Consider the following 55,201-nt stretch of genomic DNA (forward strand, 5'->3'; position numbering starts at 1 on the left):
GTGTCATCCACGGCTGGCTTGGGATCCAGAGGTACCTCGACAAGCGAGAGTACGGCATCGACTTTCTGCGCAATGGTCGCAAGATCCTGCGCTGGGACAAGCAGCTGTTCACCTGGCGCAATCCTGACGGGGGTGCCGGCAACGAGGAGCCGGAGTATCCGGTTGAGCTCGCCCACCAGGGCGGCCGCATCATTGGTGAAATCCATCTGGACCACGTCCCCGTCACCTATCAGAAGGATGCCTTCGAATACGCGGATCGCAGCTGGCGCGCGGCGGTCGAGTTGCTGCGCGGCCGAGGTCCGTTGCAGCCCCAGCGTGCCAAAGCCCTGGGCTACGAGGAGAACACCAGTCCTCTCGGCCTGCTGTTCAAGGGCTACCGGCGCAACGACGCCGGCGAGCGTTATCTGATTCCGGGCGATGGCCGGCGGCCGATCCACGAGGATACCCGCCGCTGGGGCCAGGAGTTCCAAAGGGGTAACCCTGACTACCAGACGGACGAGCGGTGGTGGCAGGCCGTTCAAGACCACGAGGCTGCGAAGCGTCGCGGCAAGGTCGATAAAGCATCCGCGAGCACGCCAGACAAGCCGGACGAAGTAACGGTCCTCGATGCCCTCGGCGCTACCGATGCCGGTGCAGGTACTAGCTCTGGTGCCACGGCCAACGAAACAGAAGCTAATCAAAGCGATGATGCACAGACCAAGCAGGAGACACCCAAGGCAGCGGGGAAGTCTAAAGAAACCCGACAGGAGCGCATCGAACGCTACCTGACGAACTCCACGGTCTACCCTGAGCTGTCCCGCGACTTCGGCCACCCGCGCGTCGGCTTCATAACTGTCGAGGCTCGCCGCCTGGAGACTGGGGACCTCGCAGACGACCAGGGCAACCGCACACCCGTGCTCATGGATCAGAAGCGCGGCAACGACTTCGTCGCCTTCCTTGACTTTGGTCATGACGTCTTCCGCCGTTTCGGCACCGATCCTGCCGACCTGCTCCTCGTGGAGACGGCGGTGTTGCTCAAGGTTCAGGCCGAAAGTCCCTGGACTCACTCGCAACTCGTGGCTGCCCTGAGGGAAAACTCCCTCGCAGCAACCGCCCTTGATCCGCAGATCGTCACCCTGGATGCCCGGGACCTCCTCGCGGAGATCCGCCAGCGGATGGCCTCCGCAATCGATCGGACCGGTGACCCGCAGCGCGCCTTCCAGTACCTCTCACCAGACGAGCTCACGATGACCGAGAACACGCTCGTCGCGAACAATCGGAGCCCCCAAACCGGGGTGCTTGGCGATAATGGCGACTTTCTCCTATACGCACCGCCGCTGTTCCTCGTTCGGCTACTCGAGCAATGGCCGGAGGCGTTCATGGACGGCCATGTATTCAAGGGCCCCTATGGGAGCGTCAGTTCGCCGTCCGCTCAACGACTCAGCCTCGCTCGCACTGCTGGCTACCTGTCCGATATCGCGACACAGGCCAGCTTCGAAGGCCCCGCCCTGCCCGTACAACTGCTTCGTACACGGCTCAGCGCACAGCTCCTACAAGACGAACTAGCCGACGAGGAAGAGGATCAGGCGTGACCGGTGCGTTCCTGTCGTCTGAGGCGTTGCTCGCGGGCGGCCCTTCCGGACTCACCCACTCGATTGAACGCGCCTTGTGGCATCTCGGATTCAACGACGTTCGCGTTATCGATGGTGCCGGGGACTGTGGAGCAGACTTGCTCGCAGTTCGCGACGGCGAGCAGTGGATCTTCCAGTGTAAATGGAAGGCGCAAGGCACGGTCGATCGCGCCGGCGTAGACGACTTGGAACGAGCGCGCACCCGGTATCGCGCCGACAAGTCAGTCCTCGTCACTAACACCGGGTTGAACAAGCCAGCTGAAGAACGTCGTCATGCGCTCTCGACTGTCGGCATCTCCACGATGGTGTGGCATGGCGCCACTCTGGCGGAGATCGGGGCACGTATGCCCGAATACGTGCCCAACCAGTACGAGATGCGTCCGTACCAGACGCAGGCCGCCGACGCCATCGTGAAGGACCTGCGGGCGCGTGGCAGCGCACTGCTCGTACTCGCTACCGGGCTCGGCAAGACAGTGGTCGGTGGGGAGGTGATCCGCCGAAAACTTATCGAGCAGCCCGCCGCGAAAATCCTCGTAGTCGCGCACATGAAGGACCTCGTCCAGCAACTGGAGCGCGCCATGTGGCGTCACGTCGGTAAGGCGGTGCCCACCCGACTACTTACAGGCGACACCAAACCGCCAGCACTCGACGGCGTGCTCGTCGGAACCGTCGAATCCGTACTCGGAGCGGTACGTGCAGGTTACCGACCTGACTTCATCATGATCGACGAAACCCATCACGTAGCAGAGACCGGCAGGTTCGCGGAACTCCTTGATCTGTGCGGAGATGTGGACCAGCTCGGCGTGACCGCGACACCCTGGCGCGGCGACAAATTCGATATCACCGCCCGGTTTGGATACCCCAGCTTCACGATGGGCATCGCGGAAGGCATGGCGGCCGGCTTCCTGTCAGCTGTCGACTACCGGATCTACGTCGACAACATCGACTGGCGCGTCGTCAAGGACGCGAGCGTCCACGGCTACTCCGTTAAGGACTTGAACAGGAGCCTATTCCTACCTCAGCGTGACGAGGAGATTGTCGAGCACTTTCGTGAGGCATGGCGCGCCACGCCTAACCCTCGAGCCATTCTATTTTGCCAGACGATCGAACACGCAGAGCACGTAGCCAGGCTCCTCGCGACGTCCGATACTGCTTGGGCTAATGCCGCGTTCCTTCACAGCGATCTTCCCCCCCAGCGTCGACAAGTCCTGCTCAACGAGTTTCGCCTCGGTCGCGTTCCAGCAATCACCTGCGTCGACGTCTTCAACGAAGGCGTCGACGTCCCCGACGTCAACCTGATCGCCTTCCTACGAGTCACACATAGCCGGCGAATCTTTGTCCAACAGTTGGGCCGTGGACTCCGTCTAAGTGACGGTAAGCAAGCCCTGCGGGTGCTGGACTTTGTCACCGACATCCGGCGCGTTGCTGCGACACTCGATCTGAAGCGCTCACTTGAGGCTGAAGAGCCCGAGCACCTCAGGATCCGTCTACCCAACGCGTCACGCATTGAGTTCAGTGACGAGACAGTCGGTTCTCTCATGGATCATTGGATCAGGGATGCCGCTGACCTGGAAACCGCGGCCGACGAAGTCCGTCTTCAGTTCCCGCCAGCAAGAGGCATCCTGTGACTGCTTACGACTTGCCAGCCGACCTCGAGGCCACAGTCGTAGGCCTGCTCTACCAGCGAGCCGCTGAACTCGACTGGCTTCACCTCACTGACATCGAGCGGACCAACTACTACGCGTCCTGGACCGAAGACCCACAGATCGGCGGCAAGCTCCTACTCTTCATCAAGAAGCCCGATGCTGTCAGGGTGTGGATGAAGAACGGGCCGATGAAGGAGTATTCGAGAGCGCTCAATGGAGTCGGGAAGTATGCGCAATTTGTCGATCAGCGCCGGACCGACGTCCAAACGCTTATAACGAAAGCGCTCGGACCCGAGTGGCTGGTGGTCCCGGACACGCAGAAGATCAAACCATTGAGGCTCACTGTACGTCGCAACGACAACGAAGACGACGAAAGACGCTTCTGTTGGGGCCCTTCCCGTGACCTGAAGCACCTCGTGTGGCGCGCAATCAGCGATCAAGTCGAGGGTGATACCACCCCATGGGTCATATGCGTCGTAAGTCCATTTACCCGTCCTGCCGCAAATTCTGAACGCGCCCAGCATCAGCGACTCGCGACAAGGCTCGGGCTTGAGATCATCGACGTCACGCACTGAGGCGGAGAACGCTATGCATGAGGATGGCCAATGGTTCGACGACGTTTGGGCGCGAATCGACGACAAAACGCGCGCTATATACGCCGATCGTGCAGCTGGCCGAACTCTGCGAAACATCGGCGCACAGTACGACCTCTCTGGGGAGCGGGTACGGCAAATAATTCTGGATGCCGACGAGTCGCTCGTAGCGGCGGCTGACAAAAGTCGGCCACGCTGGCGCGAGCGCGTGTCGGAATTGTCTCGCGAGCCGGCCGTGTCCACTATGACGCTGATGGCAGCTTTGGGCATTAAGGAGTCAATCGCGGTCAGTTGCTTCGCAAAGGCCGCCGGCCTCGTGCAGCTTCGTGTTTGGGGTAACGCCGCCGTGCCTGATTGGTGGACAGCAAATTCTGGCACCCTCGACGCCGCTCTCCGCGACATCGCTAACGCGGCACCCCTCCGACAAGTAGAGCTTGAAAGCCTTCCGGCTGTTGAGAAGCTTCCTCAGGGTCTGCCACTGACAAACTTGCTTTCCCACAGCCGCAGTCCGCTGATCCAAAGCTTGGACGGCAATTGGCTACGTCGTGCCGCGCGCGGGCGTGACGCAGCCTACCTATGGTTGGCGGAACGCGGCACGCCGTGTCGGGCGGAGGAACTTTGTGAGGTGATGGGAGGAGCAAAACCGCACGCAATCCGTGAGGCTTTGCGCCGGGACGATCGCTTCGCTCAGATTCGCCCTGAAGGCACCTGGGTCCTCGTGGGTTGGTCGCACCCCGGGGTCAATCCGTATTCGAGCGCGGAAGAGGCCATGATCGCCGTGCTAGAACAGGAAGGCGGAATGGCCAAAGAGAGACTGTTCAGTCGTGTTACCGAGCGATATCCGGTCACCCCGTGGCGTTTGCAGCAATGCCTTCTGAGCGACCGCATAGGCATGACCGCCGAGGGTCTCATCGATCTCATCTCACGTGGCGCCCAGCCAATCGAGGAGCGTGAGCCGGCCCAACCGGCCAATATGGCGGTCGACCCAGCCGGCAATGTCTACGGGATCCGCCTGACGGTCGACTACGACGTGATCCGGGGCAGTGGAATCCTCGTAAACACCTGGCTAACCTGGAAGCTAGGTCTCCGTAGTGCGCGGATGTCAAAAACTTTCGCAGTATTGGGTAGCAAGGATGACGTAGTAACTGTCCGCCGCGGAACTAGCGGCGCTCAAATCTCCAGTCTCCGTCATCACGCTCAAGACCTGGGAACAGTCATCGGATGTCAGCTTGCGGTCTTGCTCCGCGTAGATGATTACACTGCACGGATCGTGCATGCATGTACAGAGGGAAACTGTCCGGTTGAGGAAGCGCCGGAAGCTGCACATTGATCAGCGCGTACTTCTGCCGTACTTCTAGTTTGAGACGTTATCCTCGATGGCAATCGAAACTCGTCTCTTTGCCTGCAGGCATCGTGAACCGTCGCCCCCACTGACCTATTCGATGATGCCTCACCCTGGGAGTGACCCACCGAAGTGTGGCTGAAGGAGCAACGGCTAACCACGCCTCCGCTGCGCTTCTACCTACCGTCGCCCCAGTCTGGCAAAGATAGGTTCTAGAGACGCAAGACCATTGATTACATCTGAAACCTGATTTCGAGCAATTAACGGGTCCGGTGGATTACTTACTCGGTTGGCTGACTGATGCGCCACACGCCCTCTCGCTACGCCGAAGGTATTCATGGTCGCCAGCCATGTCGAAAGGGAATCGAAGTCAGACTCCTGGAAGCCAATGGGAAGCAAGAGGCGCAGTAGATTAGCCTCTTTTATCCCGTGATTCTCTTCCTGTGTGAAGGTTCTATGCTTTTTGATCGCCTTTGTGATGATGATATCGATAGCTTCTGCGGGTGGCTGTCTAGCGAGGGACTTCGGTGGAGTGACTTTCTTGTCGTTGTAGAGGAGTAGCGCTGCGATACACGACCCAGCAGATGCAGACTGTCTCCAGCGATCCTCAGCCTTGCGTAGAACTTCGAGGCACATAGCTTCCAGATATGCCTCTATTTCCGCGTGACAGAGCACAATGTAAGCTCGAACCTGGTCATATTCGTCGGACGTATAAGATCCGACAGGACTCGCTGGCGGGAGAAATAGCCTCTCAAGCCGATCGAGCCGACTCTGGAGCTGCTTATACCTCCGAGTAGGCAATCCGCCCCTCCTCAGTCAAGACCGGAACGGGCAACCTCATCTCGATGGCCCTCTCCAACGCCCTGCCCCACGCAATTAGGCGAGTCTCGACAGATTCAAGGCTCTTGGTCGTACTCGTGAGAGCCGCAACGAAACGGGCATTACCGGACAGGTCCTCGAAGGCTCGGCGAACCTCATCGGAGCGCTCAATCATGCGAGCACGAGTAGCGGGGTCGCCCGCGTAAAAGCACATGATGTCAAAGACAGCTCGGTTAAATGGCCGCTCGTACTCTTCGCCATTATGACGCCTGAAGGCTTTATCTCTGAAAATTGCAGAGATTGCCCTGATCGCTTCGGAACACTGCCTCGCCTGCTCCTCGACTTCTTGGCGCTCTCGCTTCCAGCTGCTGTTCATTTTTGAGCATGTCAGGTCAAGCAAATATTTCAGATTTCCCGAGTATGCAGGGAGAAATCGAGCAAAAGCGAAGTAGCGCACGAGCAGTTCAACATCTCGCATGCGAAAGTCAGGACCGTCCTTTCGACCAAAAAGTCTGGCGAAGGTAAGGTCTTCCGTCGTGAACTCATTAACAAAGGCGACAAAATCGCCAGGGTGAAGTGCCTGACGCAACTCCTGCGGACTAAGCGGCACACTTCCCGTGTTGAGTCGGTGGAACACGAGATAGAGGAATTCGTCACCTTGCCAGTGCCTAACAACCATCGTGCGCAAGGTCTGAGTTTCGAATGCCAACTTTTCGTCAGCTGGCATGCTATCGATGTCGTGTCGATTGAGATCGGAGCGAAGCTCCAGTCCCGTTAGTTTGAAATCCCCTTTTGCGAACTGAATGAGAGTTAGCAGCCGCTGCTTTCCATCGAGTACAATATATTTTCCGCGCTTAGACTTCCTCTCCGCCAACACGATCTGAGGTACTGGAAGGCCCACGATAAGCGACTCAATGAACCTGCTCTTCTTCTTCCGGTCCCAGGCATCCCGCCTCTGAAAGATGGGGTCCAACTCGATGTTGGCGCGATCGATCTGTCCGAGCAGGGTTTCCGTCGTCCAGTCGCTCGACACAACGAAGGCGTCAAATGTCGTCGCGGAATGCAGATTCTCGAGGTCATCTTCCGATTCCCCGAAAAGCTCTTCGGCGTCAACATCCGAGCTAGCATCCTCCGGTTCCCTAATCTGACTCACCGCTCCGCATCCTCTGTATGGTTCAGCAACTGGTGTACTCGTCTAGGATCATGCCACCTCCGCACCGGCCCGTCAGGACCCTGTTCAAGTTAGGGTCACTACGAGAGTCCCGAGGCGTGTCTGCCGCCACGCCAGGGACCATGCGGCCTCGAGCAGCAGGAGACCTTCCACCTGGGATCGCCAGGTTCGCCGACGCTTGCAAGTTCTCCGTCCTGGCCTCGGACCTAGAGTCTCGCGGCGCAAGGTTCCTCGCTCAGTTGCCCCCATACTCCGGGTCAGCAGCTGCCCTGGACCAACCGTCGACACATCCACGCATCCACAGGTCCACGCGACCGTGAGCCTCAGCATCGTCTGGCTTCGGTTTGACGCTCCTGCAGTACTGCTGCATGTCCTGATGCGACGGAACGGAGGCTGGATCTGGCCACTGCTCCGAGTAATCGAGTCCCACTTCGAAGCCAGCACGGTAGGCGGCATGGGGATCATCTGACGTACCACACGCGGCGAGCACAAGTGAGGCTCCGGTCACGGCTATCAGAGCGCATAAGCGCATGTGGCTGCTCCCCTTGTCGTGTGGCATGGGGGTCACAGATCGTTGGATCCGCCCTCACCATGGGCTCCCCACCGAAGCTAGCGTGAAACGTCTAGGCCAGTTGAAAGTCACTGAGGCAGACGTGGGCCGCTCCCTGGTGCTCCCAAGCCGGCTGGCCAGCGTCAGGGCTATGTGGACCATTCGCGGACTGAAACAGACTGCTGGACCCGGGAGGGAGTCCTAACCTGCTGATATACGAAGTACTCATGCGGCCTCCGGAGCCGTATACGCAGCCCGAACCCTGCCCCACGCTGATACCGGGACGGGTCGGCGTACGTCCTGACACGCAGCGCGGCCCCAGAGGCCCCAGAGGCACCGGAGAGGCGGAGCCGCCCTCCCGATTCAGCGGGCAGGCGGTCCCGTACTCGCAACACCAACTGTTGACTACCGGTAGAAAACCGCCACGCCACCGTGGTGCGAGCAGGCGCCCTGATGGTGAGCGGCGTACGAGTACGTACCGTCATTGCACAGGGCCGTCGCGCCACCGCCCGCGGAGCTGGAGCCACCCGACGAGCTGGACCCGCCGCTGGACGACGATCCGCCAGACGACGAACTGCCGCCCGTTCCCGACCCCCCGGCAGCGGCGTGCGCGGTGACGGTCACCTTCACCTTGACCCTGACCGTCTTCGTCACCGTCGGGGCGGGCTTCGGCTTCGCGGTCTCCGTCGCCGTGGCTGTCGCGGTGACCGTGGCCGTGGCTGTCGGCCGCGCCTTGTCGCTGGCCACCGTCTTCGTCGCGTTCGGGTTCTGGTCGTCGGCGCCGGCGCTGCCTACTCCGATGATGAACGCGAGGCCCAGGGCGGGCAGTACGAATCGTTTGCGGGCCCACTTGGGTGCGGGACGGGCGGTCGGCGGCCCGGGCGGGGGCTGGTACGGCGGTTGAGGCTGGTAGTAGCTCACGGGACCCCCCTGTTGAAGTACGTGAGGGGTGAAACTACCTACGTCGGCGCGTCGGATGTGAGAGGTCGGTGAAGAAAGTGATGCAGTTGTGATCTCGTAACTTCTGCCTTCGCATCCTGCCGCGACGCTTACTGGGCGCGAGGTGCGTGATGTGGGCGGTCGACTGGATCGAAATCACCGACCGGTGAGGGAGGGCCAGCAGTACCCATAGGCTTCGTCACCGCCTCGATGGCCGTTCCTGATGTGCCGGTAGAGGTTCAATCCAGATTCCGTACTTACGGTCCCTCCGCTCGGTACGGTGCGTATGCCTTGCATACCGGCCGATGGGCCTGGATGCGAGGCCGGCCGAGGAACGCAGCAGTCCGAGGCTGGGTTGGAACGGCGGAGCGATGGGGCTCGAAGACGCATCTGGGGGCGGTATGACGGAGTACCTGGCTGAGGTTGATCCGCGATGGGCTGAGCACTCTGGTGAAGAGGGGCACTACGGTGCGCCGGAATGGGGACCGGAGGACTTGGAGCGCGCCGCGGTGTTCATGGCGGAGATCGCGCCCCAGGCGCGGCTGGTGTTGGAGTATCTGCTGCGCAACCCTGGCCGGAGGATCCACTGCACCGAGCTCGTGGACAAGGCCCTGGGCGGGCCCAACGAGGCCGATCCGGCTCGGCGCGTGGCGGGCGTGCTGTCCGGGATGAGCAAGGGACACGGCAATAGTGGGCGGCGGTTGCCGTTCTACTGGTGGGCGGCCCCCGAGGGGGGTGTCGGCGCGACGTACGCAGTCCGCCCCTCGGTGGCAGGGGTGTTCCTGGCCGCTCGGCTCGGTGAGTGACCGCGTTCACCGCCCTTCGTCTCGGGATCGCCGACCTCGAGCCGCGTGTTCCGGGTCTGACAGCGACGGTGTCCGTCATGGTCTGCGGAGGCACCTAACCGGGGCCTGAGCAGTCCGCCTTGTCTCGACCCGGGTGAGGGAACGCGGTCCCGTCGGCGACTGTCTGTCGTCTGTACGTCGACGGGGCACATGTCTCTTGATTGTCGCGCCGTGGCCGTCAGTCGGGTTGCAAGCGGGCGGCCGGCGCGGTGTGCCCTCCCGCACCGAGCGGCACCCGCACCCCCTCAGCCCCGCCGCCCCGCCCCCTCGATCCGCTCCACGAGCTCGGCCGCCATCGACTTGATCGTCTCCAGCCCCTCCTGACCCCAGGCCCGCGGATCCTGGTCGACGACACAGATCGTGCCCAGGACCATCCCCGTGTGGTCGATCAGCGGAGCGCCCAGGTAGGAGTGGATGCCGATGGCGTCGACCACGTGGTTGCCGGCGAAGCGGGGGAAGTCGCGGACGTCGTCCAGGACCAGGGCCTTGCGGCGGCGGACCACGTGGGGGCAGAAGCCGATGTCGAGGTCGCGGGGCATGACGCGGCCCGGGACCGGCTCCTCCAGGAGCGGGGTCTCCAGTTCTACGGTCGTGTCGGAGGCCGCGCTGTAGAGGCCGGCGAAGTACTGGCGGTTCTCGTCCAGGAAGAAGTTGACGCCCGCGTAGCAGCCGCCGGTGCGCCGGGCCAGTTGGCGTGCGAACTCGTCCAGCTCCGGGTCCGGTCTGTCCTCGATGCCCAGTTCCCGCAGGCGGCGCGAGCGGGCCGCCGCCTCAGGGTCCTGCGGGGGCAGGAGCAGGTGCCGCATGGCGATCCCGGTCTCCGTGCCGGAGGTGGTGTGGGGTGCCCTCGTTGCCATGGGAACTCCTTGAAGTGATCAGATGCTGCACAAGGGAAAGCAGGACCCGGATGCCCGAGCCGGCCAGGCGGGCGTCGCACAGCACCACCGGTACCTCGGGCTTGAGGTCGAGCGCCGCCCGTACCTCTTCCGGCTCGTAGGGGTGTGCCCCGTCGAACTCGTTGACCGCGACGACGAAGGGGATGCCCCGTGACTCGAAGAAGTCGACCGCCGGGAAGCAGTGCTCCAGACGGCGGGTGTCCGCGAGGACGACCGCGCCCAGCGCACCGGCCGACAGCTCGTCCCACAGGAACCAGAAGCGCTCCTGTCCGGGCGTGCCGAACAGGTAGAGCACGTGCTGGGGGCTGAGGGTGATGCGGCCGAAGTCCATGGCGACCGTGGTGGTGGCCTTCTTCTCCACCCCGTCGAGCCGGTCCGTGGCGGCACTGACCTCGGTCAGCAACTCCTCCGTGTTCAGGGGCTCGATCTCACTGACCGCTCCCACGAACGTGGTCTTGCCCACCCCGAAGCCGCCGGCGACCAGGATCTTGATCCCCGTCGGAAGGGAGTCGGCGCCGAGTGCCTCAGAGTCGTTTGAGGAGCCCATCCCGCAAGGCCTCCAATAGATCCAGATCGGGGGCCGCAGTCGGCCCGTGCGTTGCCAGGTTGAAGGGCCGTGCGACGACCGCGTCCCGCTCGACCAGGTCGGACAGCAGCACCTTGATCACCGTCGCCGGCATCCGGGTGCGCCCCGCGATCTCAGCCACCGACACCGGCGTCCGGCACAGCTCCAGCACCCGGGCGTGATCCAGTCCCAGGGTGCCGCGGAGCGTGACACCGGTGGCCACGACCATGGTCATCAGGTCGAAGTGGCAGGTGGGCCGGGTGCGTCCCTCGCTGACGGTGTACGGCCGGACCATCCGGCCGAGGACGTCGTCCAGCAGCGGCCGGTGGGCTCCACCCGGGTCGTCCGGCATCCGTCACTGCCCCACCGACTGGCGCGGAGCGGCCCCCAGGTGGCGGCGGACGCCCTTGACCATCATGGTCATCTCGTAGCCCAGTACGGCCACGTCCGCCTCGTGCCCGGCGAGCACCGCCAGCAGGGCGCCCTGCCCGGCGGCGGAGACGAAGAGCAGCGAGTTGCTGAGTTCGGTGACGATCTGCCGTACGTCACCGCCGTCGTCGAAACGCTTGCCGGCGCTGCGGGCCAGCGAGTAGAGCCCGCTGGACAGGGCCGCCAGGTGGTCCGCCGCGTCCGTGTCCAGTCCGTCCTGGGCCATCACCAGGCCGTCGGAGGACAACAGCAGTGCGCTGCGCGCGTGCGGCACACGCTGCAGGAGGCCGGTCAACAGCCAGGAAAGGTCTTCGCTCACCACGATCGCGTACAGCTCCTCAATGACGTGTATCTGCTAGACGGCCGGGTTCGGGGCCGCGGCCGTCGGCGCTTGCGCCGGCCGCCCGGCTTCCTCGACGTGCTCGACTTCCTCGACGTGCTCGGCATCCTCTGCGTGCTCGGTTTCCTCGGCCCGGCGGACGCCTGTCCGGAAGGCGGCCATCAGGCCCGGGTCGTGGTCGGCTTCCTCGGCCGGCACCTCCGCGGGAGGTGCGTGGCGCAGTTCGGGGGCGAGGTGCTCCTGGCGGCGGCGCTTGGGCAGGGACGGGCGGTGGGACTCCGGCGCGACGGTGTCGACGGTGTCGAGGTCCGCGGGGGCCGCGGGGTCCGTGTCGGCCGGAGGCTGCGTGCCGCGGGACCGTACGGCGACCGCGACCGTCTCCCGTACCCGCTCCGCCGCGCCCGCGGCGTCGGCCGCGCGGTCGTGGGCGGGTGGGGGCGTCGGGCCGTTCGGGGCCGGGGTGCCGGTGCCCGGCGGCTGCCGGCGTGTCTCCGTCGTGTCCTCCGGGCCGCCCAGCAGGGCGTACGGCAGTACGACGACCGCCTGGGTGCCGCCGTAGACGTTGTTCTGCAGGCGTACGGCGATGCCGTGCCGGCGGGCGAGTGCGGAGACCACGTAGAGGCCGATGCGGCCGTCCGTGAGCAGTTCGTCCAGGGTCACCGCGTCGGGCGAGTCGAGCAGGGAGTTCATCCGGTTGCGCTCGGCGGAGTCCATGCCCAGGCCGCGGTCCTCGACCTCGATCGCCAGCCCGGCGGTGACGTGCTCGGCTCGCAGCAGGACCTGGGTGTGGGGCGGGGAGAACACCGTGGCGTTCTCGACCAGTTCGGCCAGCAGGTGGACCACGTCGACCACGGCGTGCCCACGCACCGTCCCCTCCACCGGGGGGACCATCTTGACCCGCGCGTACTGCTCGATCTCGGCGGCCGCGGAACGCATCACGTCGGCCATGCTGACCGGCTGGGTCCACAGGCGGTGCGAGACGGCCCCGCCGAGCACGGCCAGGTTCTCGGCGTAGCGGCGGATGCGGGTGGCCAGGTGGTCCACCCGGAACAGGCCCTTCAGCAGGGCCGGGTCCTCGACCTCGTTCTCCAGGTCGTCCAGCAGCCCGATCTCGCGGTGCACCAGGGACTCGAGCCGCCGGGCCATGTTGGCGAAGACCTCGAAGTGCTCGCCGCCGTGCGGCCCCGCGGCCGTTTCCCGCGCGCTCGCCTGCGCGGCGCGCGGGCCGAACGCTGCTCCTTCGAGCCCGTCCAGCACCTCGCCTGCCCCGACCAGCGCCTCCGCCGCCCCGTCCAGCGCGTCCGCCACCCGGCCCGGCACCGGGCCGCCCTCGTGTCGCTGCCGCTCCAGCAGCTCCTGGGTGCGCGCCAGTTCCGTGCGCAGCCACGCCAGTTCGGCCTGCCCGCGGGCGGCGAAACCGCTCACCTCGGTGTAACGGCGTTCCATGGTGCGGGCCTTCGCGGCAGCGGAGAGCCCGGCGCCGAGGAGGACCGCGCACACGATCACCAGCGCGCCCGTGAGCAGACCCCAGAAGGCGGCCCTGTCGACGTGGGCCACGCCCGCGGTGGCGAGGAGGGCGACGGCGACGGCTCCGGTGGCGGCGACCAGCCCGGCGGGCAGCATCGCGAGCAGCACCAGGTGGCGTGCGAACGTCTTGCCGTACCCGGCACCACGCATGTCCGGGACATGCCATGCCGGAACACCGACGACCGCCTCCTCCTGCGGAGCGGGTGCGGGCAGAGTGAAAGGTTCCTGCATCACGGTCCCTGATCGCATATCGGCCAGCAGGCCGAAAGTGTGCGAGGCACGTTACAGGTAACGGCCCTTCGCGTCACTACTAGTTATCTCGTGGGGTGTGATTTCCGGGACGCGCCGCGGCCGGACGGTCGTCTTCTCCACAACCCGAGCGGGGGCCTACGAGTCCTACTCGCAACGGGGCTAGGAGGCGCACATGGACGAGCGCAGGTCCGTACAAGGCGACGACAGCGGGGGCCGGTTCGGCGCTCCCGTGCCCCGGCTGCGCGCCGGGCTCGCGGCGGCATCGGTCCTGCGGACGCCCCGCTGGGCCAGAGTCAGACTGACTGCCACGGGTTTCCTGCTGTTCGGCGCCGTTGCCGGCTATTTGGGCTGGACCGCCGCCCAGGAAGATCAGACGTTGCAGGATCTCCGGGCGCACGGGCAGAGGACCGAAGCAACCGTGGTCGAGGTCGCCGGCCGGTCGGAGGAGGGCTGGGCGATCGCCTTCACCGTACGCTTCGCCACCCCGTCCGGTGGTGTTCGCGCGGTTGTCGATGTCGGAGACGGCTCGGAAAGCGATGCGAAGCCGGGAGCGCGCATACCCGTTGTCTACGACCCGTCGAATTCTGCCGAGGTCCGTTACGTCGGCCAACTGGACGGACACGAGACCGACGGCATTCGACAGGGTTCTGGAGTGTCCGGACTGCTCGCAGCGGGCTTCCTGGTGGGGACCGTCGTCGAGGTGAGACGCGCAAGGCAGCGGACGGAGGAGGGCGAGGGCGAGAGGCCGGACACCGGACACCCCGGCGTCTGAAGCGACGGGAGGTCCCTCGGGAGCACGCGTCCAAGTGTCAGCCGAACTCAGCCAGTTCCCGCAGCGCCCGGTCGCCGGGATGTGCAGCGGCGAGTCGATGGCCGGCGTCAGCGGCCCAGGCGGGTGCGGATTCGGCCAGGGCGTTGCTGAACAGGGCGAGTTGCACGCCGAGGTCGAAGCCGGGCCGGTCGCTTGCCGTGAGCCGGGTCATGCCTCGGTCCACGGCTGCGGAGAGGTCGCCCCGGCACGCCGAGACGATCTCCGGGTACGGCAAGTCGTTCGCCCGGCGGTCGAGTTGGACCCGGTCCGCGATGCGGATCAGCGACCGGGCCGCCTCCATGCGCTCGGCCGCGATGCCGCGTCGGTCGACATGTCGCGGCTGCGGCCCACCGCCTCGGCCAGGTGCGCGAACGTGTCGTCCTGGCTGTTGAAGCGGTCGTACGGTGTCGCCGCTCATGACGCCCCCTCGGAGCGGGGCTCCGACGGCACCGGTGTCCCGGCCGCCAGCGCGAGCAGCTCGTCCACCGGCCACTGGTCGTAGGCGTGTTCGCCGTACTTGGCGGCGAGGACGCGGCCGTCGGGTGCGATCAGGAAGTCGGCGGGGAGGCCGAGGCGGCCGCCGGGCTGCCTGCGGGACGGTGGGCGTTCGCGTCCGCGGAGGATGGCCCAGGTGCTGCGCAGGACGGCGCGGGCGATCGGTGCCCAGGCGCGCGGGTGCAGGAGCGAGCGCGGTGACGACTCCACCCCGAACTCCGCGTACAGGCGCTTGACGGGGTCGGCGATGACGGCGAAGGGGAGGTCGGTCGCGTACTCCCGCAGCTCTGCGGCGGGCGAGTGGAAGACCACCACCTCCTGGATCCCGGCTCGGGTGATCTCGGCGTGCCGTTGCACCACCGACCGCAGGTGCAGGTTGCAGATCGGGCAGCCGGCGAACCGCCGGAACTGGAGGTGGGTCAGGCGGCTTCCGTCCGGTACGGCGATCCGGGTGCCCGAGACGGCCGTGAGGTCACGGGCGCCGATGACGGCGCCGGGTTCGAGGGTTTCTGTCCGGGTGCGGCTCCGTGGTGTTCGCATGACGTTCTCACGCTCTCCCCGTTGTAGGCGTACACCTTACGCTTACCAGCGTAGGCGTATGCCGTACGCTGTCAACCGCCATGCCGCGTCCCCGTTCACTCACCCCCGATCAGCTCGTCTCGGCCGCCCTCGCCGTCCTGGACCGCGAAGGTGCCGCCGGACTGTCGATGCGTACGGTCGCCAAGGAACTGCGCATGAGCACGATGGGGCTCTACCGCTACGTCGCCGACCGCGAGGAACTCGAACGGCTGGTCGTCGAGTCGGTGCTCGGAAGGGTCGACACCGAGCCGCCGCCCCCCGACGCTCGGTGGGAGGAGCGGATCGAGGTGCTGGTGCGGCGGCTGCGTGACACCGTCGGCGGCCATCCCGCCGTCGTGCCGCTGACGATCACCCACCGGCACCGGTCCCGTGCCGGGCTGCGCTGGTCCGAGGCCGTGCTCGCCGTTCTCACCGAGGCAGGCTTCGACGGCGCGCGACGCGTCGTCGCGCTGCGGGCCCTGCTGAGCTACGTCATCGGGGCCATGCAGCTGGAGCACCTGGGGCCCCTGTCGGACGAGGGTACGGTCGCCATCTCCGCGCTGCCGGTGGACGAGTTTCCGCTGCTGGCCGAGACCGCGCACCGCGCGAAGGGCGTGGGGGCGGAGGAGGAGTTCTTCGGTGGGCTCGCCGCGCTGATGGGGGGGCTGCGCACAGACCCGGTGCTGTGATCCCCCTGTCATCCACCTCCCACGCGGCTGCCGGATGTCACATTCCGCGCCGTCAGCCGCCTCCCACAGGGCGGGTGGGGACGGCTGAGCCGCGCCGCCGTGTCAGCCGGTCGGGTCGGCGTGGGCGCGTCCCGCCGTCCCGTCGCGCGCTCGGCGTGCACTCTGAACCCGGGCGGGCGATCAGCAGGCCGGGGTCGGTCCCGGCGGCGGTGCGGGGGGCTGCCCGGGCGGCGCTAGCGAACGGCGGGAAGGCATTCGTGCGACGGCGGCGAGACGGAGCATGTCGGGCCGGGGGGCGGCCGGGTGACGAAGGAGCGGCCGCCCGGACCCTGTTCGTGCTCCTGGCCACCGAGAACCTCCTGATCAACTACACCTCGACCGCGATGAACGTGGCCCTGTCGGCGCTCGTCGGCGATCTGCGCACCACGCTGACCGGGGTGCAGTCGGTGATCTCGCTGTACGCCCTGGTGGTCGCCGCGTTCCTGATCACCGGGAGCAAGGTCGGTGCCCGGTACGGGTACCGGCGGGTCTTCGTCCTCGGTGGCGGGGTCTTCGCCCTCGGGGCGCTGGTCACCGCCTTCGGCCCGCGCCTGCCGTTCACGCTGCTCGGCTGGTCCCTGCTCCAGGGGCTCGGCGTGGCGCTGATGCTGCCCGCGCTGGTGGCGATGCTCACCGCCGCCTTCACCGGGGCCGACCGCACCAGGGCCCTGTCCACGCTGGCCATGACCTCCGGGATCGGGGCGGCGGCCGGTCCTGTGGTCGGCGGTCTCATCACCGGCTACCTGAGCTGGCGGGTGTCGTTCCTCCTGGGAGCCGGGGTCACCCTCGTCGTGGCAGGGCTGGTCCGGCGTACGGCCGATGCGGGGCCCGTCGCGGTGCGCCCCGACGGCCGGCGCTTCGACGTCCTCGGGGTGGTGCTGTCCACCTCCGGACTGGCCCTGGTCGTCGTCGCGACCCTGTTCGCCGGGCGGTACGGCCTGCTCAGGGCCCGGCAGGACTTCACGGTGTTCGGCCACACGCTGCTGGAGCGGGGCGGGCTGTCACCCGTCGCCCTCCTGTCGGGGGTGGGGCTGGTGGTCCTGGCCGCCTTCGCCTGGTGGGAACGGCATCTCGTCAGGGGCGGCGGGGATCCGCTGGTGCGGGTGTCCGTGCTGCGCAACCGCACCGTCCGGACCGGGACGTCGACCCAGCTGATGCAGGTGCTGGTGCCCAACGGGGCGCTGTTCCTGGTCCCGGTCTTCCTGCAGACGACCCTCGGCTTCGACGCGCTGCGCTGCGGCATCGTCCTGCTGCCGACCGCGGTGGGGCTGCTGGTCGCCGCCGCGCCGACCGCCCGGCGGGTCGGGCGGGGGCGGATGAGCCACCGGGCCGCCGCCATGGGGTCGTTCGCCTTCATGGCCGCCGGCTGTGCCGCGATCGCCGTCCTCTTCAGCCCGCGGGCGCAGGGGCTCACGGCCGTGGGCCTGGCGCTCGCGCCGGGCGTCCTCCTCGTCGGGCTCGGCCGGGGCATGGCCACGACGATCACCGACCTCATCCAGTCGGCGCCTCCGCCGGAGGAGGTGAGCGACGTGACCGGGCTGTCGCGCACGGGGAGCTATCTGGGTGGCGCGTTCGGCGTCGCGCTCGCCGGTGCCCTGCTGACCCCCGCGCTGCTGTACGCGTTCGAGGCCGGGGTCGGGGACAGCGGCGTGCTGTCCTCCGCACAGAAGCAGCAGGCGACGCGGACGCTGGAGCAGCAGGTTCAGATCACCGCCGCGTCCGACGACGTGCTGCGGGCGAAGGTGACGACGCGGGGCTTCACGGGGGCGGCGGCCGACGAGCTCGTACGGATCAACGCGCAGGCCAGGGAGCAGGCGCTGACCGTGTCGGTCACCGGCATGGCGGTGCTGGCCTTCGCCGGCCGGCTGGTGGCGCGGCGCATTCCACCGTCCCCTCAGCTGGACCGCGGCAGCGGCGTCCCCTCTGCGCCGGGCCGGGACTCGTAGTGCAGGGTGTGGAAGCGGCCGGTCTCCTCGCGGCCGGCGGGATCGAGGCCCAGGGCCCGGACCGCCGTGATCGCGTACTGCCGTTCCCGCTCGTCGGTGAAGCGGCGCTGCGGGTAGGTGCGCGAGGTGTCGACGGTGGTGTGCAGGCCGTGCGCGGCCAGTGCCCGTACGACGGGCTGGAAGGACACCGTGCGCAGGACGAACGCGCTGAGCCATACGGGTCGTTCGGCGCCGTCCAGCAGCGCGGTGAAGGTGCGGGCGGTGATGTAGCTGCCGCCGCCCGTCAGCGTGATGAGGCCGACCTCGGCGAGTGCGCGGGTCAGCGCGGGGCCGGGTGGGCCCTGTTCCAGGTCGTCGGTGAAGCCCGCCTCCAGGAGCCCGACCTCGACCGCGTAGCGCACGGCGGGTGCCGCGACGTCCAGGCCGAGGACGGGCACCGCGTCCGGGAGGCGTCGTTCGGCGTAGAACTCCTTGTCGCGGGCCGCGAGTTCCGCCGTCGGCATCGACCGGCGGGCGGGTGAGGTGTACCGGTCGTACATCTCCGCGAGCGTGACGTCGTGGTTGAGCAGCGCGGCGTTGATGCCGTACGAGCAGCACAGGTCCAGTACCGCGGGCGGGCGGGGCCGGCCGTCGTCGAGCGCGGACCGTTCGGCCGCGGCCCGCCGGAAGAGGGGCTGGGCGTGGTGCGGGATCTCGTACTCCAGCGGGGCCAGCCGCCGGAAGTAGGCGCGGGGGTCCGGCCGGCCGTAGATGTCCTCGAACCGCGCCTTGCCGCCCGCGCCCGTCCCGCCCGCCTCGCCCGCCTCGCCCTGGGCGCCGCCGCTGCCCGGACCGACCATGCGGTACTCCTCCTCGCGGACTCGCGGAACGCGTCTGGCACTGGTACCGGCATCATGTCCCGCCCTCTGGGCCCCGGGACGTCCGCCACTCAGGGGGTCGCGCAGGTGCACTCGGATGGTGTCCCGGCGAGAGGCGCCAGGTGGGGCCGGACTTGCCGGATCGGCAAATGCGCTCGTCCTCGATGCGGTGTCTTCCGGAGGATCGGTGTCGAGCCGACGGACCTGGAGGAGACGCATGTCGTTGTCGCAGCACGTCCCGGAGATCACGCACCGGCTGGTTCCCTCGCCGGCCGGCCGGATCCACCTCGTGGAGCAGGGGGCCGGTCCGCTGGTGCTGCTCGTGCACGGCTTCCCGGAGTCCTGGTACTCCTGGCGCCACCAGCTGCCGGTGCTGGCGGCGGCGGGATACCGGGCGGTCGCCGTCGACGTCCGGGGCTACGGCCGCTCCTCGAAGCCGGCCGCGACGGAGGCGTACCGGATGGCGGCGCTGGTGGAGGACAACGTCGCGGTGGTGCACGCCCTGGGCGAGGAGTCCGCGGTGGTCGTCGGCCACGACTGGGGCGCGACCATCGCCGCGAACTGCGCGCTGCTGAGGCCGGAGGTGTTCCGGGCGGTGGGGCTGCTGAGCGTTCCCTACACCCCGCGCGGCGGGCCGCGGCCCGGCGAACTCTTCGCCCGGATGGGCGGGGACGAGGAGTTCTACGTCTCGTACTTCCAGGAGCCGGGCCGCGCCGAGGCCGAGATCGAACCCGATGTGCGGGGCTGGCTCGCGGGCTTCTACGCGGCCCTGTCGGGCGACACCATGCCCGGGCCCGGCGCGCCCGATCCGCACTTCGTCGGCAAGGGCGGGACGCTGCGGGACCGGTTCCCCGGCGACCGGCTGCCGGCCTGGCTCGGTGAGCGGGACCTCGACGTCTACGCCGGGGAGTTCGAGCGCACCGGTCTGACCGGGGCGCTGGGCCGCTACCGGAACATGGACCGCGACTGGGAGGACCTCGCCGCCTTCGACGGCGCCCCGATCACCCAGCCGTCCCTGTTCATCGGCGGCGGTCTGGACGCCTCCACGACCTGGCTGGCCGGCGCGATCGAGGCGTACCCGGTCACGCTGCCGGGCCTGGTCTCGTCGCACGTCCTCGACGGCTGCGGCCACTGGATCCAGCAGGAACGGCCCGCCGAGGTGAACCGGCTGCTGACCGACTGGCTCGCGGTGCTGCCCGGCTGACGGGACACGGTGCCAGGGGATACGCCCGGCGGAGACGTGGCGGAGCCCGGGAGTCGTATCCAGCTCCCGGGCCCCTGGGGATGCCACCCAATTGCGCACGCCGGCGGCGTTTAAGAGGACGGATCAGTCATCATGCCGTCGTGTTCTTCCTTTGAACTACCGCACCGCGGGAGAGGTGCAGGCGAGAGTCGAACTCGCATCCGACGGCGTTCGTCCGGCCCCGTTCGATCCGGCGATCGGCGGCGATGCTGAGACTGGAGCGAGAGTCTGAGATTGAGACGGCGTGCCTCTACCGGTTGGGCTACCCCGGCCTGTCGGTGGTGCTGCTGTGCCGGGGGAAGGATTCGAACCTTCACTGTGACCGTTTCTTCAGGCTGAACCTCAGTGTCAGCTTGCGCTCATCGCGCGGACCGGTCCTCAGTCCGGCCCGCGCCTGTCGCGCACCCCCGCGCTCGCACGCGGGGGCGATCGTGGATGCTACCCGTGGCCGGTGTCAGCCGAACAGGTAGCCGAACACCGCGTCGCCGACCCGCTGGTCGGTGACCTCGGCGCCGTTGGCCTCCTCACGGGCGAACTTCACCGCCTGCTGGAGCTTCTCGACCCGCTCCACCAGCTCGTTCACCCGCCGTGCCGGAAGCGCTCCGGAGAACTTGACGGTGGTCCAGTACCCGATGGGCACGTCCTCGTAGTACACCTCGACCTGGGCCGGGTGCTTCTCGGTCGCCTCCGCCTTCACGTGGTTGCGCGGGACCTTCTTCGTGCGGATCGTGCGGACCGGGTCCGTCTTCCACCAGTCCGTCGACGGGTCGTGGGACCAGGACTCGGCGGCGTCGAGGGTGGGGAGCTTCCTGACGAACGTGTGCAGGTCGGTGAGCTGTTTCTCCAGGAAGAGGAGGTAGCTGACCGGGACGTCGGCGACGATCGTGCGGCCGTCGACCGTGACGTCCGCGCGGGCCGCGCAGTTCGCCCAGTCCTTGGTGGCGGTCACGTCGAAGAGGCGGGTGAGCGACGCGGACATCTCCCGCAGCACGTCCTCCGCCTGCACCTGCACGCGCGTGGACTCGGGCGGCAGCTGCTCGCCCTCCTCGTCCTTCGGCTGGTACGTGCGCGAGATGCCGGCCAGCAGAGCCGGCTTCTGCACCTTGTGGTGCGCGGCGGTGATGTCCTGGAGCGACTTGCTCTTGACACCCTTCTCGACAGCGATGATCTGGTTCAGTCTCGCCACTTCGGCTCCCCCTTCGAACAGGTGGGAACGTACCCGAGTGGCTCGAACGCCCGCACTCCCTTTTTCCCGGGAGGCAGGCCTCACGCGCTTCGGCGGCGCAGCGTCAGCCAGGTGGGTCCGGCCGTCCTGCCGCACTCCTCCGTGGCCCGTAGTTCGACCAGGTCGGGGAAGCGGGCGCGCAGTTCCGACTCCAGGCGGGCGTGGAGGGTGAAGCCGGCCGCAGGGCAGTGGGCGCAGGCGCCCGCCATGTGGACCTCGGCCTGCCGGTCGTGGGCGGAGGCGATCGTCACTTCGCCGCCGTGGGAGCGGATGTAGTCGCCGACGGGGCCGTCCAGGACGTCCCGGAGGGCGGCGCGCAGCAGGTCGTCCTCGGTGACCGCGCCGGCCGGCCGCCACCGGTCGGGGTGGTGCAGGGCGGCGCCGAGCGCGTCGCGTACCCGGGCTCCGGTGCCGGACCAGGTGTGGCCGTCGGCGAGCCGGATGACCACGGCCTGCGTCTCCACCTCGATGGAGGCGATGCCGTCGGAGCCGAGCAGCTTCCCGAGTTCGTCGGGGGCCTCGGCGATCTCCCCGACGACCGGGAGGGTGCCGGCGGGGATCACCCAGCGGACGGTCTGCGGGTCGGTGGTGGCCTCGGGGTGCATGGGGACGAGGCTCATGCCAGCAGTCCCACGACGGTGTGCGTGAGGAAGGCCATCGTCCAGGCCAGGACGAACATGTAGCCGAAGGCGACCGCGGGCCATCTCCACGAGCCGGTCTCGCGGCGCATGACACCGATGGTGGACATGCACTGCAGCGCGTAGAGGAAGAAGACCAGCAGGGCGGCCGTCGTGGCCGGGGTGAACAGCTTCTGTCCCTGGTGCGGGCCGTCGGTGTAGGTCATGTGGGCCAGGGTCTTGGCCGGCTGGTCGGGGTTCTGGGCGGCGGCGACCTGGCCGAGGGTGGCGACGAACACCTCGCGGGCGGACAGGGAGCCCAGCACGCCGACGTTGATCCGCCAGTCGAAGCCGAGGGGTTCGAAGACGGGCTCCATGGCGTGGCCGATGCCGGCGGCGTAGCTGTGGTTGACCTCGTAGGCCGAGACGGCGGTCCGGTCGGCCGGGTTCACCCCGGCGGAGCGCAGCTGCGCGTCGCTGTGCGTGGGCAGGCTGAGGAGCAGCCACAGCGCGACGGTGACGAGCAGGATGATCCGGCCGACCTTCTGCAGGAAGCCCTTGCAGGCGCTCCACATGGCCTCGGCCACCGTGCGCGGCCGCGGCATCCGGTAGGACGGCATCTCCATGTAGAACGGCAGGACCGGGCCGCTCCGGCTGCTGAACCGTTTGAAGACCCAGGCCGTCGCCATGGCGGAGACGGCGCCGAGCAGGTACAGGGCGAACATGACGACGCCCTGGGCGCCGAACGGGCCGACCGTGGTGCCGGGGCCCACCAGCAGGCCGGTCAGCAGGACGTAGACCGTCAGGCGCGCCGAGCAGGTCATCAGCGGCGCGGCCATCATGGTCGCGAAGCGGTCCTTGGCGGAGGGCAGGGAGCGGGTGGCCATGATGCCGGGGATGGCGCAGGCGAGGGAGGAGAGCAGGGCGACGAACGCCCGGCCCTCCAGGCCCGCCTTGGCCATGATCCGGTCCATGAGGAAGGCCGCGCGGGAGAGGTAGCCGCTGCCCTCCAGCACCGAGATCATGAGGAACAGCAGGGCGATCTGCGGGAGGAAGACCACCACCCCGCCGACGCCGCCGATCAGGGCGTTGCCGAGGAAGCCGGCGAGCAGCGGGTTGGAGACGTAGTCGGTGACCAGCGTGCCGAGCCAGTCGAAGACGCTCTGCACCGCGTCCTGCAGCGGTGCGGCGACGGTGAAGATGATCTGGAAGAACGCGAACATGGTCGCGAAGAAGACGAGGGTGCCCCACAGCGGGTGCAGCAGGACGGCGTCGATGCGCCGCGTGCGGTGGTCGGCCTCGGGGACCTCGTAGGCCGCGCTCCGCAGCAGCGACTCCACCCAGGCGCGCCGTTGCGAGGGGTCGGTGGGGGGCGGGAGGACCGGCCGCTCCCAGGCGGCCGGGTCGAGCAGCATGGACTGCAGCTGCGCCAGGTCGTTGCGGGACCCGCTGGTCACCCCGATGACCGGCACGCCCAGCGCGCGGCGGAGGGCGGCGACGTCGAGGGTGCCGCCGCGGCGGGTCAGTTCGTCGCGGAAGGTGAGGACGACGCAGAGGGGCAGGCCGGTCTGCATGACCTGGGCGAGCAGGCCGAGGGAGCGGCGCAGCGTCGTCGCGTCGATCGTGACGAGGATGGCGTCCGGGGTGCCGAGTTCCGGGTTGTCCGGGTCCAGTACGTCGGCGACGACCTGCTCGTCGGGGCTGATCGGGTCGAGGCTGTAGGTGCCGGGCAGGTCCTCGATGACCACTTCGTGCTCGCCGACGCGGGCCGTGCCCTCGTAGCGGGCGACGGTCACCCCGGGGTAGTTCCCGGTCTTGGTCCGCAGGCCGGTCAGGGCGTTGAACAGCGTGCTCTTGCCCGAGTTCGGGCTGCCGACGAGGGCCAGCCGGTTCGTGCCGGTGACCGTCCGGGTCGCCGCCGGACCGCAGTGGCCGCTCATGCCATGCGCCGCACGTGGATGCCGGCCGCCTGGACTCTGCGCAGCGCCACCTCGTACTCCGCGACCTGGAAGACGACGGGGTCGCCGAGCGGCGCCTTCCGCAGCACCGTGACCTCGGCGCCGGGGGCGAAGCCGAGGTCGAACAGACGGCGTGCGGTGCTCGGCTCGACCGCCTCGTCGATGGCGGTCACCCGGCCGCTCGTCCCGGGACGGAGGTCGGCCAGTCGCGCGTCCGGCGCGGGCACCGCCGGTACGGACGCGTCGGCCTTCTGGCGCTCACCCACCTGCACTGAGAGCATCGGCATCCTCAACCACGCGATCATCTGGACAGCAGCTAAGGGAAGGCTAACCTTTTCGTCCCGCAAGCAGCAATATCGCCCTGTCCACCCATTCGGCGCGGGAGCACGTGAGATGCGTGACACCGGCTCGGCCGAACGCGACCCGCCGGTGGCGGCGCCTCAGCCGCCTGCCAGGGCGACCAGCTTGACGAAGACGGCGCCGGGAGCGGTGTCGAGGTCCACGACCTCGTCGAGGTCCTCCGCCTGGCGGTCGCCCAGCAGGACGAAGAACCCGTTGGCCAGGAAGGCGTGCTCGGCGATCTCGGCCTGGCGCTCCCAGTCGATGCGGCGGGGCTCGCGGAGCCGGTGGCCGTCGAGTTCGGTCTCGGCGTCGTCGGGGCGGACGAGGCCGTGGAAGCGGTCGCCCGGGCGGGCGTTGTGCCGGGTGACCTCCTCGCGGACCCGCAGCCTGATCAGCTCGCGCACGGTCATCCGTGCGGGCTGCCCGGCGACCTGCCACTCGGCCGTCGCCCTGCCCGTCGTGGTCTCGTCCCGGAACGTCACGGTGGCCATCAGGCACCTCGCTCGATCTGCGCTCGGATGGACTCGTCGGTGATGCCGGCGTCGGCGGCCAGCAGGAACGCCTTGCTGAGGATCAGGGAGAGCCGCTCGTCCTCGAAGGGCAGGAACACCTGGCCCTGCCCCGGTCGCCGGGCCGGGACGACGCACAGGTAGGCGCCGTCCGGTTCCATCAGGATGTTGGTCACCGGCGCGAAGAACTTCAGCGCGGCCGAGCGCCGCAGGATCGACGCGTTCAACCGGGACGTCGAGCAGATGCGGCCGGGTAAGACGAACCAGGTCCGCGGCTTCCAGCGGCAGTACAACGCGATCCCGCAGACCAGGCCGATCCGCGGCTACTCGCGCTACGACACGTGGTTCGCGCCCGGCTGCCAGGGTGGTCCGGCCGGCCAGGTGCCGCTCGCGGCCGCGGGCGACTGCGGCACCCGCGGGCCGCTCTACGACCGGGTCAACGGCTCGGGCCGCACCCTGAACGAGGCCAAGCGGATCCAGGCCGAGGCCCGGCGCCTCGACACCCGCGGCACCCTGCCGCGCGGCGGTCCGGCGGCGTGGACTTCACCACCCTGGTGATCGCCGCGGGTGCGGGTCTGGTGTGGTGGACGCGCAGGCGGCGCTCCGCCGCCTAGGCCGAAGGCCGGGTCGGGGCCTCACGCCTGCTGGGGGTGGGGCCCCGGCCCCTTCGCGCTCACGATCACGGCCGACGCCACGGCGGTCCCGGCCAGGCTGCCCATCATGACCAGCCCGACGCCGACCACGAAGAGGCCGCCGGCGTCGTCCGACCAGTCCCAGTAGGCGGCCGCGGTCAGGCCGAGCGTGGTGCCCAGCACGGCGCCCGTGACGTGGCGCCGGGAGGCCGCCCAGTACACGGACACGAGCAGCGTCAGCACCAGTCCGACCACCTGCCACGCCGCGTACGGTCCGCTCGTCGAGCCGTCGGGGTGGACGTCACGCTGCTGGTCCCAGCCCAGCCAGGCGGCCCACAGCGCGAGCGCCGCCCCGGCCGGCACGAGGAACGACAACACGTGGGAAACGGGATTCCGCGGTTCTTGGGTCATGCCCCGAGCGTCGCGGGCGCGTCCGGCCCGGGACAGAGCGCAAGTACTCAGCCGGAACCGAGTACCCGGGCCCGTGGCCGATGGCCGGTGGACGGTGGCCGACGGACCGGTCGCGGGTCAGTCGAACGCGGCGGCGAACATGCCGGGCTCGTAGGAGCCGCCCCGCTGGTGCACGATCACGGCGAGCCGGTTGGCCGCGTTGATCAGGGCGACCTGGCAGACCAGCGCGGCGACCTGGTCGTCGTCGTAGTGCTTGCGCACCAGTTCCCAGGTCTCGTCGCAGACGCCGGTGGAGGCGTCGGCGAGCCGGGTGCCCTCCTCCGCGAGCGCCAGCGCGGCCCGCTCGGCCTCGGTGAACACGGTGGACTCGCGCCAGGCGGCGACCAGGTGGAGCCGCGCCGCCGTCTCCCCGGCGGCCGCGGCCTCCTTGGTGTGCATGTCGATGCACCAGCCGCATCCGTTGATCTGGCTGGCACGCAGGGACACCAGCTCCTGCGTGGACTTCGGCAGCGGCGACTGCGCGATCACCATGCCGGTGTTCGCGAACCGCTTGGCGAACTTGGCGGCGACCTCGTTCTCGAACAGGTTGAATCGGGCGTCCATGATGTCGTCCTCACTCGTGGTGGCGCGGTGCGGTGGTGCGCCGGCCGACCACAGGACGCCGACGGCGCGCCCCGCGTGACGGGACGGGAAAGTGACCTGCGCCACCGCCGCCGGATGTCACACCTCGGGGCCGCCCGGCGTCCTGTGTGCGTGACAGCGTCGAGAACGTCGGGAACGGGCAGGCGGGAGCAGCCGGTGAAGAGCGAGCACAGCGAGCACGCGCAGGAGGGCACCGACCCCGCCACGGAGGCGTTCGTCGCCCACCGGAACCTGCTGTTCACCGTCGCCTACGAGATGCTCGGCTCGGCCGCCGACGCGGAGGACGTCCTGCAGGAGACCTGGCTGCGCTGGGCGGGCGTGGACCACGCCGCGGTGCGCGAGCCGCGCGCCTACCTGGTCCGGATCACCACCCGCCAGGCGCTGACCCGGCTGCGTACGCTTGGCCGCCGCAAGGAGTCCTACGTCGGCGCCTGGCTGCCCGCGCCGCTGCTCACCGCCCCCGACGTGGCCGAGGACGTCGAACTGGCCGACAGCGTCTCGATGGCGATGCTGCTGGTGCTGGAGACGCTCACGCCGACCGAGCGGGCGGTGTTCGTGCTGCGCGAGGTGTTCGACCTCGGCTACGACGAGATCGCCGAGGCCGTCGGCAAGAGCCCGGCCGCCGTCCGCCAGACCGCCCACCGCGCACGCGCCCACGTGGCCGCACGCCGGCCGCGCGGATCCGTGACTCCGGCCGAGACCCGCGACGCCCTCGACGCGTTCCAGCGGGCCGTCGAGACCGGCGACCTCCAGAGCCTGCTCGACATCCTCGCGCCCGACGTCGTCCTGATCGGCGACGGCGGCGGCGTCAAGCAGGCCGTCCTGCGCCCCATCAGGGGCGCCGACAAGGTGGCCCGCCTGCTGCTCGCCGGCATCCTCAAGGTCGAGGCCACGGCCGCCCTGCACCCGACCCACGTCAACGGCCACCCGGCCCTGGCACTCCACCTCGACGACGAACTCGACGCCGTCCTGGCGGCCCGCATCGACGACGGCCGCATCACCGGCCTGTACGCCGTCCGCAACCCCGAGAAGCTGTCCCACATGGACCGGGAGACGGCTCTGCGGCGCTGAGGGCCGGCGCCGGCGGACGCCGGAACGGTCACGCCGAGCGCTTGCGGGACGCCGTCTTCTTCGCCGGGGTCTTCTTGGCGGGGGTCTTCGCCGTGGAAGCCGTGGACCTCGACGTGGATGTCGCCGTGGTCGTCTTCTTGGCCGGCTGGGCCGTCCTGGACGTCGGCTTCCTCGCGGCCGGGGTCTTCTTCGCCGGGGTCTTCTTCGCCGTCGTGGACGTGGACTTCTTGCCGCCCGTCTGCTTGGGGGCCGGGCGGCCGGCGGTGAGGGGGGTGACCTCGGCGTGTTCGGCCGGTTCCGCGCCGCGGGACTCGCGGGCCTCGCGCACGCTCTTCTCCAGGGCCGCCATCAGGTCCAGCACCTTGCCGCCGGTGGCGGGCTCGGGGGCCTCGGGCGGGACCTCGCCGGCCGCCTTCGCCGCGATGACCTCCTCGAGGGCCTCGCGGTACTCGTCGTGCAGGTCCTCGAGGTCGACCTCGCCGAGGGTGTCCATCAGGGCGTCCGCGAGGTCCAGTTCCTTGTCGCGCACGGTGACGTGGGCGTCGGGGGCGACGCCCTCGGGGGCGCGGACCTCGTCCGGCCAGAGCAGGCCGTGCATGGCGATCGCGTCGCCGACCACGCGCAGCATGCCCAGGCGCTCGCGGCCGCGCAGCGCGTACTTGGCGATGGCGACCTTGTTGCTGCGCTTCAGGGCCTCGCGCAGCAGGGTGTACGGCTTGGCGGCGGGGGCTCCGCTCGCGGCGAGGTAGTAGGCGGCGTCCATCTGGAGCGGGTCGATCCGGTCGGCCGGCACGAAGGCGACGATGTCGATGGTGCGGGCGGTCGGGAGGGGGAGGTGGGACAGGTCCTCGTCGGTGATCGGGATCATCGTGCCGTCCGCGTCCTCGTACGCCTTGCCGATCTCCGCCTGGGTGACCTCGCGCTCCTCCAGTTCGCACACCTTGCGGTAGCGGATGCGGCCGTTGTCCTCGGTGTGGACCTGGCGGAAGGAGATCGAGTGGCTCTCGGTGGCGTTCACCAGCTTGATCGGGATGCTGACGAGGCCGAAGGAGATGGCGCCGTTCCAGATGGATCGCACGTGCCGCACCCTTCCTTCCGATTCGTGTCGCGTTCGCGTTCGCCTTCGTGCCCATGGTGTTACGTCATGGTTTGTCTGGAATCGTCATCTTATGACGCCTATCACGGAGGTGGAGGGGCGGCGGGTCGCGCTCAGCAACCTGCGCAAGGTGCTGTATCCGCGGACCGGCTTCACCAAGGGGGAGCTGCTGCACTACTACGCGACCGCCGCCGGGGTGCTGCTGCCGCATCTGCGGGACCGGGCCGTGTCCTTCCTGCGGTACCCGGACGGCCCGGACGGGCAGCTGTTCTTCACCAAGAACGTGCCGCCCGGTACCCCCGACTGGGTCACGACCGCCGAGGTGCCCCGCTCGTCGTCCGAGGAGCCCGCCCGGCAGGTCCTGGTGCAGGACCTGCCGAGCCTGGTGTGGGCGGCGAACCTCGTCACCGAGTTCCACACGCACCAGTGGCTCGTGCAGACACCGGACGAGGCCGACCGGCTGGTCCTCGACCTCGACCCCGGGTCGCCCGCGACGATCGTCCACTGCTGCGAGGTCGCGCTGTGGCTGCGGGAGCGGCTCGCGGCGGACGGGATCGAGGCGTACGCCAAGACGGCCGGGTCGAAGGGGCTGCACCTGCTGGCCGCCGTGCGCGGCGGTTCCCCGGAGCGGACCAGCGCGTACGCGAAGGAGCTGGCGGTGGAGGCGGAGCGGGCGATGCCGGGGCTGGTGACGCACCGGATGACGAAGAGCCTGCGGCCGGGAAAGGTGTTCGTGGACTGGAGCCAGAACGCCGGGCGCAAGACGACGGCCGCGCCGTACACGCTGCGGGCGCGGCCGCTCCCGCTGGTGTCGGCGCCCGTGACCTGGGAGGAGGTCGCGCAGTGCGGTACGCCGGAGCAGCTGGAGTTCGTCGCGGAGGACGTGGCGTCCCGGGTGCGGGACCACGGGGACCTGATGGCGGGGCTGCTGGACGCGGAGAGGGCGGCCGCGCTGCCCTGAGGGCTCAGCGGCTCACACCCTCTCCCAGGTCCCGCGGTCCCGCGCCATCGCGTGCAGCGCCTCCACGTCCGCCGGCTTCAGCACGCCGCCCGGCCGGGTCAGGGAGGGCAGGTCAGGGTCGGCGAGGACGCGGACGCCCCGCGGCGCGGCGGTGACGCGTACGTCCGCCGGGGCGACCAGGGCCAGCACCGGGCGGACCTCGGCCGTCAGGGCGTAGGAGGCCCGGTCGGCGTCCGCGCGCAGGCCCCGCAGCAGCGGCTCGGGGGCGTGGCGGCCCACGGTGACCGCCGGGTCGGCGACCAGGACCCGCTGCTTGCGGGCGTACACGGCGTGGACGGCGTACAGGCCGCCGGGGCCGATGAGCAGGTGGTGGATGCGGGCGCCCCCGGGCAGCGGCAGGGAGTGCAGGGTGCGCCAGCCGGCGCCCTCCAGCCGGTCCAGGGCCTCGCCGACGGCCTGCTCGGCGGCCAGGGCGCGCCGGCGCGGGTCGGGGCGGAGCCGGCGGGCCGGGCCGGGGTCCCGTTCCAGGGCGACGAGGAGGGCCTCGCCGGGGCGGTTGGGCGCGAGGTCGTCGTCCGGGTGGAGGGTCAGCCGGGCCAGGTCGGCGGCGGTCGGGACGGGGGGCGGGCCCACGGTCACCGGGCCGGTCAGGAACGGCCGCAGGGCGTCCAGCACGCCCTCCCGGTCGGTCTCGGAGAGCAGGTTGACGCGGCCCGCGTCGCGGTCGTACCAGGCGACGTTCCCTCCGTCCGGGCCGCAGACGTACAGCCGTTCGTGGCCGTTCCTCCAGTCCGGCACCACGCGCAGTCCGTTCATGCGCCATCACCCCTCGACCATGGGAACAGGCAGGGCGCTCCCACGGCAAGAAGCAGGGTGAGTAGCCTCTCCCCCAGCGGAGGCCCGAGTGCGCAAAAAGGACTTCCCTACGAATTGCGCATAGGGTGTACGCGCCCGTGACCAGCCCCTGCCCAGCACCAGTCCCTTCCCCCGGTCCCAGGAGTTCCGTGCCAGCCCGTCGCCCCGCGCGCACCGCCCTCGCCGCGGCCGCCGTCGCCCTGCTGTCGGTGACGGTGGCGGCCTGCGGGGACCAGGGGGACCTGCGGGGCGCCGGGGAGACACCGACCGCCGTCAGCCCGGCGCGCCTGTGGCCCGACCTGCGGCCGGCGTCGAGCCCGGCCTACCCCTACGACGTGGCGACCCGGGAGACCGTCAAGGGCGTCACGGTGCCCGGCGACGACATCCGCAGGGTGGCGCCGGTGGACGTGGCCGAGGCGGAGTTCGCCGCACACCCGGAGGACTACGGGTCGAAGGGGGCGTACCACGCGACCGTGGAGCGCACGAGGCAGTGCGTCCCGGGCGGCGACGCGGCGCGGTGCCCGCTGCTGAAGGCCTACTACCGGGACCTGACCGGGGACGGCCGGCCCGACCTGACCCTGGGTTTCCGGCTGTACCCGACCAATCAGACGGCGGTACGGGTGTACACGGTCGAGCGCCACCGGCTGGTGCAGGTGCTGGCCGACAACGACGCGATCATCGGGGTGGAGCTGGCCGGGCGGGCGCTGATCGAGCGCTCTCCGGCGGGGATCTCCGGCTACGAGTACCGCACCACGTGGACCTGGGACGCGGACCAGCGGGCCATGGTGTTCTCCCGGGACGAGTTCCTGCGCACCGGCCGGGGGCGGCACAGCCACCCGACGAACAAGCCGTCCGCCGGTTCCGGCTCCCCGTCCCCGGCCTCCCCGTCGCCGTCCGCGAGCGGCCGATGAGGCTCGCGTGGCCCCAGTGGGCCGGGACCCTCGCCGTCAAGGCCTCCGCGTTCCTCATCGTGATGAGCTGTGCGCTGGCCGCGCTGCTCGGCGTCCTGGTGCACGTGTCGGTCACCGACCAGACCGTCGGCCAGGCCCGGAGCCTCGCGCTGTCCCGGCTGCGGGACGCGACGCGGGAATACGAGGCCGGGGACGCGCTCATGCCGGGCGCCGGGCTGGATCCGCCGGGGCTGCCGGCGCCGCTGCGGAGGCTGGCGCTGTCCGGGGACCGCGGCACGATGGTGGACGGGCACCAGGGGCGGCCGACCATGTGGGCGGCGGGCCCGGCCGCCGGCCACCGGGCGCTCGCGGTGCAGGTCGACTACTCGCAGCAGTCCCGGACGATCGAGGGGCTCGACCGCTCCATCGTGTGGTCCTCGGCCCTGGCGATCGGGGCCACGGTGCTGGTCGGCGCGTTCGCGGTGACCCGGGTGACGAGACGGCTGCACGCCACCGCGCGGGTGGCCCGGCGGATCAGCGCCGGCGATCTGGACGCCCGGGTGGACGACCCCCGGGCCAAGGACCCCTCGCGCCCGCAGGACGAGGTGGCCGCGGTGGCGGTCGCGCTGGACTCCATGGCGTCGAGCCTGCAGGGCAAGCTGCTGAGCGAGCAGCGGTTCACCGCGGACGTCGCCCACGAGCTGCGCACCCCGCTGACCGGGCTGCACGCGGCGGCCGAGCTGCTGCCGCCGGGCCGGCCGACCGAGCTGGTCCGGGACCGGGTGGCGGCGCTGCGCACGCTGACCGAGGACCTGCTGGAGATCTCCCGGCTGGACACCGGCCGGGAGAAGCTGGAGGCCGACACCGAGGAGCTGGGCGCGCTGGCCCGGCGGGTGGTGCGGGCCTCGGGCACCGACACCGAGGTGCGGATCGTCCGGGACGCCCGGGTGGAGACCGACCGGCGGCGGCTGGAGCGGGTGCTGGGCAACCTGGTGGCCAACGCGCACAAGCACGGGGCGCCTCCGGTGGTGCTGACGGTGGACGGGCCCGTGGTGACCGTGCGCGACCACGGCGCCGGTTTCCCGGAGTACCTGCTGGCGCACGGGCCGCAGCGGTTCCGCACCGAGGGCGGGGCGAAGGGGCACGGGCTGGGGCTGACGATCGCGCTGGGGCAGGCGGAGGTGCTGGGCGCTCGGCTGGCGTTCGGCAACGCGGTGGGGGGCGGGGCCGTGGCGGTGCTGAGGTTGGGCGAGGAGTCGCGGTAGGGCTCGGGGGTGCGCGTCGCTCCTCGGGCTGCGGGTCGGCTGTGGCTGGTCGCGCAGTCCCCCGCGCCCCTGGGCGCTGCGCGCCCGGGCCCCCGGGGCGCCTGCCCGGTCCTTCTGTCGTATTTCGGTAGGTTCCGGATATGACCAAGGCCGGAACCGCCGTGCTGGCGCCGCAGGCAGTCGGGGGCGTCGTGCGGCTGCCGCGGCGTCGTGGTGTCGAGCTCGCGCTGATCGTGGTGGCCGTCCTGCTGTCCGTGTACGGCTACTGCGCCGTCGGTCTGGCGCGGACCGGGACGGTGCCGCCGGGGGCCGCCGGGTACGGGGCCGGGCTCGGGGTGCTGGCCCTCCTGGCGCACCTGGCGGTGCGGATCCGGGCGCCGTACGCCGATCCGCTGCCCCTGCCCATCGGGGTGCTGCTCAACGGGCTCGGTCTGGTGCTGATCTACCGGCTGGACCTGGAGACGCCGGGCGACCGGGCGGCGCCGGCCCAGCTGGTGTGGTCCACGCTCGGGGTGGGGCTGTTCATCGTGGTCGTCTTCCTGCTGCGCGACCACCGGGTGCTGCAGCGGTACTCCTACGTCTGTGTGGTCGGGGCGCTCGCGTTCCTGCTGCTGCCGATCCTCTTCCCGGCGGTCAACGGCGCCCGGATCTGGATCCGGGTCGCCGGGTTCTCCATCCAGCCGGGCGAGTTCGCGAAGGTGCTGCTCGCGGTGTTCTTCGCCGCGTACCTGGCGGACAAGCGCAACGCGCTGGCGTACGCGGGCCGCCGGGTGTGGCGGATGCAGCTCCCGACGGGGCGGGTGCTCGGGCCGATCGTGGCGATCTGGCTGATGAGTGTCGGGGTGCTCGTCCTAGAGCGCGACCTCGGCACCTCGCTGCTGTTCTTCGGGCAGTTCGTGGTGCTGCTGTACGTCGCCACCGGGCGCACCGGCTGGATCGCGGTGGGGCTGCTGCTGGCCGTGCTGGGCGCGGTGGCCGTCGGCCGGCTCGAGCCGCACGTGGGCGGGCGGATCGCGGACTGGCTGCACCCGTTCGCCACCATCGAGGCGGGGCGGGGCCCCAACCAGCTCTCGCAGTCGCTGTTCGCCTTCGCGGCGGGCGGGATCCTCGGCACCGGGCTGGGCCTCGGGCACTCCATCCTCATCGGCTTCGCCGCCAAGTCGGACTTCATCCTGGCGACGGCCGGAGAGGAACTTGGCCTGGCCGGGCTGGCCGGGATCATCCTGCTGTACGCCCTGCTGGTGGAGCGCGGCTACCGGGCGGGGCTCGCGCTGCGCGAGCCCTTCGGGCGGCTCCTCGCGGTGGGGCTCGCCTCGATCCTGGCGCTGCAGGTGTTCGTCATCGCGGGCGGGGTCACCGGGCTGATCCCGCTGACCGGCCTGGCCATGCCGTTCCTCGCCCAGGGAGGCTCCTCGGTCGTCACGAACTGGGCGATCGTGGCGCTGCTGATCCGGGTGAGCCACTCGGCCCGCCGCCAGTACGACGGCCAGGAGGCGATGTGACCGACGGCGGCCGGCGAGGGGTCCGGTGACCGAGTACGGCGGTGGGCGCCCGATGACCAGGTACATCCGGCACGCCTGCGCGTTCTGTGTGCTGCTGCTGGTGGCGCTGCTGGTCAACGCCGCCCGGGTGCAGGTGGTGCAGTCCGGCTCGTACGCCGCCAACCCGGCCAACCGCCGGGCCACGATCGCCCTCTACCAGCAGCCGCGCGGCGACATCGTGGTGGGCGGCAGGCCGGTCACCGGGTCCGTGGACACCGGCGAGCAGCTGCGCTGGGAACGCACCTACCGGGACGGCCCGTTGTACGCCGCGGTCACCGGTTTCGCGTCCCAGCTGTACGGCACCGCGTACCTGGAGCACGCGGAGGACGGCATCCTCTCCGGCACCGACCCGAGCCTGTCGCCGCTGCCGCTGTGGCAGGACATGACCCGAAGGCCGACCCGGGGCGGGAACGTCGTCACGACCCTGAACCGGGCCGCTCAGGAGGCGGCGTACCGCGGGCTGGCCGGGCGCAAGGGCGCGGTGGCCGCGATCGAACCGGCCACCGGGCGGGTCCTCGCCCTGGTGTCGGCCCCGTCGTACGACCCGGGCGAGCTGTCCGGCAACAGCGAGGCGGCGTCCTCGGCGTGGGCGCGGCTGAACCACGACCCGGAGAAGCCGATGCTCAACCGGGCGGTGCAGCAGACGTATCCGCCCGGGTCGACGTTCAAGGTGGTCACCGCGGCGGCGGCGCTGGACGCGGGGGTGGTGCGGGACCTGGACGCGTCCACGCACTCCCCCGACCCCTACCGGCTGCCCGGGACGCGGACCCGGCTGACCAACGAGGGCGACGGCTGCCGTGACGCCTCGCTGCGGCAGGCCTTCGCGTGGTCCTGCAACACGGTGTTCGCCAAGCTGGGCGTGGACGTCGGCGCGACGGACATGACGGCCACGGCCCAGGCGTTCGGCTTCAACGACACCCGGCTGCGGATCCCCTTCGCGGTGTCCCCGAGCACCTTCGACACCCGCGTGGACCGGGCGCAATTGGCGCTGTCCTCGATCGGGCAGTACAACACGCGGGCGACGCCGCTGCAGATGGCGATGGTCGCGGCGGCCGTCGCCGACGGGGGCCGGCTGCGGACGCCGTACCTGGTGGAGCGGACCACCCGGCACGGCGGTGAGACGATCGCGGGCGGGGGGATGCGGCCCGACCGGCAGGTGATGCGGCCGTCGACGGCCGACCTGCTGAAGGAGCTGATGACCGACGTGGTCCGCAAGGGCACCGGCACCAACGCGGCCATCCCCGGCGCCGTCGTCGGCGGCAAGACCGGCACCGCGCAGCACGGCATCGGCAACTCCGGTGTGCCGTACGCCTGGTTCGTCTCGTGGGCGCAGGCCGAGAACGACCCGCAGCCGAAGGTCGCGGTCGCGGTGGTGGTCGAGGACGCCTCGGCGGACCGGGGCGAGATCAGCGGTGGCGGGGACGCGGCACCGATCGCGCGGGACGTGATGCGGGCGGTGCTCGGCCGGTGAGACGGGGCGTCAGCCGATCGGCTCGACCATCTCGGAGCGGATGGTGACGGTGTCCCGGGCGGCGGCGGCGAGGTCGACGTCGGCGGGGGCGGCCGTCAGGGCGGAGCGGTCGATCCGGGCCACGATGGCCGCCGTGTTGCCGTCCGCCCAGGCGCAGACCGGGTAGGTGGCCTTCAGCCCGGGCTGCTTCTCGGTCACGACCTCGCAGCTGACGGTGGTGTCGGCGCCGGGCGGCGTGACGTCCTTCGCGGGCTCCGCCACCGTCACGCCGTCGGCCTTGCCGGCCCCCTCGAGCATGTTGGAGCGGCCCTCGGCCGTGTTCTGGAAGCGCCCGTAGAGGCCGGACACCACCAGGGTGCCCCGGGACGCGTCGGCCTGCGGCCCGTAGCGGCCCACCACGGCGTCCGTGACCTTGGCGTCCCAGGCTCCGTCGACGTCGTCCTCGATCTTCTGCCCCTCGGTGTCGCTCAGGTCGTCGTCGAGCACGTACTTCCGACCGAGCAGGGTGTGGGGCAGGGTGAGCTTGTTCCTCGCCGCGGGGAAGTCGTGCTCGACCTTGAACCCGATCGCCGCGAGGCCCACGACGCCGAGCACGACCAGGCCGACGACGCCGCCCACGATGCCCAGCACGAGGCCGACCCGGCTCTTCCTCGGAGGCGGCCCCATCGGCGGCACACCCCATCCGGGACAGGGCTGCGGGGGGTACGGCTGCTGCTGGGGGTAGGGCGCCGAGTAGGGGCCGGGAGGCGGCGGCTGCTGCCCGTACGGCTGCTGGGGCTGCTGCGGGTAGGGCGACCCGTACGGGCCTGGGGGCGGCGGAGGCATGGACACGCCAGAACCGTACTGCACCCGGGCGGCGCTACGAGCCGTCCGCCCCCGCCTCGATCGCCTGCTCCACCTCGGCCACCCGCTCCCGCTCCTCGGCGGCGAAGCGCTCGGCGTCCAGCTGTTCGGCGATCTCCTCGTCCTGGGCCATCAGCAGGTCGAGGCTGGAGTCGCCCATCTCGAAGACGCCCATGTCGACGTAGGCCTCCTGGAGCCGCTTGCCCCACAGGCCGATGTCCTTGACGCAGGGCACGATGCGGCTGAACAGCAGCTTGCGGAAGAGCTGGAGGAACTCCGACCGCTCGCTCAGCACCTCCGCCTCGGCCCGGGGGATGCCGAAGTTCTCCAGCACCTCCACCCCGCGCAGCCGGTCGCGCATCAGGTAGCAGCCCTCGATGACGAACTCCTCGCGCTCGCGCAGTTCGGCGTCGGTGAGCTGCCGGTAGTAGTCCCGGAGCGCCATGCGGCCGAAGGCCACGTGCCGGGCCTCGTCCTGCATGACGTAGGCGAGGATCTGCTTGGGCAGCGGCTTGTCGGTGGTGTCCCGGATCATGCCGAAGGCCGCCAGCGCCAGCCCCTCGATCAGTACCTGCATGCCGAGGTAGGGCATGTCCCAGCGGCTGTCGCGCAGGGTGTCGCCGAGCAGGGACTGCAGGTTGTCGTTGATCGGGTAGAGCATCCCGATCTTCTCGTGCAGGAAGCGGGCGTAGATCTCGGCGTGCCGGGCCTCGTCCATGGTCTGGGTCGCCGAGTAGAACTTGGCGTCGAGGTCGGGGACGGACTCCACGATCCGCGCGGCACAGATCATCGCGCCCTGCTCACCGTGCAGGAACTGGCTGAACTGCCAGGAGGCGAAGTGCCGTCGCAGGTCGCCCTTGTCCTTGTCGGTGAGCTTGTCCCAGTACGGCGTGCCGTACAGGGTCATCGCCTCCTCGGGGGTGCCGAGCGCGTCGTACGGATCGACCTCCAGGTCCCAGTCGATGCGCTTCTGCCCGTCCCACTGCTTGTCCTTGCCCTTCTGGTACAGGGCGAGCAGCCGGTCCCGGCCCTCGTCGTACTCCCAGCTGAAACGGGCCGCGCCGCTCGCCGGCACCTGCCAGGGGGAGTCACCCGGGTCGTTGGCGTACAGGTCATAGGTCGGCATACCGGCAGGCTCACACGCGGACCGCGGGTCAACAAGTCCCGCGCGGGGGATTGACGCGCTTGCTGACAGGCAGTCTCATAAGAGGCGGACGACGTACCCCGGGTAACAAGGTGAGGGAGCCATGACGACGCTGACGGAGGCGGACGCGCTGGACGGGCTGCGCGACGCGCTGGGCCTGCTCAAGGACCGGGAGCAGGTGGCCGAACGGCTGCTCGTCTCTTCCGCCAAGCACTCCTTCGACCCGGACAAGGAGCTGGACTGGGACGCGCCCTTCGAGGAGGGCAAGTGGTTCTGGCCGCCGGAGCTGGTGTCGCTGTACGGCACCCCGCTGTGGAAGCGGATGGGCGAGGAGCAGCGGATCCTGCTCTCCCAGCACGAGGCCGCCGCGCTGGCTTCGCTCGGCATCTGGTTCGAGCTGATCCTCATGCAGCTGCTCGTCCGTCACATCTACGACAAGGCGGCGACGAGCGCGCACGTGCGCTACGCGCTGACCGAGATCGAGGACGAGTGCCGGCACTCGAAGATGTTCGCGCGGCTGATCGCGCGCGGGGACGCGCCCTGGTACCCGGTGAGCCGGGCCCACCAGAACCTGGGCCGCCTGTTCAAGACGATCTCGACCACCCCCGGTTCCTTCACGGCCACGCTGCTCGGCGAGGAGGTGCTGGACTGGATGCAGCGGCTGACCTTCCCGGACGAGCGGGTGCAGCCCCTGGTGCGCGGCGTCACCCGCATCCACGTGGTGGAGGAGGCCCGGCACGTGCGCTACGCCCGCGAGGAGCTGCGCCGCCAGATGCTCACGGCGCCGAAGTGGTCGCAGGAGTTCACCCGGGTCACCTCCGGCGAGTTCGCGCGGGTGTTCTCGGTGGCGTTCGTCAATCCCGAGGTCTACACGAACGTGGGCCTGGACAAGCGGGAGGCGATGGCGCAGGTGAAGGCCAGCGCGCACCGGCGGGAGGTCATGCAGACGGGCGCGAAGCGGCTGACCGACTTCCTCGACGACATCGGGGTGCTGCGGGGGGTCGGCCGGCGGCTGTGGAAGTCGTCGGGACTGCTGGCGTAGCGGGCGGCCGCGGCCGCCGGCCGGGGGCCGGTGGACGACGGCCGGCCGGGGCCGGGCAGCGATTAGGCTGCCGGGTATGACCCCGGCCACCAACCCCGCCTACCGCCGGCTGAGCGTCGAGGAGCGGCGCAGCCAGCTCCTCGCCGCCGCGCTGTCCCTCTTCGCGCACCGCGCCCCGGAGGACGTGTCGCTGGACGACGTGGCGGAGGCGGCCGGCGTGTCGCGGCCCCTGGTGTACCGGTACTTCCCGGGCGGCAAGCAGCAGTTGTACGAGGCGGCGCTCAGGTCGGCCGCCGAGGACCTCCGGCACTGCTTCGACGAGCCCCGCCAGGGCCCGCTGCTGCCCCGCCTGGCCAGGGCCCTGGACCGCTACCTGGCCTTCGTCGACGAGCACGACACCGGCTTCAGCGCGCTGCTGCAGGGCGGGAGCGTGGTGGAGACGTCCCGGACCACGGCCATCGTGGACGGCGTGCGGCGGGCCGCCGCCGAGCACATCTTCCGGCACCTCGGCGTCACCGACCCGGGCCCACGGCTGCGCATGACCGTCCGGACGTGGATCACGGCGGTCGAGGCGGCCTCCCTGATCTGGCTGGACGAGGACAAGCAGCCCCCGGCCGGCGAGCTGCGCGACTGGCTGGTCGAGCAGTTCGTCGCGGTCCTGGGCGTCACCGCCGGCCGCGATCCGCAGACGGCGGCCGTCGTCGGCGCGTTCGCCGGGGATGGCCCAGACTGAAGCCGTGAAGAGTCAGGACACCCCCTTCGAGGGCGGCCCGCTGGACGGGCGGGTGCTCCCCGTGCTGCTGGGCATGACCGGCCACCCCCCGAAGACGTACCGCGTGCCCGTCCCGGACGCGGCCGGCGGCCCGCCCACCGTGTACGTCTACCACCGCGTGCCGCGGGGGCACAGCCGCCGGCTGGGGCTGGTGCGGGGGTGGAAGTACCGGTACGACCCGGACGGCGAGGAGCACGGCGGGCCCCGCTGGCCCTGGTCCCGGCCGGCCGCGTCCCGCAACCCGGATGACTCGGCCGGGTGACTGTGCTGGGCCGAACGGCGCTCACTCCATACCAACATCGCACTATCACCCTTGATGATCCCGGTGCGACGGCAGGCGGAAGGCCCGCCCGACGCCTCGCACCGGAGGTGATCACGTGTCAGGAGTGCTGCTACGCCTGGCCTGTACGGCGGCGGTGGCCGCGCAGGCCGTCCTCGCGCCCGCGCCGGCGGTGGCCGCGCCCGACCCGCAGCGGTCCGTCGCCAAGCTGCTGACGGACCTTCAGCAGCTCTACCGGAAGGCCGAGCAGGCCACCGAGACCTACGACGCCACCGCCGGCCGGCTGAGACAGCAGCAGGCCGAGGTGGCCCGGCTGGACGGCGAACTGGCCCGGGCCCGGCTCGCCCTGCAGACGGGCCGCGTCGACGCCGGGCGCCTGGCCCGGCAGCAGTACCAGAACAGCTCGGACTTCAGCCCCTACCTACGGCTGCTCCTCGCCCGCGACCCCCAGCACGCGCTGGACGAGGGCCACGTCATCGGGCAACTGGCCCGCGAGCGCGCCGACACCGTGCACCGCCTGGCCGTCGCCGAGCGGCACAAGGACCAGCTGGCGCGGGCGGCCCGCCGGGCCCTGGACACCCGGCTGAGCCTCACGGAGCAGCAGCGCAGGCAGCGCGACGACGTACGGGTCAGGCTTGCCGACGTGGAGCGCCTCCTCGCCGCCCTCACCCCGGAGCAACTGGGCGCGGTGGCCCGGCTGGAGCAGACCGGCGCCACCGGGGCCGAGCGGGACCTCACCACCTCCGGTGCCCGCGGCGACGACCGGCCCCCGTCCGGCGAGGGCATGCGCGCGGTGTCCTACGCCCTGGCCCAGATCGGCAAGCCGTACCGGTGGGGTGCCGTGGGCCCAGGGGCGTACGACTGCTCGGGCCTGACCTCCGAGGCCTGGAGCCACGCGGGCACGGCCATCCCCCGCACCAGCCAGGAGCAGTGGAACCAGCTGAGGAAGGTGCCGCTGAACCAGCTGCGGCCCGGCGACCTGGTCGTCTACTTCCCGGCGGCGACCCACGTGGCGATGTACGTGGGCGCCGGCGAGGTCGTCCAGGCACCCAGGCCGGGCGACCGGGTCAAGCTCTCCCCGCTGGCGTCCCTGCCGGTGCTGGGCGCCGTGCGCCCGGACGTCGGTCAGACCAGGGAGGCCGGGTAGGCCGGCCGGGGAACCACCACCGGGGCCTCAGGGAGGGCCTTCCCGCCGGCTCGACCGTCCGGAATCAAAATCGGCCTATTAGGGGTAAATATGGATGTTCCTCGTGATGCCGTGCGGCGCGTCGGGCACCTTTCGCACAACATCCCTGCCTGCGGCGCCGCACGACGCCTTTCGTGGCCGGCCGTTCGCGGCAAGCGTTTCCAAAGGAGTGGCATGCTCACGCACAAATTGGTCGTCCGGTCCGCTCGCGTGCTCTGCGCAGGCACCGTCGCCACGCTGGTCCCCCTGGCCCTGGCTCCTGCCGCCTCGGCCGCGACACTGCCCGTGGCGTGCAGCGAGGCCGCCCTGCGGACCGCCATCACCACCGCCAACGCCACCTCCACCAGCGACACCCTCAACCTGGCGCCCAACTGCACGTACCGGCTGACCAGCGAACTGCCCGCCATCACCTCGCCGATCGTCATCAACGGCAACGGCGACACCATCACCCGGGTGTCGGGGACGTTCCGCATCCTCACGGTCGACGGCGGCGCTCTGACTCTCCGGGCGGCCACCCTCAGCAACGGTGACGCCACGGGCAGCCCGGTCGCGCCCGGAGCCGGCGGTGCCATCGTCGTGACCGGCAACGGCAGCCTGAACCTCTTCGCCGGCGCGATCAGGAACAACCATGCCGACTTCGGCGGCGGCATCAGCGTGTTCAGCGGCTCCCAGGCTCAGGTCAACGCCAGCGCCCTCACGGGCAACAGCGCGACCCAGAACGGCGGGGCCATCGTCAGCGACAGCACGGTGTCCGTCACCACGTCCCAGATCAGCGGGAACACGGCCGGCAACGTCGGTGGTGGCATCGCCAACATCGGGACCCTGACGGTCACCGGCACCAACATCGTGAACAACACCGCGCCGAACGGCGGCGGCGGCCTGGCCAATGGTGTGCCCGCCGTCAGCGGTGGCACCTCCACGGTGACCCTCAGCAACATCAGCAACAACTCGGCCGGCGGCACGAACCCGGGCGGCATCTACAACAACGGCGGCACCGTGACCCTGCGCGCCAGCCGGGTGGCCGCCAACAATCCGAACAACTGCCTCACCAGCCCGACCCCGGTCCCCGGCTGCGTCGGCTGACCTCGTGGGAGACGGTGCCGCGCCAGAAGCCGAAGGCCCTGGCGCGGCATCGCTTCAGCCGGTACAGCCGGGCACCGTGCCCGCGCAGTTGGTCGGCGAGTTGCCGCGGACGCGGCTGCTGGTGAGGCTGACCGTGCCGTTGGTCCTGAGAATGCCGCCGGCGCCTGCTCCGTCCGTGGCCACGTTGCTGTTGACGTTGGTGCGGGTCAGGTCGGCGGTGCCGCCGATGTTGGCGATCCCGCCACCATCACGCGCCACGTTGTCGTTGATGTTGCTGTCCCGGACCGTCAACTGGCCCTGGTTGGCGATTCCGCCCCCCAGGTTTCCGGCACTGTTCCCGATGACTCGGCTGTTGGTGATGGTCCCGACGCCGTCGGCGATGAAACCACCACCCGTCTGCGCCGCCCGGTTGCCCGAGATGGTGGTGCGATCGACCGTGACCGTCGTACCCGAAAGGCCACCGATTCCGCCGGAGAAGGCGGCCTGATTGTTGAGGATGCTGCTCCGTTCCACGAAAAGGGAGCCCGAGCCGATCACGCCGATTCCCCCGCCGAAGTTCACGCTTTCACCGGTCGCGTCTCCATTGGAGATGATCGCGCCGTTCAGGGTGAGCTGGCCGGAGACCGTGAAGATACGGAAGGCGGCGGCCCCGCTGTCGCGGGTGATGGTGTCGCCGTTCGCGTTGATCGTGATGTTCCCGGTCACGTCCGGAAGCCGCATGGTCAGGGTGTAGACGCAGCCCGGAGCCAGTGAGAGCACGGCGGACGGTGCGGCGTTGGCGTTGGTGATGGCTGTTGACAGAGCGCCCTCGTTGCAGGCGACGAACGTGGCCGCCTGTGCGGTCGCTGGAAAGGCGGACGCACCGATGGCCATGACGACGCCCATACTGGCGACCTGAGCGACGCGCCTGATCGACGTGCGAACAGACATGGTGTCCCTTCAGCTCATAGGGGTGGGTTCCTGCGCCCTGAGGCACGGTTCGAGAACATACGACAGCGCGAAGACCGGGCTCATATGCACATGCTGCGGAAACCGCGTTCCACCTAATTGGCCGAGCACGAGTGCCGCTGAGGGGGCCACGGGGAGCACGGGGGGTCACGGTGGCCTGACACGAGAGCGGCCCCCGACCGGAAATGCCGGTCGGGGGCCGTTCTCATGGCTCGTTCCGCGGAGGTCGCGTGCCGGGCACGGAGCGTCGACGCAGCCCCCGCCGGGGTCCGGGGCCCGTCAGGCTCCGGCGACCGACGCCAGGTAGGCGCCCGTCTTCTCCGGGTCGTAGAAGAAGTTCTCGAAGTCGGCCGGGTCGTTGAAGGCGTTGGCGAAACGGTCCGCCACCGGCTGGAGCTGGCCGGCCGCGCCGATGAGGTTCAGGATGTGCTCCGGCGGAGGCGCCAGCATGGCGTTCGTCCACTTGGTGACGTGCTGGGCCGTGGCCCAGTACCGGTCGAAGGTGGCGCGCATCCACTCCTCGTCGAACGGCTTGTCCCCCCGCTCGAGGATGGACGCGAGGTAGGCCGCCGCGCACTTGGACGCGGAGTTGGAGCCCTGGCCGGTGATCGGGTCGTTGGCGACGACCACGTCGGCCACGCCGAGGACCAGGCCGCCGCCCGGCAGCTGCCCGACGGGGTTGCGCACGGTCGGCGCGTACCGCCCGGCCAGGGTGGCGCCGGCGTCGGTGAGCTCGGCCTTCGTGGCGCGCGCGTACTCCCACGGCGTGAACTTCGCCATGAGGTCCAGGGTCAGGGCGAGGTGCTGCGCCGGGTCCTTGACGCCGTCGAAGACGTCGAGCGGGCCGCCGGGGATGCCCTCCCAGAACAGGATGTCGGCCGGTCCGGAGAGGGTGAGCGTCGGCATGACGAACAGCTCGCCGACGCCCGGCACCAGGTTGCACCGCACCGCGCGGAAGTCCGGGTGCTCCGGGCGGGGGCCGAGCCCGTGGACGTAGGCCACCGCGAGGGCACGCTGCGGCGTGCTGTACGGGGAGCGCTCCGGGTCGCGGGCGAACATCGACACCAGCTCGCCCTTGCCGGCGGCGACCAGGACGAGGTCGTAGGTGCGGGAGAAGTAGTCGAGGTCGCCGACCGCCGCGCCGTGGATGACCACCTGGCCGCCGCGCTGGGCGAAGGTCTCCATCCAGCCGGCCATCTTCACCCGCTGGTCGACGGACTGCGCGTACCCGTTCAGCCGGCCCACCCAGTCGATCGCCCGCTGCGTGGGGCCCGGGTCGTGCGAGCCGGGGGCCGCCACGGAGACGCCGAGCCCTTCGATCTTCGGGGCCTGGGACTCCCAGAAGTTCAGCTGGAGGTCGCGCTCGTGCTGCAGGGCCGTGTCGAACATGCACTGCGTCGACATGACCCGGCCGGAGCGGATCTCGTCGGGGGTGCGGTTCGACATCAGGGTGACTTCGTAGCCGTGCGACTGCAGGCCGAGGGCGAGCTGGAGGCCGGACTGGCCGGCTCCGACGACGAGTATCTTCCGCATGCGGGTGGGGACTCCTATCAGGACTACTCGGGGGTTTCGTCCAGCGCGTGGCCCACCAGGGCCAGGAGGGTCTCGATCACCGAGATCCGGCGCCGCGCGTCCATGATCATGACAGGGATGTGCGCGGGGATGGTCAGTGCCTCCCGCACGTCCTCCGGTTCGAACAGCTCGCTCTCGTCGAAGTGGTTGACCGCGACGACGTACGGCAGCCCGCAGCTCTCGAAGTAGTCCAGGGCCGGGAAGCAGTCCTTCAGGCGGCGGGTGTCGGCCAGCACGACGGCGCCGATCGCGCCGCGCACGAGGTCGTCCCACATGAACCAGAACCGCTGCTGGCCCGGTGTGCCGAACAGGTAGAGCACCAGGTCGTCGTCGAGCGTGAGCCGGCCGAAGTCCATGGCCACGGTGGTGGTCAGCTTGTCCGGCGTGGCGGTCAGGTCGTCGGTGCCCTCGCTGGCCTGGGTCATCAGGGCCTCGGTCTGCAGCGGGGTGATCTCCGAGACGGCGGTGACCAGGGTGGTCTTGCCGACGCCGAAGCCGCCCGCGACCACTATCTTCGTGGCTATGGGCGCCTGGGAACGGTCCTTCTGCCAGGCCTTGAGATCCTCGTCGGGCTCGGCGAACCCGGCGACGAGGGGGGTGCCTCCGACGGAGGCGGTGGCGTCAGAGACGGCGGAGTCCACTCAGCACCCTTTCCAGCAGCGCCCGCTCCGGACGTCCGGTGCCATGACCGGTTCCGGTGCCGTATACACGGATCTTTCCCTGGTCCGCGAGATCGCTCAGGAGCACGCGGACCACGCCGAGCGGCATCTGCAGCAGCGCGGCGATCTCGGCCACCGTGCGCATACGGCGGCAGAGTTCGACGATGGCCCGCATCTCCGGCATGACCCGGGCCGACAGGGGCGCGCTCGTCAGTTCCCTGCGTTCCTCGGGGGCCTCCAGGGCCGCGACGAACGTCTCGACCAGCAGGACGTGCCCGAAGCGGGTACGGCCGCCGGTCAGCGAGTAGGGGCGGACCCGGGCGGGCTTGCGGTCACCGCCGCGCACCGGGAGCTTCTTCGCGGCGGCGCTCACCGGGCGCTCCCCGTGGCGCCGGCCTCCAGGGACTTCCGCAGTTCGCTGCGGAGTTCCGGGGTGAGGACGTGGCCGGCCCGGCCGACGAAGAGCGCCATGTGGTAGGCCACGACGCTCATGTCGCACTCGGCGTTGCCGTGCACGCCGAGCAGCGAACCGTCGCTGATCGACATCACGAACAGGCTCCCCTCGTCCATCGCGACCATCGTGTGCTTGACCCCGCCGAACTCCATCAGCTTGGCGGCGCCGAGGGTGAGGCTGCCGATGCCGGAGACGATGGTGGCGAGGTCGGCGGAGGAGCCGCGGGGGCCCTTCGCGTTGCGCTTCTCGCGGGACTCGGCCGTTCGGGCGGGGTCCGACGACAGGAGCAGCAGGCCGTCGGACGAGACCACGGCGACGGACTGGATGCCGGGTACTTCCTCGACCAGGTTGGTCAGCAGCCAATGCAGGTTGCGGGCCTCACTGCTCAGTCCGAAGGTACTGGGCGCGGTCAACTGCTTGCCTCCTCGACTGTGCCCCCCGTGGCTTCTTCCGTACGTTCCGCGATCTCCGCCTCCACGTCCCGGTAGCCGGCCTGGGCTCCCTGGCGGAAGCCGCCGAGCCTGCGACGCAGGGCCTCGGCGTCGACGGAGCTGGGGCGTTGGCGTGGGGGGTGGACGGGTGTGCTGAGCCTGGGGGTGCGCTTGGGCAGGCCCTTGCTGGTCGTCGCCTCGGCCTCGCCCTCGGCGGGGTCGTCGCCCTGCGCACCCGGGCGGCGCTCGTCGTCGGCCGCGGGTGCCGCCGGTGGAGCGGACTCGCCGGCGGCGTCCGGCAGCATCAGCTCCATGGTCGTCTCGGCGAACGTCTCGGCCGGCTCCTTGGGCCGCGCGGCGGCCTCGGCGGCGCTCACCCCGGGCTCGTCGGCGCGTACGTGCGCCTCCGCGTCCCCCGGCTCCGGGCGGGCTTCCCACGCGCCGGCCCGGTGCTCGGCCGCCCCGGGCACGGTCGCCCCGGGCTCGTTCCCCTCGGGCTCGGGAGCCTGCCACCCGGTCGGTTCCGCCTCGGCTCCCCGCTCCGGACCGCCGGTGGTGCCCGCCTCGGGTTCCCCCGCCTCGCGCGCGGCCCGTTCCGCCAGGGCGACCAGGGGGTCGGAGTGCGCCGGGCGGGTGGGCAGCCGGTTGGAGTTGGCCTCCGCGAGGGCGCCGGGCAGGGAGAAGCCGGCGGTGCCCGGGGCTGCGCCCTGGGGCGCGGCCGGGGGCGCCTCGGTGAGCAGGGAGGCCGGAAGGACGGCCACCGCCGCCACTCCGCCCTGCTTCTGTTCGCGCAACTGCACGCGGACGCCGTGGCGGTGGGCGAGGCGCGCGACGACGTACAGGCCGAGGCCGAGACCGTCCTCCCCCTCCTGGTCGTAGGGCGACTCGGGGTCGAACTCGGCGAGGCGGGCGTTGAGCCGGGCGAGGCGGTCGGCGGCCATGCCGATGCCCTCGTCCTGCACCGAGAGCATGACCTCGCCGGACTCCAGCAGCCAGCCCGAGACCTCCACCGGCAGGTCCGGCGGGGTGAACGAGGTGGCGTTCTCCATGAGTTCGGCGAGCAGGTGGGAGAGGTCGTCGGCGACGAAGCCCGCGACGTGCGCGTGCGGCGGGACGGCCGCGATGCGGACGCGTTCGTAGCGCTCGATCTCGCTGACCGCGGCACGGACCACGTCGACCAGCGGGACCGGTCCGTGGCTCTGCTGGACGTGCTCGGTGCCGGCCAGGACGAGGAGGTTCTCGCTGTGGCGGCGCATGACGGTGGCGAAGTGGTCGAGCTTGAAGAGCGTGGACAGCCGGTCGGGGTCCTGCTCCCGCTCCTCCATGCCCTCGATGACCGCCAGTTGCCGCTCCACCAGGCCGAGCGTGCGCAGCGCCAGGTTGACGAACGTGCCGCCGATGCTGGTGCGCAGCCGGTCCAGCTGGGCGGTGGACTCGGACAGTTCCGCGCGGAGCGCCTCGCGGGCGTCCGCCATCTTCTGCCGCTGGCCCACCAGGTGCCTGCGGTCGGTCTCCAGGGTGGTGACGCGCTCGTGGAGGGTCACCGCGTGCGCGTGCAGGGCGTTGACCGAGCGGACGACCTGGGCGAACTCGTCGTTGCGGCCCGTGAAGGCGATCGGCTCCTGGGCCGCCGGGTCCTCGGCCCCGGCCAGCCGGGCCGAACCGCGGCGCAGGACCGACAGGGGCCGGGTCAGGGTGCGGGCCATGGCGGTGGCGATGCCGACCGCGACCAGCATCAGGGCGCCGAGGACGGCGATGCGGATCTCCAGGGCGGTGACGTCGTCGTCCCGGAGCTGCGCGAGGTCCTTGGTGCGGCGGTCGTAGAGCGCGGACTCGGCGCCGCGCATCAGGTCCACGCGGGCGGACAGGGCCGCGTCCAGCTTCTTGGCGCTGGTGGTCAGCTCGCTGTCGGCCAGCGTGGGCTGGTCGGTGAGGGCGGCGAGGTACTTCTCGGCGGAGTTGACCTCGGGGCCGGTGACCGTGGAGTCGTAGGAGTCCACCGCCGCCTTGGGGGCCGTCTGCCGGAAGTCGGCGAGGGCCGCGTCGGCGCGCAGGCGGGCCTGCTGGGCGGCGGCGGTGAGCGCGTCGCGCAGCTTGCGGTCGGCGCCGCTCGTGGTGGTGGTCGTGGTGGGCAGGCCGGTGAGGGGGTTGATCACCGTGCGCGTGCTGGAGGGTATGTCGAGCGCGGCCAGCAGCAGGCCGCGGGCGGCGGCGGACTGCTGGACGGCGGAGTCCAGGTCGGCGAGCGCGTAGCCGCCGGAGCCGGCCCGCGGCGGCAGCCGCTCGGCCAGGTCGTCGGCGAGCCGGTGCAGTGCGGTGATCGTCGCCGAGTAGGCCTGGTGGGTCTGCAGCGCGTCCGTCTTGCCGGTCAGCGCGGCACGGCGGACGGTGTCGATGCCGTCGAGTTCGGTGCGCAGCCCGGCGGGGGTGTCGGTGTCGGCGCGCAGGTCCTCGACCTGGTGGTCCACGCGGGCGCTGCGGTCCTCGGAGGGTGCCTTGGACTTGGGCCGGCCGGCGGCGACGTAGGCGGTGACCTCGTCGCGTTCGTCGGCGAGCGAGTGGGCGAGGGACAGCGCGTCCTGGGTGCGGCCCGCCAGGGTCACCAGGTCCTGGGAGTCGCTGAGGTCCTGGGAGGCGGCCAGCACGGAGGGGGCTCCGGCCCCGGCGACGGCGGCGGCCACCACGGCCACCGCGACGATCAGCCGGGTGCGCACGTGGGTGGGGCGGCCGGTGCCCACGGGATCCTGCTCGGCGGCTCCCTGGGGTGCCGTCTGACTGCCTGTGCGCCGAGGCCGCTTCTTCTGCACCGGTGCTCGCATTCCTGAACTCGTCTGCTCAAGGGCCCGGGTGGCGCGCCCCGTGGTCTCGGTGGCGAGTGGTACCCCGGTTCGTTCGGTTCCCGACCCTCCCAGCGCCGGTGGGCAGGGGGCGGACATCATCTGACCCGCCACCCGAAGGAGTGAACATCGGAGAAGAGTTGGCGGGCAAGTTCCGCCGGCGTGTGCGACACCCCGGTCCGGTGGGCCGGTTGGACGCGCGGGGCAGGCTTTGGCAGGATTCGCCGCCACGCCTTCCCGGAGTGTGTCAATCACCCCCAAACCCGGCGCCTGGAACGGCCGGTCGTGCCAATTCGACCTTACGTGCCAGCCTTTGGCGGAGCATGTGAAGGCCTCGTGCAGACTGGCCGGATGCGAACCGATCTCGTTTCGGAACCCGGCGACGCGACCCGCCCCAACGAGGACTTCGCCGGTGTCGGACTACCCGCCTCCGGACAGGGAGGTTGCGTGATCTTGCTCGACGGGGTGACGCCACCGCGCGGCGGGTCGGGGTGTCTGCATTCCGTCCCCTGGTTCACGGCGCGACTCGGCGGCGCGCTGACCGAACTGACCCTTTCTGCCCGGGATCTGACGCTGCCGGAGGTTCTCGCGCGGGCGATCGGCCGCACCGCGGACGCCCATGCGGACACCTGTGACCTTTCTCACCCGCGCACTCCCCAGGCGACCGCCGCCGTGGTCCGCTGGTCGGCCGACACCGTGGAGTACCTGGTCCTGTCCGACGCCGTCCTGCTCCTGCGCGCCCCGGACGGCACGGTCACCCCGGTCCTGGACGACCGGCTGGCGCGGCTGCCCCGGGCGTCGCTCGCCACGGACGCCTTCATCGACGCCCACCTGCGCAACAAGGAGGGCGGCTTCTTCACGGCGGCCGCGGACCCGTCGGTCGCCTCCCGCGCGGTCGGCGGCACACTCCCCCGCCACGAGATCGGCGCCCTGGCGGCCCTGTCGGACGGCGCGGCCCGCTGGACGGAGACGTTCCGTGAGGGCGACTGGACGGCCCTGTTCGACCTGCTGGCCAAGGCCGGCACACGCACCCTGGTGGACCGGGTACGGCAACTGGAGACCGCGGACCGGGAGGACCGGACGTTCCTCGGCCGCGCCAAGACGCACGACGACGCGACGGTGGTGTTCGTGGAGCTGTGAGGGGGCGGTCGGGCGGGGCCACCGGGCGCGCGGGGGCCAGGGCCTGCCGGCCGCGGCCTCGGTCCGGGCGCGCGGGGCCTGGGGCTCGGGCCGGGCGCGCGGGGCCGGAGACCGGGAAGCCCGCGACCGGGGAACCTGCCGGACGCCGGGCCCGGTGGCGCGGGGGCCTGGAACCGTGGTCCGGGGGCCGGGCGCGGGCCGGGAAGCCCTGTTGAGCGCCTGGCGACACTGGGGGCGAGAAGCCGGGGAGCCGACCGGACGCCGGGATCAGGGGCTCGGGGAGCCGGGCCCTGGGCGTCGAGGCATGGTCGGGCACCAAGGCCGAGCGCCCGGGAAAACGGTCCCGGGGCCGGTGGCCCCGGAAACCGAGGAAGCCGGGACCGGCCGGACGCCGGGGCCAGGGAACCCAGCCCAGGGCCGGGGGAAGCCCAGAGGGGCCGAGGCCCCAGGGAGCCGAGCCCGGGGCCGCAAGTCTGGAAAGCCAGCGGGTCGAGTGCCCGGGGCCCGCGAAGCCGGGCACCCTGGGAATCGCCGGATGCCAGGGCGGGGGCCTGGGGCCGAGCCCGGGCGCCAGGGCTCAGGGGCCGGGGGCCAAAGGCCAAAGGCCAAAGGCCGGGGGCCAAAGGCCGGGGGCCAGAAGCCGGGGGCCGGGGGCCAGAAGCCGGGGGCCGGGGGCCAGAAGCCGGGGGCCGAGCCTAGACGCCAGAGGGTCGGGCACCAGACGCTGGGGACCAGACGCCGGAGGGTCGGAGCCAGACGGTCGGACCCAGGCGCCGGTGGTCGGACCCAGGCGCCGGTGGCCGGACGCCGGGCGCCGGTGGCCGGACGCCGGGCCCGGAGGGCAAAGGCCGGGTGCCCGCGCCTACTTGTCCATGACCCCGTTCAGCTGGTGCAGCAGGCGGGCCAGTTCGGCGACCTCGCGGCGGTCCCAGTGGGCCAGCTGGCTGACGTAGCGGGCGCGGCGGGCCTCGCGGACCTGGCCGACACGGCCGCGGCCCTCGTCGGTGAGGGTGACCAGCCAGGCGCGGCCGTCCGCCGGGTCGGGCTGGCGGGCGACGAGGCCGAGGTCCTCCAGGGCGCGCAGCTGGCGGGACATGGTGGCCTTGCCGACGCCGACGTACGCGGCGAGGTCGGTGGCGCGCCGGCCGCCGCACTCGTCGAGGCGGATGAGCAGGCCGTACGCGCTGGACTCGAGGTCGGGGTGGACCTCGCGGGCCATCTCGCCCTGGTTGGCCCGGGCGCGCCGCAGGAGCACGGTCAACTCGCGCTCCAGCGCCAGGAATTCCTGGTCTGCACCACTCGGCGTCAGCCGGCCGTCGGCGCGTGGTCCGTCGCCGTTTGCGTCCTCGTGCACGTCAGCACCCCTGCTCGGTTTCGCGGTCCTGAAAGTTTCCGTCAAACGGCGCCATAGCCGCAGCTCCGTCAGTATTTCGCAGGCGTAGACCAACGGCAGCCTCCGGACCCCCTTCCCCGCCGTCATCTACGTGCGTAGCTTCTTCGTCAGGCAATCAATGGCATGCACACGCCATTGGAGCATCGGTCGCCCCTCCACGCTCCCCCACCCCACCCCCTCGGAGGCACGTCATGCCCGTGCTCAGACCCGGCTTCCCCCGCCCGCGCCCGCTCGCCGTCCTGGTCACGGCCCTGCTCGCGGCGCTCTCCCTCGCCCTTCCCCTCGGCACCGCCCAGGCCGCCACCCACCCCGCCCGCGGCTCGGCGCACATGGGCATGGGAGTCCTCGCCCACGACGGAGGCGGCGGCGCCCCCGCCCCCGCCCTCGTCACCCAGACCGAAGGCGTCGACGTCTCCAACTACCAGGGCAACGTCGCCTGGACCACCCTGTGGAACAGCGGCGTGCGCTGGGCCTACACGAAGGCCACGGAAGGCACGTACTACACCAACCCGTCCTTCGCCCAGCAGTACAACGGCTCGTACAACGTGGGCATGATCCGCGGCGCCTACCACTTCGCCACCCCCGACACCACGAGCGGCGCCACCCAGGCCAACTACTTCGTCGACCACGGCGGCGGTTGGTCCCGTGACGGCAAGACCCTGCCCGGCGTGCTCGACATCGAGTGGGACCCCTACGGCGCCGCCTGCTACGGCAAGTCCGCGAGCGGCATGGTCAGCTGGATCGCCGACTTCCTGAACACCTACAAGTCGCGCACGGGCCGGGACGCCGTGATCTACACGGCCACCAGCTGGTGGACCCAGTGCACCGGCAACTACGGCGGTTTCGCCGCCGCCAACCCGCTGTGGATCGCCCGCTACGCCTCCGACCCCGGGACGCTGCCGGCCGGCTGGTCGTACTACACGATGTGGCAGTACACCTCCTCCGGCCCGACGGTCGGGGACCACGACAGGTTCAACGGAGCCCTGGACCGCGTCCAGGCCCTCGCCAACGGCTAGCAGCCGCACGGCGGACGCGCGGTGAAGGCCCGGGCCTCCCTCACGGGAGCCCGGGCCTTCCCCCGTCCGGCGGCGTCCTCCCCCAGTGCCTAAAGCCTGGGAGGTGCCCCCATCGCCGCCGCCGGAACCTCCGGCGCCGCGTCGCTCGTCGCGGGCGCGAGCGCCAGCTCCAGGACCTGGCGGACGTCGGTCACGGCGTGGACGTCGAGCCCGTCCAGCACCTCGGCCGGGACGTCGTCCAGGTCGGCCTCGTTGCGCTTGGGGATGATGACGGTGGTCACCCCGGCGCGGTGGGCGGCGAGCAGCTTCTGCTTCACGCCGCCGATCGGCAGCACCCGGCCGGTCAGCGAGACCTCGCCGGTCATGGCGACGTCCGTGCGGACCAGGCGGCCGGAGAGCAGGGACGCGAGGGCCGTGGTCATCGTGATGCCCGCGCTCGGGCCGTCCTTGGGGACCGCGCCCGCCGGGAAGTGGATGTGCACGCCCCGGTCCTTCAGGTCGGCCACCGGCAGCTCCAGCTCGGCGCCGTGGCTGCGCAGGAAGCTCAGCGCGATCTGCGCCGACTCCTTCATCACGTCGCCCAGCTGGCCGGTCAGGGTCAGTCCCGCCGCGCCGGTCTCCGGGTCGGCGAGGGACGCCTCGACGAAGAGCACGTCACCGCCGGCTCCGGTGACCGCGAGGCCGGTCGCCACGCCGGGCACGGCCGTCCGGCGCTCGGCCGGGTCCTGGGCGGACTCGGGCACGTGGTGCGGGCGCCCGATCAGGCCGCGCAGATCCTCCGGCCGGACGGTGAACGGCAGGTCCCGCTCGCCGAGTTCGTGCTGCGCCGCGATCTTGCGCAGCAGCCGGGCCAGGGACCGCTCCAGGGTGCGCACGCCCGCCTCGCGGGTGTACTCGCCGGCCAGCCTGCGCAGCGCGCCCTCGTCGATCGTGACCTCGTCCGCGCCGAGGCCGGCCCGCTCCAGCTGGCGCGGGAGCAGGTGGTCCCGGGCGATGACGACCTTCTCGTCCTCGGTGTAGCCGTCCAGGCGGACGATGTCCATGCGGTCGGCGAGCGCCTCCGGGATGGCCTCCAGGACGTTGGCCGTCGCGAGGAACACCACGTCGGACAGGTCGAGTTCGACCTCCAGGTAGTGGTCCCGGAAGGTGTGGTTCTGCGCGGGGTCGAGGACCTCCAGCAGGGCCGCGGCCGGGTCGCCCCGGTAGTCCGAGCCCACCTTGTCGATCTCGTCCAGCAGCACCACCGGGTTCATGGACCCGGCCTCCTTGACGGCGCGGACGATCCGGCCGGGCAGCGCGCCGACGTAGGTGCGCCGGTGACCGCGGATCTCCGCCTCGTCCCGCACGCCGCCGAGGGCGACCCGGACGAACTTGCGGCCCATGGCGTGGGCGACGGACTCGCCGAGCGAGGTCTTGCCGACGCCGGGCGGGCCGACCAGGGCCAGCACGGCACCGCCGCGCCGCCCGCCGATCACGCCGAGGCCGCGCTCACCGCGCCGCTTGCGCACGGCCAGGTACTCGGTGATGCGCTCCTTCACGTCGTCCAGGCCCGCGTGCTCGGCGTCCAGGACCGCCTTGGCGCCCTGGATGTCGTACGCGTCCTCGGTCCGCTCGTTCCACGGCATCTCCAGGACCGTGTCCAGCCAGGTCCGGATCCAGGAGCCCTCGGGCGACTGGTCGGAGGCCCGCTCCAGCTTGTCGACCTCCTTCAGGGCCGCCTCGCGGACCTTCTCCGGCAGGTCGGCGGCCTCGACGCGGGCGCGGTAGTCGTCGGACTCCTCGCCGTCCTGCTCGCCGTTCAGCTCGCGCAGTTCCTTGCGGACGGCCTCGAGCTGGCGCCGCAGCAGGAACTCGCGCTGCTGCTTGTCGACGCCCTCCTGGACGTCCTTGGCGATGGTCTCGGCCACGTCCTGCTCGGCGAGGTGGTCGCGCAGCTGCTGCGCGGCGAGCTTCAGGCGGGCCACCGGGTCGGCGGTCTCCAGCAGGGCGACCTTCTGCTCGGTGGTGAGGAAGGGCGAGTACCCGGAGTTGTCGGCGAGCGCGGAGACGCCGTCGATGGCCTGGACGCGGTCCACGACCTGCCAGGCGCCGCGCTTCCTGAGCCAGCTGGTGGCGAGGGCCTTGTACTCCTTGACGAGTTCGGCGACGTGTCCCGGCAGCGGGTCGGGCACCGTCTCGTCGATCCGGGCGCCCTCGACCCACAGGGCCGCGCCGGGTCCGGTGGTGCCCGCGCCGATCGCCACGCGGCTGCGGCCACGGATCAGCGCGCCCGGGTCGCCGTCGGCCAGCCGGCCGACCTGCTCGACCGTGCCGAGCACACCCGTCTTCGCGTACGTGCCGTCGATGCGCGGAACCAGCAGCACTCTGGGCTTGCCGGGCTCGGAGCGGGCGGCGGCCTGCGCGGCCTCCACCGCGGCCCGCACCTCGGCGTCACTCAGGTCCAGCGGCACCACCATGCCGGGCAGCACGACCTCGTCGTCGAGCGGCAGGACGGGCAGGGCGAGCGTGAACGCCGTGGACTCAGCAGCCATGATCTCCCCTTAGGCAGTCAACTTGAGCTATGCCGACTCAACTAACCGGGGCTCCCGCGTTGTTCCCGGGGTGGTGTTCGCTGTGAGCGATCAAGAGGTATCCGCAGGTGGCGGGTCCCTCGAACGGGTGCATCACGGCCGCGGACCACCGCCGGCTCCGGGAATTCACGTGAACGCCGTGAGCCGTTCGAGCAGGATGGGCGCCATGACAGCCGCCTACGA

General features: G+C 70.7%; 56 protein-coding genes (2 of these 56 cut by a window edge). 25 read left to right on the plus strand and 31 right to left on the minus strand.

From position 1 onward, the window contains the following. The 4 genes in view from AQJ66_RS26855 to AQJ66_RS39055 are tightly spaced (at most 13 nt apart) and all read left to right on the plus strand, a layout consistent with a single transcriptional unit that may run on beyond the window. On the plus strand, positions 1-1,571 hold the 3' portion of the coding sequence (locus AQJ66_RS26855; RefSeq protein WP_061927205.1) for an ATP-binding protein. Its footprint begins 802 nt before the window's first position; the window shows 1,571 of its 2,373 coding nt (coding positions 803-2,373); its start codon lies off the left edge, out of view; it ends in the stop codon at positions 1,569-1,571. Further along, the gene (locus AQJ66_RS26860; protein ID WP_061927207.1) at positions 1,568-3,238 is read left to right on the plus strand and encodes a DEAD/DEAH box helicase family protein; all 1,671 of its coding nucleotides are present in this window, start codon (positions 1,568-1,570) and stop codon (positions 3,236-3,238) included. The genes AQJ66_RS26855 and AQJ66_RS26860 overlap by 4 nt, the downstream gene beginning before the upstream one ends. Then, a complete protein-coding gene (locus tag AQJ66_RS26865; RefSeq protein WP_061927209.1) occupies positions 3,235-3,831 on the plus strand; it encodes a hypothetical protein in 597 nt (198 codons plus the stop codon). Before AQJ66_RS26860 ends, AQJ66_RS26865 begins: the two co-directional genes overlap by 4 nt. A 13-nt stretch (positions 3,832-3,844) precedes the next feature. Beyond that, positions 3,845-5,179 carry an RNA polymerase subunit sigma-70 gene (locus AQJ66_RS39055; RefSeq protein WP_159052646.1) on the plus strand — a complete coding sequence of 445 codons (1,335 nt, stop codon included), beginning with the start codon at positions 3,845-3,847 and terminating at the stop codon, positions 5,177-5,179. 192 nt (positions 5,180-5,371) lie between these two features. On the opposite strand, the gene AQJ66_RS41055 is transcribed toward AQJ66_RS39055, so the two are convergent. The 3 genes from AQJ66_RS41055 to AQJ66_RS40335 all read right to left on the minus strand — a co-directional run bounded on the left by AQJ66_RS41055 (position 5,372) and on the right by AQJ66_RS40335 (position 8,223). Then, a complete protein-coding gene (locus AQJ66_RS41055) occupies positions 5,372-5,992 on the minus strand; it encodes a HEPN domain-containing protein (RefSeq protein WP_425264309.1) in 621 nt (206 codons plus the stop codon). Beyond that, complete coding sequence (locus AQJ66_RS26870) at positions 5,973-7,163, minus strand: DUF262 domain-containing protein (protein ID WP_061927211.1); 1,191 nt, start codon at positions 7,161-7,163, stop codon at positions 5,973-5,975. Before AQJ66_RS26870 ends, AQJ66_RS41055 begins: the two co-directional genes overlap by 20 nt. 973 nt (positions 7,164-8,136) lie before the next feature. Beyond that, positions 8,137-8,223: a DUF3761 domain-containing protein gene (locus tag AQJ66_RS40335; protein WP_225075656.1), complete on the minus strand. Its 87-nt coding sequence runs from the start codon at positions 8,221-8,223 to the stop codon at positions 8,137-8,139. On the opposite strand from AQJ66_RS40335, the gene AQJ66_RS40340 reads away from it, so the two are divergent. Both AQJ66_RS40340 and AQJ66_RS26880 read left to right on the plus strand, forming a co-directional pair. Next, positions 8,216-8,635: a hypothetical protein gene (locus AQJ66_RS40340; protein ID WP_061927213.1), complete on the plus strand. Its 420-nt coding sequence runs from the start codon at positions 8,216-8,218 to the stop codon at positions 8,633-8,635. The two genes, AQJ66_RS40335 and AQJ66_RS40340, sit on opposite strands and share 8 nt — an antisense overlap. 436 nt (positions 8,636-9,071) lie before the next feature. Beyond that, on the plus strand, positions 9,072-9,476 hold the full coding sequence (locus AQJ66_RS26880) for a DUF6416 domain-containing protein (protein ID WP_244162946.1): 405 nt from the start codon (positions 9,072-9,074) through the stop codon (positions 9,474-9,476). A 284-nt stretch (positions 9,477-9,760) separates the two neighbouring features. Here the strand turns inward: AQJ66_RS26880 and AQJ66_RS26885 are convergent, their stop codons facing one another. From AQJ66_RS26885 to AQJ66_RS26905, 5 genes are read right to left on the minus strand one after another with little or no spacing between them, the layout of a single operon-like run. Further along, positions 9,761-10,321 carry a GAF domain-containing protein gene (locus AQJ66_RS26885; protein WP_061927215.1) on the minus strand — a complete coding sequence of 187 codons (561 nt, stop codon included), beginning with the start codon at positions 10,319-10,321 and terminating at the stop codon, positions 9,761-9,763. After that, on the minus strand, positions 10,287-10,958 hold the full coding sequence (locus tag AQJ66_RS26890; protein WP_061927217.1) for a GTP-binding protein: 672 nt from the start codon (positions 10,956-10,958) through the stop codon (positions 10,287-10,289). Before AQJ66_RS26890 ends, AQJ66_RS26885 begins: the two co-directional genes overlap by 35 nt. Continuing rightward, the gene (locus tag AQJ66_RS26895; protein WP_061927219.1) at positions 10,936-11,328 is read right to left on the minus strand and encodes a DUF742 domain-containing protein; all 393 of its coding nucleotides are present in this window, start codon (positions 11,326-11,328) and stop codon (positions 10,936-10,938) included. The genes AQJ66_RS26890 and AQJ66_RS26895 overlap by 23 nt, the downstream gene beginning before the upstream one ends. 3 nt (positions 11,329-11,331) lie before the next feature. Next, the gene (locus AQJ66_RS26900; protein WP_079060446.1) at positions 11,332-11,727 is read right to left on the minus strand and encodes a roadblock/LC7 domain-containing protein; all 396 of its coding nucleotides are present in this window, start codon (positions 11,725-11,727) and stop codon (positions 11,332-11,334) included. Between the two features lie 33 nt (positions 11,728-11,760). Then, positions 11,761-13,503 (minus strand): sensor histidine kinase, encoded by a 1,743-nt coding sequence (locus AQJ66_RS26905; protein WP_063804092.1) that lies wholly within the window; start codon positions 13,501-13,503, stop codon positions 11,761-11,763. A 193-nt stretch (positions 13,504-13,696) separates the two neighbouring features. Here AQJ66_RS26905 and AQJ66_RS26910 point away from each other — a divergent pair, with 193 nt between their 5' ends. After that, positions 13,697-14,296, plus strand: coding sequence for a DUF3592 domain-containing protein (locus AQJ66_RS26910; protein WP_061927223.1), 600 nt, complete (start codon positions 13,697-13,699; stop codon positions 14,294-14,296). Between the two features lie 37 nt (positions 14,297-14,333). On the opposite strand, the gene AQJ66_RS26915 is transcribed toward AQJ66_RS26910, so the two are convergent. Both AQJ66_RS26915 and AQJ66_RS26920 read right to left on the minus strand, forming a co-directional pair. Further along, positions 14,334-14,753, minus strand: coding sequence for a hypothetical protein (locus AQJ66_RS26915; protein ID WP_159052647.1), 420 nt, complete (start codon positions 14,751-14,753; stop codon positions 14,334-14,336). Beyond that, positions 14,750-15,370, minus strand: coding sequence for a peroxiredoxin-like family protein (locus AQJ66_RS26920; RefSeq protein WP_061927227.1), 621 nt, complete (start codon positions 15,368-15,370; stop codon positions 14,750-14,752). The genes AQJ66_RS26915 and AQJ66_RS26920 overlap by 4 nt, the downstream gene beginning before the upstream one ends. Before the next feature lie 80 nt (positions 15,371-15,450). Between AQJ66_RS26920 and AQJ66_RS26925 the strand changes: the two genes are divergently transcribed. Then, entirely contained in the window at positions 15,451-16,077 is a 627-nt protein-coding gene (locus tag AQJ66_RS26925; protein WP_061927229.1) for a TetR/AcrR family transcriptional regulator, read from the plus strand. 335 nt (positions 16,078-16,412) lie between these two features. Beyond that, a complete protein-coding gene (locus AQJ66_RS26930) occupies positions 16,413-18,062 on the plus strand; it encodes an MFS transporter (protein WP_061927231.1) in 1,650 nt (549 codons plus the stop codon). Here AQJ66_RS26930 and AQJ66_RS26935 read toward each other — a convergent pair. Beyond that, the gene (locus AQJ66_RS26935; protein WP_244162947.1) at positions 18,011-18,901 is read right to left on the minus strand and encodes a hypothetical protein; all 891 of its coding nucleotides are present in this window, start codon (positions 18,899-18,901) and stop codon (positions 18,011-18,013) included. The two genes, AQJ66_RS26930 and AQJ66_RS26935, sit on opposite strands and share 52 nt — an antisense overlap. A gap of 235 nt (positions 18,902-19,136) precedes the next feature. On the opposite strand from AQJ66_RS26935, the gene AQJ66_RS26940 reads away from it, so the two are divergent. Then, positions 19,137-20,123, plus strand: a complete 987-nt coding sequence (locus tag AQJ66_RS26940; RefSeq protein WP_061927233.1) for an alpha/beta fold hydrolase — start codon at positions 19,137-19,139, stop codon at positions 20,121-20,123. 493 nt (positions 20,124-20,616) lie between these two features. On the opposite strand, the gene AQJ66_RS26945 is transcribed toward AQJ66_RS26940, so the two are convergent. The 6 genes from AQJ66_RS26945 to AQJ66_RS26970 form a co-directional block, all read right to left on the minus strand. Next, positions 20,617-21,348, minus strand: a complete 732-nt coding sequence (locus AQJ66_RS26945; RefSeq protein WP_061927235.1) for a DUF7873 family protein — start codon at positions 21,346-21,348, stop codon at positions 20,617-20,619. 80 nt (positions 21,349-21,428) lie between these two features. Then, entirely contained in the window at positions 21,429-22,007 is a 579-nt protein-coding gene (locus AQJ66_RS26950) for a NifU family protein (protein ID WP_063804093.1), read from the minus strand. Continuing rightward, positions 22,004-23,944, minus strand: coding sequence for a ferrous iron transporter B (gene feoB, locus AQJ66_RS26955; protein WP_061927239.1), 1,941 nt, complete (start codon positions 23,942-23,944; stop codon positions 22,004-22,006). Before feoB ends, AQJ66_RS26950 begins: the two co-directional genes overlap by 4 nt. Then, positions 23,941-24,243, minus strand: a complete 303-nt coding sequence (locus AQJ66_RS26960) for a FeoA family protein (protein WP_159052648.1) — start codon at positions 24,241-24,243, stop codon at positions 23,941-23,943. The genes feoB and AQJ66_RS26960 overlap by 4 nt, the downstream gene beginning before the upstream one ends. Positions 24,244-24,402: 159 nt before the next feature. Then, on the minus strand, positions 24,403-24,795 hold the full coding sequence (locus tag AQJ66_RS26965; RefSeq protein ID WP_061927242.1) for a hypothetical protein: 393 nt from the start codon (positions 24,793-24,795) through the stop codon (positions 24,403-24,405). Further along, complete coding sequence (locus tag AQJ66_RS26970) at positions 24,795-24,989, minus strand: DUF7737 domain-containing protein (protein WP_208611468.1); 195 nt, start codon at positions 24,987-24,989, stop codon at positions 24,795-24,797. Before AQJ66_RS26970 ends, AQJ66_RS26965 begins: the two co-directional genes overlap by 1 nt. Here AQJ66_RS26970 and AQJ66_RS26975 point away from each other — a divergent pair. Then, entirely contained in the window at positions 24,979-25,371 is a 393-nt protein-coding gene (locus AQJ66_RS26975; protein ID WP_061927245.1) for a hypothetical protein, read from the plus strand. The genes AQJ66_RS26970 and AQJ66_RS26975 overlap by 11 nt on opposite strands. A gap of 77 nt (positions 25,372-25,448) precedes the next feature. Here the strand turns inward: AQJ66_RS26975 and AQJ66_RS26980 are convergent, their stop codons facing one another. Both AQJ66_RS26980 and AQJ66_RS26985 read right to left on the minus strand, forming a co-directional pair. After that, positions 25,449-25,856, minus strand: a complete 408-nt coding sequence (locus AQJ66_RS26980) for a hypothetical protein (RefSeq protein ID WP_061927247.1) — start codon at positions 25,854-25,856, stop codon at positions 25,449-25,451. Positions 25,857-25,973: 117 nt separating this feature from the next. Further along, positions 25,974-26,459 (minus strand): carboxymuconolactone decarboxylase family protein, encoded by a 486-nt coding sequence (locus AQJ66_RS26985; protein ID WP_061927331.1) that lies wholly within the window; start codon positions 26,457-26,459, stop codon positions 25,974-25,976. A gap of 195 nt (positions 26,460-26,654) precedes the next feature. On the opposite strand from AQJ66_RS26985, the gene AQJ66_RS26990 reads away from it, so the two are divergent. Then, positions 26,655-27,569, plus strand: coding sequence for an RNA polymerase sigma-70 factor (locus tag AQJ66_RS26990; protein ID WP_061927249.1), 915 nt, complete (start codon positions 26,655-26,657; stop codon positions 27,567-27,569). Positions 27,570-27,597: 28 nt separating this feature from the next. On the opposite strand, the gene ku is transcribed toward AQJ66_RS26990, so the two are convergent. Beyond that, a complete protein-coding gene (gene ku / locus AQJ66_RS26995; RefSeq protein ID WP_061927333.1) occupies positions 27,598-28,647 on the minus strand; it encodes a non-homologous end joining protein Ku in 1,050 nt (349 codons plus the stop codon). A 91-nt stretch (positions 28,648-28,738) separates the two neighbouring features. On the opposite strand from ku, the gene ligD reads away from it, so the two are divergent. After that, on the plus strand, positions 28,739-29,626 hold the full coding sequence (gene ligD / locus AQJ66_RS27000) for a non-homologous end-joining DNA ligase (protein WP_061927251.1): 888 nt from the start codon (positions 28,739-28,741) through the stop codon (positions 29,624-29,626). Positions 29,627-29,638: 12 nt separating this feature from the next. Here ligD and AQJ66_RS27005 read toward each other — a convergent pair whose 3' ends face one another. Further along, entirely contained in the window at positions 29,639-30,442 is an 804-nt protein-coding gene (locus AQJ66_RS27005; protein WP_061927253.1) for a nuclease-related domain-containing protein, read from the minus strand. 188 nt (positions 30,443-30,630) lie between these two features. Between AQJ66_RS27005 and AQJ66_RS27010 the strand changes: the two genes are divergently transcribed. The 4 genes from AQJ66_RS27010 (at position 30,631) to AQJ66_RS27025 (ending at position 35,648) form a co-directional block, all read left to right on the plus strand. Then, positions 30,631-31,392, plus strand: coding sequence for a hypothetical protein (locus AQJ66_RS27010; protein ID WP_061927255.1), 762 nt, complete (start codon positions 30,631-30,633; stop codon positions 31,390-31,392). Beyond that, on the plus strand, positions 31,389-32,636 hold the full coding sequence (locus tag AQJ66_RS27015) for a sensor histidine kinase (RefSeq protein ID WP_061927257.1): 1,248 nt from the start codon (positions 31,389-31,391) through the stop codon (positions 32,634-32,636). The genes AQJ66_RS27010 and AQJ66_RS27015 overlap by 4 nt, the downstream gene beginning before the upstream one ends. A gap of 140 nt (positions 32,637-32,776) precedes the next feature. Then, complete coding sequence (locus AQJ66_RS27020; RefSeq protein ID WP_061927259.1) at positions 32,777-34,138, plus strand: FtsW/RodA/SpoVE family cell cycle protein; 1,362 nt, start codon at positions 32,777-32,779, stop codon at positions 34,136-34,138. A gap of 52 nt (positions 34,139-34,190) precedes the next feature. Further along, positions 34,191-35,648 carry a penicillin-binding transpeptidase domain-containing protein gene (locus AQJ66_RS27025; protein WP_159052649.1) on the plus strand — a complete coding sequence of 486 codons (1,458 nt, stop codon included), beginning with the start codon at positions 34,191-34,193 and terminating at the stop codon, positions 35,646-35,648. A gap of 9 nt (positions 35,649-35,657) precedes the next feature. On the opposite strand, the gene AQJ66_RS27030 is transcribed toward AQJ66_RS27025, so the two are convergent. Then, a complete protein-coding gene (locus AQJ66_RS27030; RefSeq protein WP_341849429.1) occupies positions 35,658-36,473 on the minus strand; it encodes a hypothetical protein in 816 nt (271 codons plus the stop codon). A 34-nt stretch (positions 36,474-36,507) separates the two neighbouring features. Continuing rightward, positions 36,508-37,617 (minus strand): ferritin-like domain-containing protein, encoded by a 1,110-nt coding sequence (locus AQJ66_RS27035; protein WP_061927265.1) that lies wholly within the window; start codon positions 37,615-37,617, stop codon positions 36,508-36,510. 121 nt (positions 37,618-37,738) lie between these two features. On the opposite strand from AQJ66_RS27035, the gene AQJ66_RS27040 reads away from it, so the two are divergent. The 5 genes from AQJ66_RS27040 (at position 37,739) to AQJ66_RS27060 (ending at position 41,998) form a co-directional block, all read left to right on the plus strand. Next, positions 37,739-38,677 carry an AurF N-oxygenase family protein gene (locus AQJ66_RS27040; RefSeq protein WP_061927267.1) on the plus strand — a complete coding sequence of 313 codons (939 nt, stop codon included), beginning with the start codon at positions 37,739-37,741 and terminating at the stop codon, positions 38,675-38,677. 76 nt (positions 38,678-38,753) lie between these two features. Then, complete coding sequence (locus tag AQJ66_RS27045; RefSeq protein ID WP_061927269.1) at positions 38,754-39,410, plus strand: TetR/AcrR family transcriptional regulator; 657 nt, start codon at positions 38,754-38,756, stop codon at positions 39,408-39,410. Further along, positions 39,397-39,711 (plus strand): hypothetical protein, encoded by a 315-nt coding sequence (locus tag AQJ66_RS27050; RefSeq protein ID WP_208611469.1) that lies wholly within the window; start codon positions 39,397-39,399, stop codon positions 39,709-39,711. Before AQJ66_RS27045 ends, AQJ66_RS27050 begins: the two co-directional genes overlap by 14 nt. 115 nt (positions 39,712-39,826) lie before the next feature. Beyond that, a complete protein-coding gene (locus AQJ66_RS27055) occupies positions 39,827-40,876 on the plus strand; it encodes a C40 family peptidase (protein WP_061927273.1) in 1,050 nt (349 codons plus the stop codon). 213 nt (positions 40,877-41,089) lie between these two features. After that, positions 41,090-41,998 carry a hypothetical protein gene (locus tag AQJ66_RS27060; protein WP_061927275.1) on the plus strand — a complete coding sequence of 303 codons (909 nt, stop codon included), beginning with the start codon at positions 41,090-41,092 and terminating at the stop codon, positions 41,996-41,998. Between the two features lie 54 nt (positions 41,999-42,052). On the opposite strand, the gene AQJ66_RS27065 is transcribed toward AQJ66_RS27060, so the two are convergent. The 6 genes from AQJ66_RS27065 to AQJ66_RS27090 all read right to left on the minus strand — a co-directional run bounded on the left by AQJ66_RS27065 (position 42,053) and on the right by AQJ66_RS27090 (position 48,881). Next, a complete protein-coding gene (locus AQJ66_RS27065; protein WP_159052650.1) occupies positions 42,053-42,928 on the minus strand; it encodes a hypothetical protein in 876 nt (291 codons plus the stop codon). A gap of 297 nt (positions 42,929-43,225) precedes the next feature. Beyond that, positions 43,226-44,479 (minus strand): styrene monooxygenase/indole monooxygenase family protein, encoded by a 1,254-nt coding sequence (locus tag AQJ66_RS27070; RefSeq protein ID WP_061927279.1) that lies wholly within the window; start codon positions 44,477-44,479, stop codon positions 43,226-43,228. Positions 44,480-44,502: 23 nt separating this feature from the next. Then, complete coding sequence (locus AQJ66_RS27075) at positions 44,503-45,159, minus strand: GTP-binding protein (protein WP_061927281.1); 657 nt, start codon at positions 45,157-45,159, stop codon at positions 44,503-44,505. Next, entirely contained in the window at positions 45,140-45,550 is a 411-nt protein-coding gene (locus tag AQJ66_RS27080; protein ID WP_061927283.1) for a DUF742 domain-containing protein, read from the minus strand. Before AQJ66_RS27080 ends, AQJ66_RS27075 begins: the two co-directional genes overlap by 20 nt. Then, positions 45,547-46,044 (minus strand): roadblock/LC7 domain-containing protein, encoded by a 498-nt coding sequence (locus AQJ66_RS27085; RefSeq protein ID WP_061927285.1) that lies wholly within the window; start codon positions 46,042-46,044, stop codon positions 45,547-45,549. Before AQJ66_RS27085 ends, AQJ66_RS27080 begins: the two co-directional genes overlap by 4 nt. After that, a complete protein-coding gene (locus AQJ66_RS27090) occupies positions 46,041-48,881 on the minus strand; it encodes a sensor histidine kinase (RefSeq protein WP_208611470.1) in 2,841 nt (946 codons plus the stop codon). Before AQJ66_RS27090 ends, AQJ66_RS27085 begins: the two co-directional genes overlap by 4 nt. 369 nt (positions 48,882-49,250) lie before the next feature. On the opposite strand from AQJ66_RS27090, the gene AQJ66_RS27095 reads away from it, so the two are divergent. Next, positions 49,251-50,039, plus strand: coding sequence for a protein phosphatase 2C domain-containing protein (locus AQJ66_RS27095; RefSeq protein ID WP_061927289.1), 789 nt, complete (start codon positions 49,251-49,253; stop codon positions 50,037-50,039). An 862-nt stretch (positions 50,040-50,901) separates the two neighbouring features. Here AQJ66_RS27095 and AQJ66_RS27100 read toward each other — a convergent pair. After that, on the minus strand, positions 50,902-51,393 hold the full coding sequence (locus tag AQJ66_RS27100) for a MarR family winged helix-turn-helix transcriptional regulator (RefSeq protein ID WP_061927291.1): 492 nt from the start codon (positions 51,391-51,393) through the stop codon (positions 50,902-50,904). A gap of 230 nt (positions 51,394-51,623) precedes the next feature. On the opposite strand from AQJ66_RS27100, the gene AQJ66_RS27105 reads away from it, so the two are divergent. Further along, positions 51,624-52,448, plus strand: a complete 825-nt coding sequence (locus AQJ66_RS27105) for a lysozyme (protein WP_061927293.1) — start codon at positions 51,624-51,626, stop codon at positions 52,446-52,448. Between the two features lie 89 nt (positions 52,449-52,537). Here AQJ66_RS27105 and lon read toward each other — a convergent pair whose 3' ends face one another. Next, positions 52,538-54,979: an endopeptidase La gene (gene lon / locus AQJ66_RS27110; RefSeq protein ID WP_061927295.1), complete on the minus strand. Its 2,442-nt coding sequence runs from the start codon at positions 54,977-54,979 to the stop codon at positions 52,538-52,540. 205 nt (positions 54,980-55,184) lie between these two features. On the opposite strand from lon, the gene AQJ66_RS27115 reads away from it, so the two are divergent. Continuing rightward, positions 55,185-55,201 carry the beginning of a spermidine synthase family protein gene (locus AQJ66_RS27115; RefSeq protein WP_061927297.1) on the plus strand. It continues 661 nt past the right edge of the window, so only the first 17 of its 678 coding nucleotides appear in the window; it begins with the start codon at positions 55,185-55,187; its stop codon lies beyond the right edge, outside the window.

It is taken from the genome of Streptomyces bungoensis (assembly GCF_001514215.1).
Classification (GTDB): domain Bacteria; phylum Actinomycetota; class Actinomycetes; order Streptomycetales; family Streptomycetaceae; genus Streptomyces; species Streptomyces bungoensis.

Bases quoted from the DNA above. Each gene is read 5' to 3' on its own strand.
- lon (WP_061927295.1), bottom strand. From the start codon at position 54,979: ATGGCTGCTGAGTCCACGGCGTTCACGCTCGCCCTGCCCGTCCTGCCG.
- AQJ66_RS26910 (WP_061927223.1), top strand. From the start codon at position 13,697: ATGGACGAGCGCAGGTCCGTACAAGGCGACGACAGCGGGGGCCGGTTC.
- AQJ66_RS27040 (WP_061927267.1), top strand. From the start codon at position 37,739: ATGACGACGCTGACGGAGGCGGACGCGCTGGACGGGCTGCGCGACGCG.
- AQJ66_RS26950 (WP_063804093.1), bottom strand. From the start codon at position 22,007: ATGAGCCTCGTCCCCATGCACCCCGAGGCCACCACCGACCCGCAGACC.
- ligD (WP_061927251.1), top strand. From the start codon at position 28,739: ATGACGCCTATCACGGAGGTGGAGGGGCGGCGGGTCGCGCTCAGCAAC.
- AQJ66_RS27070 (WP_061927279.1), bottom strand. From the start codon at position 44,479: ATGCGGAAGATACTCGTCGTCGGAGCCGGCCAGTCCGGCCTCCAGCTC.
- AQJ66_RS26880 (WP_244162946.1), top strand. From the start codon at position 9,072: ATGACGGAGTACCTGGCTGAGGTTGATCCGCGATGGGCTGAGCACTCT.
- AQJ66_RS27090 (WP_208611470.1), bottom strand. From the start codon at position 48,881: ATGCGAGCACCGGTGCAGAAGAAGCGGCCTCGGCGCACAGGCAGTCAG.
- AQJ66_RS27015 (WP_061927257.1), top strand. From the start codon at position 31,389: ATGAGGCTCGCGTGGCCCCAGTGGGCCGGGACCCTCGCCGTCAAGGCC.
- AQJ66_RS27095 (WP_061927289.1), top strand. From the start codon at position 49,251: ATGCGAACCGATCTCGTTTCGGAACCCGGCGACGCGACCCGCCCCAAC.
- AQJ66_RS26965 (WP_061927242.1), bottom strand. From the start codon at position 24,795: ATGGCCACCGTGACGTTCCGGGACGAGACCACGACGGGCAGGGCGACG.
- AQJ66_RS26925 (WP_061927229.1), top strand. From the start codon at position 15,451: ATGCCGCGTCCCCGTTCACTCACCCCCGATCAGCTCGTCTCGGCCGCC.
- AQJ66_RS26895 (WP_061927219.1), bottom strand. From the start codon at position 11,328: ATGCCGGACGACCCGGGTGGAGCCCACCGGCCGCTGCTGGACGACGTC.
- AQJ66_RS26940 (WP_061927233.1), top strand. From the start codon at position 19,137: ATGTCGTTGTCGCAGCACGTCCCGGAGATCACGCACCGGCTGGTTCCC.
- AQJ66_RS27025 (WP_159052649.1), top strand. From the start codon at position 34,191: ATGACCAGGTACATCCGGCACGCCTGCGCGTTCTGTGTGCTGCTGCTG.
- AQJ66_RS26975 (WP_061927245.1), top strand. From the start codon at position 24,979: ATGTTGGTCACCGGCGCGAAGAACTTCAGCGCGGCCGAGCGCCGCAGG.
- AQJ66_RS27060 (WP_061927275.1), top strand. From the start codon at position 41,090: ATGCTCACGCACAAATTGGTCGTCCGGTCCGCTCGCGTGCTCTGCGCA.
- AQJ66_RS27105 (WP_061927293.1), top strand. From the start codon at position 51,624: ATGCCCGTGCTCAGACCCGGCTTCCCCCGCCCGCGCCCGCTCGCCGTC.
- AQJ66_RS26960 (WP_159052648.1), bottom strand. From the start codon at position 24,243: ATGCTCTCAGTGCAGGTGGGTGAGCGCCAGAAGGCCGACGCGTCCGTA.
- AQJ66_RS39055 (WP_159052646.1), top strand. From the start codon at position 3,845: ATGCATGAGGATGGCCAATGGTTCGACGACGTTTGGGCGCGAATCGAC.
- AQJ66_RS26935 (WP_244162947.1), bottom strand. From the start codon at position 18,901: ATGGTCGGTCCGGGCAGCGGCGGCGCCCAGGGCGAGGCGGGCGAGGCG.
- AQJ66_RS27045 (WP_061927269.1), top strand. From the start codon at position 38,754: ATGACCCCGGCCACCAACCCCGCCTACCGCCGGCTGAGCGTCGAGGAG.
- AQJ66_RS27005 (WP_061927253.1), bottom strand. From the start codon at position 30,442: ATGAACGGACTGCGCGTGGTGCCGGACTGGAGGAACGGCCACGAACGG.
- AQJ66_RS27020 (WP_061927259.1), top strand. From the start codon at position 32,777: ATGACCAAGGCCGGAACCGCCGTGCTGGCGCCGCAGGCAGTCGGGGGC.
- AQJ66_RS27050 (WP_208611469.1), top strand. From the start codon at position 39,397: ATGGCCCAGACTGAAGCCGTGAAGAGTCAGGACACCCCCTTCGAGGGC.
- feoB (WP_061927239.1), bottom strand. From the start codon at position 23,944: ATGAGCGGCCACTGCGGTCCGGCGGCGACCCGGACGGTCACCGGCACG.
- AQJ66_RS27035 (WP_061927265.1), bottom strand. From the start codon at position 37,617: ATGCCGACCTATGACCTGTACGCCAACGACCCGGGTGACTCCCCCTGG.
- AQJ66_RS26905 (WP_063804092.1), bottom strand. From the start codon at position 13,503: ATGCAGGAACCTTTCACTCTGCCCGCACCCGCTCCGCAGGAGGAGGCG.
- AQJ66_RS26890 (WP_061927217.1), bottom strand. From the start codon at position 10,958: ATGGGCTCCTCAAACGACTCTGAGGCACTCGGCGCCGACTCCCTTCCG.
- AQJ66_RS26885 (WP_061927215.1), bottom strand. From the start codon at position 10,321: ATGCGGCACCTGCTCCTGCCCCCGCAGGACCCTGAGGCGGCGGCCCGC.
- AQJ66_RS26980 (WP_061927247.1), bottom strand. From the start codon at position 25,856: ATGACCCAAGAACCGCGGAATCCCGTTTCCCACGTGTTGTCGTTCCTC.
- AQJ66_RS26920 (WP_061927227.1), bottom strand. From the start codon at position 15,370: ATGCGAACACCACGGAGCCGCACCCGGACAGAAACCCTCGAACCCGGC.
- AQJ66_RS27030 (WP_341849429.1), bottom strand. From the start codon at position 36,473: ATGCCTCCGCCGCCCCCAGGCCCGTACGGGTCGCCCTACCCGCAGCAG.
- AQJ66_RS26915 (WP_159052647.1), bottom strand. From the start codon at position 14,753: ATGAGCGGCGACACCGTACGACCGCTTCAACAGCCAGGACGACACGTT.
- AQJ66_RS27065 (WP_159052650.1), bottom strand. From the start codon at position 42,928: ATGTCTGTTCGCACGTCGATCAGGCGCGTCGCTCAGGTCGCCAGTATG.
- AQJ66_RS26985 (WP_061927331.1), bottom strand. From the start codon at position 26,459: ATGGACGCCCGATTCAACCTGTTCGAGAACGAGGTCGCCGCCAAGTTC.